This is a genomic window from Labrys sp. WJW (genome assembly GCF_001676615.1).
In the GTDB taxonomy this organism is placed as follows: domain Bacteria; phylum Pseudomonadota; class Alphaproteobacteria; order Rhizobiales; family Labraceae; genus Labrys; species Labrys sedimenti.
Window position 1 is genome coordinate 1 of record NZ_LYXZ01000005.1, and the last position, 50,984, is coordinate 50,984.

Sequence of the window (50,984 nt, forward strand, 5' to 3'; positions counted from 1 at the left end):
CCGCCGATGATGGCCTCGTCGTCGCCGAACTTGCGGTCGCCAGCAAGCGGCGTGAAATCCTCGATCAGGGCCGCGATATAGTCATTGGCATGCGGGCGCTCGGGGTGGCGGGCCACCAGGGTCTTCTGCCAGGGTGTGAGCTGGGCATAGAGGTCGCGCAGCGCCTGGTTCGCCTTGGCCTCCAGCCGCTGGATCTCGTCCCCGATCGCCACTGCGTCACCCGACTCCCCCATCGCGCGCAGTTCCTCGACTTTGGCCTCGAGCTCGGCCACTGGTTTTTCAAAATCGAGATAGCTGCGCATGGGTGTCCAAATGACGACGAAAGGAGCCGGAAACTGGCGTCTCACGCCAGGGAAGTCAAGGAAGGGTTTCGCATATCTCCCCTTCGCACAGACCGTTCACCGCTTCATGACGAAGCGCTCCCTGGGCGAAAGGCACTATTTCTGCCGCCTCTGCCGCTGGGCGCGGGCGAGGATCGGCAGCACCATCCTCGTCGGCAGGACCGATAGGATGGCAACCATCAACCTCGGGATCATGCCCGGCACCACCACGGTACGACGTCCGAAATAGCCGGCGAGTCCGATATGGGCAACATCCTTTGCCGAAAGCGGGCGCGTGATGGCGATGACACCCGACTTGCCGAACCCCGCCCGGGCGCCGAAGCGGGTCGGCACAGGACCGGGACAGAGAGCGCAGACACGGATGCCGCTCTCCCGTTCCTCGAAAGCCAGCGCCCGCGTCAGCGACAGCACGAAAGCCTTGCTGGCATAATAGACGGCAAGGCCAGGCCCCGGCGTGAAGCCGGCAACCGAGGCGACATTGAGCACGCCGCCCTCGTTCTCGCGGATCTCGGGCAGGAAGGCGAGCGTCAGCGCCAGCAAGGCGCGGCAATTGAGATCGACCATGCCGACCTGGCCGGATACCGGCAGATCCGCCATGTCGCCCGCCAGGCCGAAGCCGGCATTGTTGACCAGATGCCGCACGCTGAGGTCCTGGTCACGCAACACGGCCTTGACGACCTCGGCTGCATCGGCGCGCTCGAGATCCATGGCAGCAACCGCCACGAAACGCCCCGTGGCTGTCGCGATCTCACTTTGGACGCGCAGCAATTCGCTCTGCGTCCGGGCGATCAGCATGAGGTCCTCGCCCTGTTCGGCCAGGGCGTGGGCCAGTGCTTCGCCGATGCCGCTCGATGCGCCCGTGACCAAGGCGACCGGACGGCTCACTCGCCGGCTTCCGGCAGGAGCACGTTGTTCTGGGCGGCGGCCTTGCTGCGGATCGTGGTGCGCGCGGTTGCCGGGACGTCAAGAGCCTCGGCGACGCGCCAGACGAGATTGTCCTCGAACTCGTGCAGGACGCCATCGGCGAATACGATCTCCCACATCATTTCGACGATGCGCTGGCGCCCATCGACATTGTAGGCGCGCTTCACCACGCCGGTGAAATCGTTGAAATCGAGGGCATCGCGATTGCGCTCTCCCGCCGCCGCCAGCAGGGCACGGGTCTCGTCCTCGTCAAGCGAAAAGCGCTCCTGCAGCAGTGCGGCCACACGCGTCTTCTCGGCCGGACTCTCGACCCCGTCCACATTCATGGCATAGACGAGCAGCCCGGCGGCGGCGACGCGGTGGTCGGTCTCGTCGAAGACGTAGCGTGGCCTGGCCGGCCCACCCGGCGCAAAACTGCGTATCAACTTTTGCAAGCGAGCCAACATTGCAACATCCCGCCTCAGAACCACAACCGTGCAGACCGCGCGTTCGGGGCTGAACGCGCCTTGCCCCAACTCTTCATCTCGACGCGTCTTTGCGCTTCCCGGCGATTCCGTCAAACGGCAAAGACCGTTTCCTGCGCTGGTTCCGCCCATGCCCGCCCGGCATTACCCAGGAGGCGATAAATAGAACCTGAGTTCAATATGCGGGGGCCGTGCATGAGTTCAACCCGTCGACAATAAAAAAGCCGGCGGCCCCGCAGGGCCGCCGGCTGATCAGGTAAAACCGATCGATTTAGCGCCTATTCGCTCGCGGTTTCCGCGCTCGCCTCAGCCGTTTCACTTGCAGCGGCAGCCTTCTTCGAGACACGGCGCTTGCGCGGACGCGGAGCAGCCGCAGCTTCGGCCTCCGCTTCCACCACTACGGGAGCGGCAGTGGGGGCCGCCTCTACCGGTGCGGCAACAGCCTGAACTGGCACCGGGGCAGGTGCCGGAGCAGCCGTAGCTAGCGCCGGCGTGCCGGTGATGAAGGAAGGCAAGGTGGAAAGGGCATGATCGTCATGCAGATCCGGCTGGGGCTGGTCGACCGGAACCACCGGTGCCGGCTGGAACGCGCCCCGTTCGCCCTGCCCGCGCTCGCTGAAGAGCGGCCCGTCGCCGGCATTGGCGCGGTCACGGAAGGGACGATCGCCACGATCGCCGAAACGGCGGTCACGACGGCCATGACGCTGATTGAAGCGCGGCTCGCCGCCGCCCTCGCCCTCGGCCGCCTGGCCATTGGCTTGTCCGTCAAACTGACGATCGCGCTGGCGATCCTCGCGGTAGGGCCGGTCCTCCCGGGACTGCCTGTCTTCGCGCGGCTGGCGTTCCTCACGCGGGCCGCGCTCGCCGTTGAAACGGTCATTGCGGTCACGGAAGCGGTGCTCACGCTCGCGATAAGGCTGGCCGCCTTCACTGCGCTCGCCGAAATTGCGGTCACGTCCCGGCTGCACCAGGCGCGGCTGCTCGTCGAAGCCCTGGGAGCCGCCGAACTGATTCGCCGGCGTACCGAAGCCCTGCGGCATCGAGGGGATCGGGCCATCGAAATCGGCATCGTCACCATCTTCCTCATCCTCGGCACCATGGCCGAAGGTCTGGTCGCTGGTGAACTGCGGCTGGGCCGCCGCGATAATGCGGAAATAGTGCTCGGCGTGCTGCAGATAGGACTCGGCCAGGATCGGGTCGCCGGAGGATTGGGCATCGCGCGCCAGCTGAACGTATTTTTCAGCGATATGGGCGGCGGTTCCACGAACCTTCACGTCGGGGCCGTTCGACTCATAGCTCCGGCTCAGCGGGTTCGGACCCTTGCCGCCGCGTGAACGGCCACGCATACGCTTTTGCTGTCCCTGCCTCATAGATTGATCTCATTCTCCGCTATAAACATGCGCAATCTCGCGAAGCGACAGCGAACCTTCGTCATGGCCATTGCATCACATCAGTCAATGCACGGGTCAGGAAAACCATGGTTCCGCCTGCGTCGGGCGCAGCAGCACACTCCGGCAGATCGCCACCTTGGCTCTTGATACCGGAATAGGCATTTCCATCGTTAGGGCGAACGAGCGCTTCGCTCGATGTTCGACTAAAAGTGCATCTGCACTAGAGCCGGCTCGTACTATCGACGCCAGCCCCGAACGATTTGTGTATCTCTAGATAGTCGCTCGCGCGGCAAAGTCCAAGCCCTTTTTAAAAGGCCCAAGTCTTTTTTCAAAAAAATCTTGGCGCTTTTTACAGGAAATATGCCGCCCAATCGAGATTTTGCGGCCTGTGAGGTTTTTTGGCACCTCCGCTTGTCATTCGCGCGCCGATGGCCCATATACGCGGCGGGAGGTTGGCGGTGGACGCAACACTCGCCAACCGGGTCAGGTCCGGAAGGAAGCAGCCCCAACGAGACCGCTGCGGGTCTTCGTCCAACCTCCTACCTCAGGAACGGCGGATCGCACAGGTGGCCCCTTCGAGGGATTCGGGGGAATTGATGGAAGACGCGAACACGACGCCCTCCGATACCCAGCCCTATCGCGTTCTCGCCCGCAAATACCGTCCCCAGACCTTCGACGACCTGATCGGCCAGGATGCGATGGTGCGCACCCTGTCCAACGCCTTCGAGACGGGCCGCATCCACCAGGCCTATATGCTCACGGGCGTGCGCGGTGTTGGCAAGACCACCACGGCGCGTATCCTGGCACGCGGGCTCAATTACGAGCCGCCGGAGGGCGGCGGCAAGCCGACTATCAACATGCCGGGCCTCGGCCGACACTGCCAGGCCATCATCGACAGCCGCCACATCGACGTGATGGAGCTCGATGCCGCCTCCCATAACGGCATCGAGAACATTCGCGAGATCACCGACGGCGTGCGCTACGCTCCGGTCTCGGCGCGCTTCAAGGTCCTCATCATGGACGAAGTCCATATGGTGACCACGCAGGCCTTCAACGCCCTTTTAAAGACGCTGGAAGAGCCGCCGCCGCATGTGAAGTTCATCTTCGCCACCACCGAGATCCGCAAGGTCCCGATCACCATCCTGTCGCGTTGCCAGCGCTTCGACCTCAGGCGCGTCGACAGCGGCCTGCTCGCCCGCCATCTCGGCGCGATCTGCGAAAAGGAAAGCGTTTCGATCGACGCGGCCGCCCTGGCGATGATCGCGCGGGCCGCCGAGGGCTCGGTGCGCGACTCGCTGTCCCTGCTCGACCAGGCCATCGCCCATGGTGGCGGCACGATCGACGGCGAGAGCGTGCGTGCCATGCTCGGCCTTGCCGATCGCTCGCGGGTGATCGATCTGTTCGAGGCGATCATGCGCGGCGACGCCGCTTCGGCCCTCGACGAACTGCGCGCCCAATACGACCAGGGCGCCGATCCAGCGGTGGTGCTGTCGGAACTGGCCGAATTCACCCATTTCGTCACGCGTGTGAAGATTTCGCCGGCTGCCGCCAACGATCCTTCGGCCACCGAAATCGAGAAGGTGCGCGGCTCCGAGCTCGCCGGCAAGCTCTCGATCAAGGTGCTGACGCGCCAGTGGCAGATGCTGCTCAAGGGCATTCCCGAGACCCAGACCGCCGCCAAGCCGCTGGCCGCTGCCGACATGGTGCTGGCGCGCCTGTGCTATGCGGCCGACCTGCCTTCGCCGGACGATCTCATCCGCCAGCTCGGCGAGAACGGCGGCGCCCTGCCCTCGCGCGGGCCTGCCTCGCCGCCGCCGGCGTCCCCTCCGGCAGCGCCGCGGGCCCAGCTGATCACGGCCGCCACCCAGGCCCGGTTCCAGCCGCAACCCCAGCGTACCCCGATGCCGGAGCCGGCCTCGGCAGCGCAGCCGGGCCGCGCGCTCGCCAGCTTCGCCGAGATCGTCGCCCTTGCGATGGAAAAGCGCGACCTGCCGCTGAAACTGGCGCTGGAGCGTTTCGTTCGCCTGGTTGCCTTCGCCGACGGCCGCCTCGACATCGCCCTCGAGCCTGGTTCGCCCCAGGGCCTGGTCAACGATCTCTCGCGCAAATTGTCGGACTGGACCAGCAAGCGCTGGCTGGTGGTGCTGTCGTCGGAAAAGGGCGAAGCGACCTTGCGCGAGCTCGCCGAAGCCCGGCAGGCGGCCGTGCTCTCGGGCATCCGCGCCGATCCTTTCGTGCGGGCCGTGATGGAACGCTTTCCCGGCGCCGAGATCGTCGACATCCGGGACAACGCCCCGGTCGAGACGCAGTCCCTGCCGCCGGCACCCGATGATGGCGGCGATCCCGATGATGCAGACGAGGCCGCGTCCTACTCGGCCGACGATATCTGAACACAGGAACAGGAGCTCCCATGAAAGACGTGATGGGCATGATGAAGCAGGTGCAGGCCATGCAGGCCAAGATGCAGACCCTGCAGGCCGAACTGGAACAGACCGAAGTCGAGGGCGTGGCCGGCGGCGGTCTGGTCAAGGTGCGCCTCACCGCCAAGGGCGAGATGAAGGGCGTCGACATCGACGCATCGCTGCTCAAGGCCGAGGAAAAAGAAATCGTCGAGGATCTCGTCCTCGCCGCCCACAACGACGCACGCGGCCGGGCTGATCGCCTGACCCAGGAAAAGATGGGCTCGATCACGGCCGGCCTGCCCATCCCACCCGGCATGAAGCTGCCGTTCTGAGGCGTGCCCGGACGCCGGTGCCTTCGCAGCGCGACCCTAGCTTTCAAGCAAACGGCGACGCATCGCGTCGCCGTTTTCACATAATGTTCCGGCGTCAGGCAGCCGCCTTCACCGCGGCCGGCGTGTTGCGGAAGCTGATGGCCAGGCGGTTATAGGCGTTCATCAGGCCGATCGCGATGGTGAGGTCGGCCACTTCCTTTTCGGAAAACACCGCCCGTACGGCCTCGAATTCCGCGTCGGGCACGACGGTCTCGGCCACCCTGGTCACCGTCTCCGCCCAGCGCAATGCCGCCTTCTCCTGCTCGTTGAACAGGGCGCCGGCCTCATGCCAGACCGACACCAGCACCAGCTTCTCCTGGGGCAGGCCATCCTTGGTCAAGTCGCGCGAATGCATGTCGATGCAATAGGCGCAGCCATTGATCAGCGAGATCCTGAGATAGACCAGATTGACCAACATGCGGGGCAGGCTCTGGCTGACATAGCCATAGACGCCACCAAGGGCCTTCATGCCGGCGGGAGCGGCAGCGTTGTAGTCGAGACGCGGGGCCATTTCATTTCTCCTGATCATAGACGGTGAGGTTGCGGTCACCGGTATCGGCGACGAAGACGGCAAGCAGCGAGGCGGGCCTGGTCTTGCTGGCGTTCTCGCTGACCTGATGGTGGGCTCCCGGCTCCTCGAACCAGCTCTCGCCGGCGCGATAGACCTTGACCGGCCCGCCATTCACCTGGCTGCGGATCGAGCCCGACAGCACATAGGCAAAGACAAAGGCCGTCCTGGAGTGGGTATGCGCGGGCGACTTGCCGCCGGGAGCATAGCGCACGAGGACACTGGTCATGGTCTTGCCAGGCACGTTGGGCAATGCCTGCTCGAACACGGGCGCCGCGCTGGCCCCACCGGACTTGGATTGCGGCGAATGGGCGAGCACTGGGGTGACGGCGAGGGCAATGCCCATACCGAGCAGAAAGGCTTTGGAAATCATCATCTTGGTTCCTGTCTTGTGATGACCGGAACATCGCTCTCTTTCGGCCCATAAAAAAGCACCAAGAACTGCAGGAAATACTGTACCGTCCGGACGCATGAACGAGCCTTTCAAGATCAGCATCGATCGCGCCGCCCCGGCTCCGCTGGCCGTGCAGATCCATCGCAGCATCGCTACCGCCATTCTCGACGGCCGGCTGGCCAATAGCGTGCGGCTGCCGTCCTGGCGCGATCTCGCGGCCCAGCTCGGCGTCGCCCGCGGCACGGTGCGCGTGGCCTATGAAAAGCTCGCCGACGAGCAATTGATCGCCGGCATGGGAGCAGCCGGCACGCGCGTGATCCACAAGGCAGGCCGCCCTCAGGCGGTGGACAGGCTGCCGGAAGCCACGCCCCTGCCGGCCCTCTTTCCCGATTTCGAGCGTCCGCCCGCCACCTTCCAGATGGGCGTGCCGGCGCAGGATGCCTTTCCCTTTTCGCTATGGTCGCGCATCATGGCGCGCAGCGCCCGTGCCGCCGCCGCGGCGGCGGTGAGCTATCCCGACCCGCGCGGCCATGTCGAGCTCCGGCGCGAGATGGCCGCCTATCTCGCCCTGGCGCGCGGCATCCAGTGCGAGCCGGGCCAGATCCTGGTGACATCGGGCTATGCCGGCGCCCTTGGCCTCATCCTGCGCGCCCTCGGGCTCGACGGTCGCCAGGCCTGGCTCGAGGACCCCGCCTTCATCCTGACCCGCCTCGCCCTGGAACAGGCCCGGGTCGCGGTCACGCCGGTCCCGGTCGATCGGGACGGCATCGACGTCGCCGCCGGCATTCGCCTCGCGCCCGACGCCGCCTTTGCAGTGGTCACCCCGGGCCAGCAGTCGCCTCTCGGCGTCACCTTGTCGCTCGAACGGCGCCGCGCCTTGCTCGATTGGGCGCAGGCCCGCCAGGCCTGGATCATCGAGGACGATTATCTCAGCGAATTGCAATTGAGGGGACGGGCGGCCCCTGCCCTCGCCTCGCTCGACCGCCAGGGGCGGGTCCTGCATGCCGGCACCTTCAGCAAGACCATTACCCCGGCGCTTCGCCTAGGTTTCCTGGTGGTGCCGCCGCAACTGGCCGCCCGTTTCGGCGACGTCGCCGCCGCTCTCGCACCGGCACCGGCGGCCTCGATCCAGCGGGCCGTGGCGATCTTCCTGGCCGAGGGCCATTATCTGCGCCATCTGCGGCGGATGAAACGCCTCTACGCCACCCGGGGCGACGCCCTCGCCGCCTGTCTCGCCGCGCGCATCGGCCCCGGCATGAAGGTGCATGCCAATGGCGGTCTCGCCGTCCGGCTCGAACTCCCTGACGGGACGGATGATGTCGCCGTTTCCCGACAGGCCCTGCCTTTCGGGCTCGCGCCCGTGCCGCTCTCGCCCTGGTACGCCAGCGGGTGCCGGACGGGCCTGTTGCTGGGCATCACCAATGTCGATCCCAAGCGTATCGCCACCGATTGCGACCGCCTGCTGGCGCTGGTCGCAGCCCATGGCTGAACGCGAGGGCGCCAAGATGGTTTACATTCGCCGGCACTAGTGCACACTGCAAAGCCTGCGGCCTCCGAGGTAGCGAAGCCGCGGGGAGGAATTCGATCGAGCTGGCGCGTTCCATGCGAGATCCAAACAAGACGACATGGTTTCCGATCCGGATGGATCAAGAGACCCATTCCCAAGGGAGGCTGGCCGCACCTTCTCATGGCTTCGCATGTCGATCATATCCGCGAGATCGAAAGCGTCGGCCTGGGCGCGGCAACCATCCGCGACGCCACGGTGGTGCAAAGCTGGCTGCGCTGCATCAACAAGCACCGATTGGACCCGGCCCAGGCCTGCGAGGCCTATATCGTGCCGGATACCCAGTTGCGCGAGCATCGCCAGCAATCGGAAGAACTGATCGCGATCGCCCGCTCGGGCCTCGAAAGCCTGTTCCGCCAGGTGGCGGGACAGAACTATGTGCTGCTGCTCTCCGACAGGGCCGGCGTGACCGTGGATTTCTACGGCGACCCGCTGTTCGACAACAATCTGCGCAAGGCCGGCCTCTATATGGGGTCGGAATGGTCTGAGTCGCGGGCCGGCACCTGCGCCGTCGGTGCCTGCATCGAGGCCGGCGAGGCCCTGACCATCCATCAGACCGACCATTTCGACAATACCCACACGCCGCTCTCCTGCACCGCCGCCCCGATATACGACATCCAGGGCGGGCTTTCGGCGGTGCTCGACATCTCCCTGCTCTCCTCGCCGATCAAGAAGGCCAGCCAGAACCTGGCACTGCATCTCGTCTCGGCCACGGTGCGGCGCATCGAGCTCGCCAATCTGATGGCGCAATCGAGCCGCGAATGGGTGCTGCGCTTCTCACGCTCCCCGGAATTTCTCGATGTCGACCCGGAAGCCGGCATCGCCATCGACGGTTCCGGCCGCATCATCGGCATGACCAATGGCGGCGCCAAGGTGCTGGCGCGCTCGGGCAATCTCGACTGGCGCGACCCGCAGGCCCTGATCGGCCAGCCCCTGTCACGCTTCTTCGACATGGACATCGACGACCTGCCCGATCTGACACGCCAGCATCGCCCGCAGGATCGCCTGGTCTTCGCACGCGACGGCAATGCCCTGTTCGCCCATGCCATCGAGCCCAATATCGCCGTGCGCTCGCCGGCAGGGGCACGCCACGACATTCCCGCCTCGCTACGCAATCTGAGCGGCGGCGACGGCCAGCTTGCCGCCTTGCAAGCCAAGGTCGCCAAGCTTGCGCCCCGGCCGGTCTCGATCCTCATCCAGGGCGAAACCGGCACGGGCAAGGAATATCTGGCCCGCGCCATCCATGAGGCGAGCGGTCGGACCGGCAAGTTCGTCGCGGTGAACTGTGCGGCGATCCCCGAGCCGCTGATCGAAAGCGAACTGTTCGGCCATCTGCCGGGCGCTTTCACCGGTGCTGCACCACGGGGACGGATCGGGCTGATCGAGGAGGCCAATGGCGGCACGCTCTTCCTCGACGAGATCGGCGACATGCCTTTGGCGCTCCAGAGCCGGTTCCTGCGGGTGTTGTCGGAACGGGAGCTGATGCCGGTGGGCGCTTCACGCGCCAAGCCGCTGGACATCAGGGTGGTCTCCGCCTCCAACCGGCCGCTCGAGGCGCTCGCCAGGGATGGCGGCTTTCGTGAGGACCTGCTCTACCGGCTCAATGCCGCGACGCTCGTGCTGCCCGCCTTGCGCGAGCGCTCCGATTTCGTCTGGCTGCTCGACAAGATCCTTGCCAAGCACCGCATGAACGGTGAGGCGCTGGCGGTTACACCGGCAGCGCTGCTCGCACTCAAGGCCCATCATTGGCCCGGCAATATCCGCGAACTCGACAATGTGGTCTCGGTGGCCGCGGTGCTCTGCCACAATGGCGTCATCGAGATGGGCGACCTGCCGGAAGCCCTCATGCGGCGGGCGCTGCCGCAGAGGAGCGAGGAGCCGCATACGCAAAGGGGCGCTCTCGAGGCCGTGCTCGCCAGTTGCAATTGGAACGTGTCACAGGCGGCTCGCAGCCTGGGCGTCGACCGCTCCACGGTGCATCGCCAGATCAAACGCCATGGCTTGAACCACCACAACTGACCTGTTGCAACAGCCTTGCCACAGCTGTGGCATCCGTTGCGCGCCGTGCAACGGTGATGCGCATCCAAGCGGCCTGAAACCGCGCCAGGCCGCAGCTTCTGCCAGTTGGCACGGCGATTGCTCTTCCTGCCCAACACCATGCAACAGGGGAGGAAGACAAGGATGAAGGCCCTGCGATTTCATGCCGCCAAGGATCTGCGGCTCGAAGAACTGCCCAAGCCGGGTCAACCGGCGCCCGGACAGGTTCTGATCCGCAATCGTTTCGTCGGCATCTGCGGCACGGATCTGCACGAATATGCCTATGGCCCCATCTTCATCCCGGTCGAACCGCATCCCTTCAGCGGGACGAGTGGCCCGCAGATCCTCGGCCATGAATTCGGCGGGGTGGTCGAGGCGGTCGGCGAAGGCGTCGAGGCGGTGAAGCCGGGTGATCGGGTCTCGGTACAGCCGCTGATCATGCCGCGTTCGGGCGATTATTTCGCCGATCGCGGCCTCTTCCACCTCAGCCCCCAGCTCGCCCTCGCCGGATTGAGCTGGGTCTCGGGCGGCATGGCCGATTATGCATTGCTCAACGACTACAATGTGCAGAAGATCCCCGACACGCTCAGCGACGAGGAAGCGGCGCTGGTCGAACCCAGCGCGGTGGCCGTCTATGCCTGCGACCGCGGCGGCGTCACCGCCGGCTCGAGCGTGTTGGTGACGGGCGCCGGCCCGATCGGCCTGCTCACCCTATTGGCGGCCCGGGCCGCCGGCGCGGCCCAGCTCTTCGTCTCCGACATCAACGACAAGCGCCTCGCCTTCGCCAAGGCGGCCCTGCCCGATCTCGTCACCATCAACCCCAAGCGTGACAATCCCGGCGAGGTCGTGCGCGATCTCAGCGAGGGCAAGGTCGGCTGCGACGTGGCGATCGAATGCGTGGGCAACGAGCATGCGCTCAAGGCCTGCCTCGACGCCGTGCGCAAACAGGGCGTGGTGGTGCAGACCGGGCTGCATCCGCACGAGAACCCGCTCGACTGGTTCCAGGTCACCTTCAAGGATGTCGATATTCGTGGTTCCTGGGCCTATCCCACCCATTACTGGCCGCGCGTCATCCGCCTGATCAGCTCCGGCCTGCTGCCGGCCAGCAAGGTCGTGACCCGCAAGATCACGCTCGACAGGGCCGTCACTGACGGCTTCGACGCCCTGCTCGACCCGGCCGGCGAACAGCTCAAGATCCTGATCGACCTGGCTCGATAACGCCGGATTGCGGCGGCCGGCTCGGAAACAAGGAGCTTCAGCAAACAAGCGTTCGTTCTCTGTCCGCAGCAACAATCTCGACCAACATAAAAAACGGAGGAAATACCATGCTCGATCAAAGCCCACAGGCCAAGGTGGACGCGGTTCTGGCCAAGTTCGAAAAGGCGCTCGCAAGCGGCGACATCGACGCCGCGGTCAATTTGTTTCAGGAAGATTGCTATTGGCGCGACCTGGTGACCTTCACCTGGAACCTCCGCACCCTGGAAGGACGCGATGCCATCGGCGAGATGCTGAAGACGCAGCTGGCCGCCATCAAGCCCAGCCATTTCCGCCAGGACGCCAACGAAGCCGCCAGCGATGGCAATGGCGTAACCGAGGGCTGGTTCGAGTTCGAGACGCAGGCGGCGCGTGGCTATGGCCATATCCGCCTGAAGAACGGCCTGATCTGGACGCTCCTCACCACCATGAGCGAATTGAAGGGCCATGAGGAACCCAAGGGCTTCCGCCGTCCTATGGGCGCCGAGCACGGCAGCGATCCCACGCGCAAGACCTGGAAGGAAAAGCGCGAATCCGAGGCCTCGGAACTCGGCTTCAGCGAGCAGCCTTATGTCGTCATCATCGGCGGCGGCCAGGGCGGTATCGCCCTCGGCGCCCGGCTGCGACAGCTCGGCGTGCCGACCATCATCATCGAGAAGAACGAGCGACCGGGCGACAGCTGGCGCAAGCGCTACAAGTCGCTCTGCCTGCACGACCCGGTCTGGTACGACCACCTGCCCTACATCCCCTTCCCCGACAATTGGCCGGTTTTCGCACCCAAGGACAAGATCGGCGACTGGCTGGAGATGTACACCAAGGTGATGGAGTTGAACTATTGGAGCTCCACCACCTGCAAATCCGCGAGCTTCGACGAGACGACCAAGGAATGGACCGTGATCGTCGAGCGGGACGGCCGCGAGATCACCTTGAAACCCAAACAGCTCGTGCTGGCCACCGGCATGTCCGGCAAGGCCAATGTGCCCAAGATCAAGGGCCAGGACGTCTTCAAGGGCGAGCAGCAGCATTCCTCCCGCCATCCCGGCCCGGACGCCTATCGCGGCAAGAAAGTGGTGGTGGTCGGCTCCAACAATTCGGCCCACGACATCTGCGCGGCCCTGTGGGAAGGCGGCGCCGACGTCACCATGCTGCAGCGCTCCTCCACCCATATCGTGAAATCGGACTCGCTGATGGAGATCGGGCTCGGCGACCTCTATTCGGAGCGCGCGGTGGCCGCCGGCATGACCACCCGCAAGGCCGATCTGATCTTCGCCTCGCTGCCCTATCGCATCCTGCATGAGTTCCAGGTGCCGGTGTACAACAAGATCCGCGAGAAGGACGCCGAGTTCTACAAGAGGCTGGAGAAGGCCGGCTTCATGCTCGATTTCGGCGACGACGATTCCGGCCTGTTCATGAAATATCTGCGCCGCGGTTCCGGCTACTACATCGATGTGGGCGCCTGCGACCTGGTGGCGGATGGCCGGATCAAGCTGGTCAGCGGCGTCGGCATCCGCGAATTGAACGAAACCGGCGTCGTGCTGGAGGATGGCCGCGAACTGCCGGCCGATCTCATCGTCTATGCCACCGGCTACGGTTCGATGAACGGCTGGGCTGCCGACCTGATCTCCAAGGACGTGGCCGACAAGGTCGGCAAATGCTGGGGACTGGGCTCTGATACCACCAAGGATCCCGGGCCCTGGGAAGGCGAGCAGCGCAACATGTGGAAACCCACCCAGCAGGAAGCCCTATGGTTCCATGGCGGCAATCTGCACCAGTCGCGCCATTACTCGCTCTACCTCTCCCTGCAGCTCAAGGCGCGCAAGGAGGCGATCCCGACACCGGTCTACAAGATCCAGGAACGCCATCATCTGTCTTGAGATCGGTGCCGCATTGTCGCGATAGATGATGGAACATCAGGGGTGGCCACAAGCCGCCCCTTTCTTGCGAAGGGCGCTATTGCCCCCAACCCTCCCGGGCCGACAGGCTCGACAGGGCGGCGAGCAGATCGGTCTGGGTGACGAGACCGGCAATATGCTTGTCGTCATCGACGATGACCACGGCATGGGTGGTGCCGTTGGTCAGGGCCGGGATCAGGCCGAGCGCGGGTGCTCCCGGCGTGGACAGGGTCGGAAGCGTCATGACGTCGCCGACCTGCTTCACCGGACCGGCGAGATCGCGCAGGCCCACCGTGCCCACCACGCGTTCGTGGAAGTCGACGACCGGCAAGGTACGGACATTATGCTCGAGCAACAGCTTGATCGCCGTCTCGGCGCTGGCTTCGGGCTCGATGGTGACGATATCGCGCGACATGATGTCGGCACAGGTCAGTTCGGCATGGGAGCGCGACAGCGCCCGCTGCTCGACCCGCCGCAGCAGACGGTCGAGGTCCTGCCGGTCGATGTCGAAGGTTTCGCCGAGATCGGTCAGCGCTCCCTCGATATCCTCGTCGCGGAAGCCGACCCGCAGGGAAGGGGCCGGGTCGGCGGTGCCATGCGTGCTGGCCGGCGCAGGCGCCGGTACATGCGGATAGGGATGGCGGGAGAAACGGTGGAACAGCCAGCCCAGCGCAACCAGCAATGCCGAGTTGAGGCAAACCGGCACCAAGGCAAAGCTGAAGCCGGCAGCGGCCACCGCGGGTCCGCCGATCACTGCCGTCAGGGCAGCGGCCCCGCCCGGCGGATGGAGGCAGCGCGTCAGCGACATCACCGCGATGGCAAGCCCGACCGCCAGGCCGATGGCCAGCATTGGCTCGTGCACGAACTGCATGACCGTGATGCCGCACAGGGCCGAGAGCGTATTGCCGCCTATGATCGACCAGGGCTGCGCCAGTGGACTGGCCGGCACGGCAAAGAGCAGCACGGCCGAGGCCCCGACGGGCGCGACGATGAAGGGCAGATGCGGATCGCGGCCGAAGACGAGCGTGCAGACCAGCCCGGTCAAGCCGATACCGACGATGGCGCCCAGGCTGGCAAACAGCCGGTCGCGCAATGTGGCTCCGGCCAGGATCGGCACGAACAGCTTGAAGGGAAGAAACGCCATAGCTTGACCCGGCAGACAGAACGGGCGGTCGGCCCGGCCGCGATATATCGCGAAGCGATAGGTGCTTAAAGCTTAGGCAGACACCATTCAAGGTACGAAAGGACGCAGCGAGGCTGTTCCCGGATGCGCGGACGTCACAGCGGCTTGCCTGCAGGCCGCGACATCCGCTCTTCCTTTCTGCAAACGCTATGTTTCCAAGAGCGGACGAGACGTCCGCGCACCCGGGGATCGAGGTGCAAAACCGGATCGCATCTGTACTCTCCCCTCGCACCAGCCCTGCAAATCACCTATCTCAGCAGCATGGCATCCGTCACCGGCCCCGAAATCGAACGCCTGATCCAGTTGCTCGCCCGTTTGCCGGGGCTCGGGCCGCGTTCGGCCCGGCGGGCGGCACTGACGCTGATCAAGAAGCGCGAACAATTGATGGTGCCGCTGTCCTCCGCCCTGCAGATCGCCTGCGAACGCGTGGTGGTCTGTTCGAATTGCGGCAATATCGACACCTCGGATCCCTGCACCCTATGTAGCGATCCCCGGCGCGAGAACACACTCTTGGTGGTGGTCGAGGATGTCGCCGACCTCTGGGCTCTGGAGCGGGCCGGCGTGGTCAATGCCCGCTACCACGTGCTCGGCGGCACGCTCTCGCCGCTCGACGGCGTCGGGCCGGAGGATCTCACCATCGACAGGCTGGTCGCGCGCGTCGCCGAAGGCGGTGTCACCGAAGTGATTCTCGCCCTCAACGCCACGGTCGACGGCCAGACCACAGCCCACTACGTCACCGACCTTCTGGCCCCAACAGGCGTCAAGGTGACGAAACTGGCGCATGGCGTGCCGGTCGGAGGCGAGCTTGACTATCTCGACGAGGGCACCCTGGCTGCCGCGATCCGGAGCCGGACGCCGTTCTAGACAGGAGCGCGGACATCCTGTCCGCTCTTCTCATAGCAATGCAATGTTTCCAAGAGCGGACAGGATGTCCGCGCTCCAAGGAGCCACCATGCCCCAGCTCATCGTCACCTATTGGCGCGACATTCCCACCATGGTGGTGGCCAAGCAGGGCCGCACCAGCGCCAAGCGCGAACTGAGCTCCCGCTTCGGCGAGGCCGTCGACATGGCGGCGATGCGTGGCGGTGCCGCCGGCACGGATGATTACCTCGCCGAATTCCATCGCAGCCCCCCGATCGAGTGCGGCGACGACCTGGAAGCGGAAGTTTCGGCGGCGGCGGCCAAGATCGAGGCGGAATACGACAAGGAACGATTGGCAGCTCTTGCCAAGAATGGCGGCAGAGAAAACCGCTGATCGCTCCAACGCGAGTTCCTTGAGACATGCGCACGCCCGCTGCCTTCGAAGCCACCGGAAAGCCACCGCGCGATGCGAAGAAATTCGCTTTGCGTTTCTGGGCCATCCGCCATTCCGCCGCGATGGAGCGGATCTATGACGGCGTCGAGTGGACGCTGGTCAAGCTCTCGCCCTTGTTCACGGCAATTGGCTGGGACAGGCTGGAAAAGCCGGTGGCCAAGGTGGAGAAGCTGGTCAAGTCGAACCTGTTCGACTGCAAGATGTGCGGCCAATGCGCCCTGTCCTCCACCGGCATGTCCTGTCCGATGAACTGCCCGAAGGGCCTGCGCAACGGCCCCTGCGGCGGCGTCAGGGCCAATGGCAATTGCGAGGTCTATGCCGACATGCCCTGCGTCTGGGTCAAGGCCTATGAGGGTTCGCGCAACATGGCCGGCGGCAGTGCGATCGAAGTGCCGCAGGGACCGGTCGATCACCGCCTGAAGGGGCAGTCCTCCTGGCTTTCCGTGGCCCGCGAGAAGTCGGGCTACAATGCCAGGATCGCGGCGGAGAAGGCGGCAGCGGCGGCCGCCGCCAAAGCCAAGGCTGCAGCAGCCAAGTCCAATGCTGTCGCCGCGAGCGGAGGCAAGCCATGACCAACGATACCAGGCGAGCCCATCCCGACGATTTCGGCCCGCATCCGGCCGCCCCCCTGCCCGAACTGCCCGGCCACAGCTCGCGCGGGCGCCTCGAGCGCGTTTTGCGCCGCGGCGAATTCGCCGTCACCGCCGAGCTCAACCCGCCCGATTCGGCCAATCCGGACGACGTGCTCGAGCGGGTGAAGCCGTTCGAGGGCTGGGTCGACGCCATCAACGCCACCGACGGGTCCGGCGCCAACTGCCACATGTCCTCGGTGGCAATCTGCGCCCTCTTGACCCGCGTCGGCTATTCGCCGGTGTTCCAGATCTCCTGCCGCGACTACAACCGCATCGCCATCCAGGGCAATGTCCTCGGCGCCGCGGCGCTGGGCGTGTGCAACGTGCTGTGCCTGTCGGGCGACGGCGTGCAGAGCGGCGACCATCCCGAGGCCAAGCCGGTCTTCGACCTCGATTCGACCGCCCTGCTCTCCACCATCCGCACCATGCGTGACGAGCAGCGTTTCCTGTCGGGCCGCAAGATCACCACCCCGCCTGCGGTGTTCATGGGCGCGGCGGCCAATCCCTTCGTGCCGCCCTATGATTTCCGCCCGATCAACCTGGCCAAGAAGATCCAGGCCGGGGCGCAATTCATCCAGACCCAATATTGCTTCGACATTCCCCTGCTCGAACGCTTCATGGCCCGCATCCGCGACATGGGCCTGCACGAGAAATGCTTCATCCTGGTCGGCGTCGGCCCGCTCGCCTCCGCCCGTACCGCCAAGTGGATGCGTTCCAACGTGCCCGGCGTGCATGTGCCCGACGACGTGATCAAGCGCCTGGAAGGCGCGCAGGATCAGAAGGAGGAAGGCAAGCGGCTGTGCATCGACATCATCCAGCAGGTCCGCGAGATCAAGGGCGTCGCCGGCGTGCATGTGATGGCCTACCGCCAGGAAGAATATGTCGCCGAGATCGTGCATGAATCCGGCGTGCTCGCCGGCCGCACGCCCTGGCGCCGCGACATGGAGCCAAGCCCGATCCCGCATGAGGAGATCGTGGCGGCGCAATAGAGGCGATCCCCTCCCCCCGCGGGGGAGGGTCAAGCGCGCTGCCTATTCCGGCGTTGAGAACACCCGCAGCCTGTGGCCGTCGGGATCGAGCATCACGAAGGTGCGGCCAAAATCGAGATTGACCGGCGTTTGCGCAACGCGCACATCGCGCGTTTCGAGCCATTTGCCATAGGCGGCGTCGACGGCAGCGGCATTCGCCACCTTGAAGCCGATCTCGACGCCGCCGGCCGGCGCACCCGGCGCGGGCTCTGCCGTGTGCTTCGACCACAGGCCGAACATCAGACCGGTTTCAAGGGCGAACAAAGCGAAGGTGGCCTGTGCCTCGATAGGCTCGAGGCCGAGCAGCTCGCGATAGAAGGCGGCGCTGCGCAGCGGGCTGTCGACCATCAGCAGGGCATAGCTGGACTTGAAGGCGGGAGCTGTCATTGTCTGGTTTCCTCGGTTGCGATGAGGAAAGACTAACGGCCAGCCCTGCCAGTTTTTGTCAGGAGTGAAGGGCTTACGGCTCGGCCTCTTTGGCAAAGATGATGGATCCAAGAAGCGGACGAGACGTCCGCGGTCCCAGCCGCGCCGCTTGCCGCGGGACCCCGGCAAGGTTCGTGCAGGAAACGTCAAGGCCGGAACCGCGGACGTCTCGTCCGCCTTCTGCCTTCTTCTTGGTATTCCATCACGCCGCGACTGTCTCAGCCTGCTCCACCAGCCGCATCAAGCCATCCCAGGCCCCCGGCGCCGCACCGATAACCCGCCCGCCTCGGGCGAGATCGCCATGGGCGAGGAAGTTCTCGACCTTTCCGCCCGCCTCGCTGATCAGGCACAGGCCGGCCAGGCAGTCCCAGGCATTCATATGCGGTTCGTAATAGCCGACCAGCCGGCCCGCCGCGACATAAGCCAGCATCAGCGCGCCCGAGCCGTTACGGATGAACATCCCGCCCTCATGCAGGAGAGCATTGAGAAATCCGGTGATGATCTCCGGCGCCACGCGGTGATTGGCGCCCACCCCGAGCACGCCGTCGACCAGGCTTCTTTGGTCCGAAAGCCGCAAAATGGTGCCGTTGAGCGTTGCTCCCTGGCCGAGGGCCGCGGCATAGAGTTCGTCGCGCACCGGCGCATAGATCACCCCGACGACCGTATCGATGCCCCAGGTGACCGCGACCGAGACGCACCAGGACGGCAGGCCGAAGACGAAGGGGCTGGTGCCGTCGACCGGGTCCATCACCCAGCAATAGCCGGACGTGCCTTCGCTCAAGCCATACTCCTCGCCGAGCAGGCTATCGTCAGGAAAAACCGCGTGGATACGCTCGCGCAGCAACCTTTCGCTGGCCTTGTCGGCGGCCGAGACCACATCCTGCGCATTGGCCTTGGTCTCGACCGCGAGCGTATCGCGGTCGTTGAAGAAGGACAGCGCCAGGAGGCCGGCCTCCCGGATGATATCCCGGGCAAGATCGAGGCGGGCGGCGATGTCGGCGGCGGCAGGCGATGTCATGGGGCAATTCCTGAAGTACCTGAAATACATGAAGGCTAGGGCCAGCCGTCATTGCGAGCGCAGCGAAGCAATCCAGATGATGCGCCCCCGGCTTTCTGGATTGCTTCGCTGCGCTCGCAATGACAAGCTTCCACGGACCATCCTCATTCCGGCACCAGGGCAAGGCCCCGGTCGTGCAGGTCGACGCCGATGGCTGTCCCCGGCGCGAGCATGCGGTCGGTGCCCGAGTCGACCAGGAAGATCGGGCCGGCCTTGGTCTCGATCTCATATTCGACATGGTCGCCGAGATAGGCGGCGTGCAGCACCTTGCCGGACAGCATGGCGCCGGTAGCCTCGCGCAGGGTCATGGCATTGGGGCGGATGGCGAGCTTGGCCGGGCCGACGGCCAAGCCACGGGCCGCGAGAGCATGCCCACCCTCGCCGACCCGGATCTCGGCCCGGCCATCAGCCACGCGGGTCACCTCGCAGGGCACCACATTGGCCTCGCCGATGAAATCGGCGATGAAGGCGGAGGCTGGCGCCTCGTAGAGCTCACGCGGCGTGCCGGCCTGGGCGATCCGGCCCTGATGCATGACGATAACCGTATCGGAGACGGCCAGGGCCTCTTCCTGGTCATGGGTGACGTAAACCGCGGTGAAGCCCAGGCGCTGCTGGAGTTCGCGGATCTCGGTGCGCACCCGCCGGCGCAGCCGCGCATCGAGATTGGAGAGCGGTTCGTCGAGCAGGAGCACCTGCGGCTCGACCACGAGGGCACGCGCCACGGCGACGCGCTGCTGCTGGCCGCCCGACAGCTCGCTCGGCAGGCGCTCGCCATAGCCGGCCAAACCAACCAGCGCGAGGCCGTCGTCGGCCTTCTCGCGCGCTTCGGCCTTGCGCAAGCCCGATGATATCAGGCCGTACGCGACATTGTCGGCCACGCTCATATGCGGAAACAGAGCATAGGACTGGAACACCATCGAGACGTCGCGCTCATTGGCCGGCAGCGCCGTGACGTCCTTGCCGCCAATACTGATGCGGCCGGCACTGGGATGTTCCAACCCGGCGATCATGCGCAAGGTCGTCGTCTTGCCGCAGCCCGAAGGGCCGAGCAGGGTCACCAGCGTGCCTGGTTCGATCGTGAGCGATAGATCGGCGATGGCCGTCACCGCGCCAAAGCTCTTGCTCACATTCTGGAAGGTGACCGAGCCCGGCCTGATATCGATACTCATGCCGCCTTCTCCTGAGGTCTGGTTGCGGATCTGGCCGGCAGGCCGGCGACGCGGTCCTCGCGGCGCAGCCGGCGTTCGCCGACCAGGGCCTGGAAGCCGCCGATCACGGCGATCATCACCACGATCAGCACGCTGGAATAGGCGATCGCCACGCCATAGCTGCCGTTCTCGACGAGGCCGACGATATAGGCGGTCGCCATGTTGTACTGGGCGCTCACCAGGAAGATCACGGCGCTGATCGAGGTGATCGAGCGCACGAAGCTGTAGACCAGGGCGGCGACGATGGCCGGGCGGAGCAGCGGCAGGATCACCCGCCGCGCCGTGGTGAAGGAGTTGGCGCCCAGCGTCAGCGAGGCCTCGTCGAGGCTGCGGTCGATCTGGCTCATTGCCGCCACGCCGCCGCGCACGCCGACCGGCATGTTGCGGAAGACGAAGCAGACGATCAGGATCAGCGCCGTGCCCGTCATCTCCACCGGCGGCAGGTTGAAGGCGAAGACGTAGGAGACGCCGATGATGGTGCCGGGAATGGCGAAGCTCATCATCAGGGCAAATTCGAACACCGAACGCCCGGCGAAATTCTGCCGTACGATGAGATAGGCGGTGATGAGGCCGACCACCGCTGTCAGCGGTGCCGAGATCAGGGCGATTTCCATGGTCGTCCAGAACGAGCCCCAGGCGACGCCGCTCCACAGGATCGCGCCCTGGTCGAAGGTCACCGCAAAGGCGCGGGTGTAGTGCTCGAGCGTGAGGCTGTGGTCGAGCCCCCAGGTCTTCACGAAGCCGCCGAACAGGATCATGGCATAGACCACCAGTGTGAAGGCCGACCAGAGAGAGACCACGCCGATGGAAAGCGTGGCGACGCCGCGGCTGAGCCCGGCATGCTGGCCGGAATCGCCCTTGCCGGTGACGGTGGTGAAATTCCTGCCGCCGAGCCAGAGGCGCTGGGCGACGAAGGCGGTCAGGGTGAAGGAGAGCAGGATCAAAGCGAGTACCGCCGCCCGGGCCGGATCCGTCTGCGCGCCCACCACGGCGAAGAAGATCTCGGTGGAGAGCACGCCATGGCTGCCACCCAGCACCATGGGATTGCCGAAATCGGCAAGGCTCTCGATGAAACCGACCAGGAAGGCATTGGCAAGGCCCGGCCGCATCAGCGGCAGCGACACCGTGACGAAGGTGCGCCAGCGATCGGCCCTGAGTGTCTGAGCCGCTTCTTCCATGGCGGGGCTGACGCCCTGTACCACGCCGATCAGCACCAGGAAGGCGATCGGGGTGAAGGAGAGCACCTGCGCAATCCAGATACCGGTGAGACCGTAGAGCCAGCGGCCGGGCGGGATGTCGAACAGGTAGGCAAGGCCCTGGGTAACCACGCCGGAACGCCCGAACAGCAGGATCAGGGCCAGGCCCACCACGAAGGGCGGCGTGATGATCGGCAGGATGGTGAGCAGCCGCAACGCCCGCTTGAAGGGAAAGCGGGTGCGCGTCGCCACCAGGGCAAAGGCGAGGCCGAGCAGGGTCGAGCCGACGCCGGTGGCGATCGCCAGCGTCAGGGTGGACCAGGCGACGCCACAGCGCCCGCTGCCGGTGAGGCAGCGCAGGGTCCAGATCGACGGGTCGGTCAGGGTGTTGAGGAAGCCGGAGGGATCGAAGCTGCCATCGATGCCCTGGAAGGCACCGACCAGCACGGTACCGACCGGATAGAACACGAAGGTGGCGACCAGGGCGATCAGGATAGTGATCGCCGACACCACGAAGGCATCGCCCCTGAGAACGCCGCGCTCGGCGAGGCCGAAACTGAACAGCAGCAGGAAGGCCGTCAGCAGCGCGGCGGCACCGGCGCCGAAAGCCTCCTGCCCGGTCCCGAGCGTACCGAACCAGGCCTCGAACACCGGCCAGCGCCAGCCCGAATAGGCGATGGCGACCCCCTGCACGACCATGACGGCCGCGCCGGCGAGGCCCGAGACGACGAGCAGCCGGGGGCGCAAGGCCGGCTGAGCCGTGAAACGGGCCAGCACGGCCGGCACCAGCGCCAGCACAGGCAGAACCAGCCACCAGCGCCCGTGCAAGGCGAGCTGAGCCAAGCCCGGCCCCGCCTTCGCGCCGGCCGGATAGTCCGTCAGCCATCCGGTCGAGAAGAGTCCGGCCTCAAGTCTGTACCAGGGCAGGATCGCCAGGCCGAGAACGGCCAGGGCGAGCACCCAGTCGAGGCGGCGGTTGCGCCTGTTCATGGCTGGCCTTTCGGAAGTCGTAGTTCCACGGCGGTGGGTCGATCTTCAGATCGACCATCTTGGAAACGCCGCGCTTGCCGGCAGGAAGATGCCGATCCCGCTCCATCATTTGATGGAGCTGAGAAGATCGGCACACCGTTTCGCGCGCCTTGCCTTGCTAAGCTGACATCTATGGGTGAGACGCCTGCGGTCCCAGGAAAACCTCAGTTGGCGTTGGCGCCGATCTCGTGGTCCCAGCGCTCCAGCAGGGCCTTGCGGGTCGCGGGTTCGCCGAATTTCTTGAAATCGTAGTCGATCAGCTTGATGTCCTCGAAGCGCGGGGCCTGGGGCGGCAGCTCGGCGTTCTTGTTGGAAGGAATCTGGAAGGACTTGGCATCCTTCATCAGCGACTGGATCTCCGGCTTGAGGGCCCAGTCGTAGAATTTCTTGGCATTGTCGAGGTTGCGCGCGCCCTTGATGATGCTCATCGAGCCGATCTCGTAGCCGGTGCCCTCGCAGGGCGCCACGGTCTTCACCGGGAAGCCCTCGGCCGTCATCGTCACCGCGTCATGCATGAAGACGATGCCGACGGTGGTCTCCCCGCGCGCCGCCGCCTTCACCGGGGCCGAGCCCGACTTGGTGTATTGCGAGACATTGGCATTGAGCTTGGTCAGGTACTCGAAGGCCTTGTCTTCGCCCATGATCTGCACCAGCGAGGCGAGCGCGGTATAGGCCGTGCCCGAGGAGTTGGGGTTGGCCATCTGGATTTCGCCCTTGAAGGAGGGATCGGCAAGATCGGCCCAGCAACCCGGCGCCTTCAGCTTCTTCTGGGCGAGGAGGTCGGCATTGTAGCCCCAGCCGAGCGCGCCGGCATAAACGCCCACGGTGCGATAGCCCGACTGCTCGGCCTGGCGCTTGGCCCAATCCTGGAGTTGATCGAGCAGTGGGGACTTGTATTCGAGGGTGAGCCCTTCCTGGGCAGCCTGCAGATGCGGGTCGCCGGTGCCGGCCCACCAGATATCGGTCTTGGGATTGGCAGCCTCGGCCCGGATCTTGGCATAGGTTTCGCCGGAGGACAGGCGGACCATGTTGACGCCGATGCCGCTGTCCTTCTCGAACCTGTTCTTCAGCAACTCGCAGACGGCGACATCCGCCGCGCAGATCAGGTTGAGCGAGCCCTCCGCCTGGGCGGCGGCCGGAAGCATGGCGGCGATGACCGCGGCGGCAGCGAGTATCTTCTTCATGGGTTTCCTCCAGGCGGCATGCTGTTCTGCTTCTATTGCACACGCGTGCAAAGGCTGCATCAGCACGATCGCCCTGTCAATCCTGAATTCCGTGCCGAAATTTATCGCAAGACGCATCCGAACTGGGAAAAGCTGCCAGCGGCGCTTGCACATGACTGCAAGGGCGTGCAACCTCCTTGCCCATGTTCGACCGGCTCTTGTCATGAAACCAGCCCGCTCCTTCGTCAGCGCCGAGGAAGTCGCCAGACTGGCCGGCGTTTCCCGTTCCGCCGTGTCCCGCGCTTTCACGCCGGGAGCCAGCGTTTCCGAAGAGACGCGCAAGCGCGTGATGGAGGCGGCCCAGAACCTGGGCTACCACGTCAACCATCTCGCCCGCGGGCTGATGCGCCAGCAGAGCGGCATCGTCTGCCTGATCGTCTCCGACGTCGACACGCCCTTCCAGTCACGGCTGGCCCGGAACCTGATCGGCCGGCTGCAGCAGGCGGGCAAGGTCGCCATGGTGATCAATTCCTCCGGCTCGCCCGAAGCCGTGGCCGGCGCGGTGCGCCAGACCCTGAACTACCGGGCCGACGCCACGGTGGTGCTTTCCGGCACGCCCGACCGGGCCATCGCCCGCACCTGCCTCGACCATGGCCAGGAGCTGATCCTGATCAACCGCGACCAGGATTTCGACGAGGCGCATACCATCACGGTCGGCAACAAGGACGCCGCCCGTCAGGCCGTGCTCGCCTTCCAGCGCGCCGGTTGCCGGCGCCTGGCCTGCATCACCTCGCGGGCCGGCACGCCCAGCCTCACCGAACGCGAGCAGGCCTTCCTCGACGCCGCCCGCCAGGCTGGCTTCGAACCGATCCATTGGCGCCAGGGCCGTACCAGCTACGAGGCCGGCGCCGAGGCAGCGCGAGCCCTGTTCACCCGGCAGGTCACGCCCGATGCCGCCTTCTGCATCAACGACCTGATGGCTTGCGGCTTCGTCGACGCCGCCCGCAAGGAGTTCGGCCTGCGCGTGCCGGAGGATCTGTGCGTCATCGGCTTCGACGATATCGAGCAGGCCGGCTGGCGCGCCTATGACCTCACGACCTTCGCCCAGCCCATAGACCGCATCGCCGACAAGGTCGCCGAACTGGTGCGTGGCGACACTGCCGGCCGCTCCGGCGGCACGGTCGGACAGGGCACGAGGACCTGCCTCGACGTGCCCCTGATCTGGCGCGGCACCGTGCGCGCACCCGATCTGTCGCAACAGGACGGCTAAGCGTTTTGCGGTTCGGCGGAATCGCCCAGAATCGCAAAGACGCGTCGAAGCAAAGAGTTTGAGCAACAAGCGCTTACGCCTGAACGCGCTTGGCTCCTGGGCACCTGGCCCCTCCTCCGGCGTTCAGAACGCCAGGGGATTGTCGGTCAGGGCCGCGCGATCGGGAGCATCCAGGCGTGGCTCGTCGCAGAAGGCCGCGAACAGGTCCTCGATACCCCGCCGGTCGAGGTCGCGGCCGATCACCACGATGCGGGTGCGCCGGTCGGGGCTCGGCCAGGCGTCGAGACGTTCCGGCGGCGCGAACCAATGCTGGACCCCGTGCAGGACCACAGGGCGCCCGGGCTCGTCGGCGAGCTTCACCAGCGCCTTGAAGCGCAGCAGGCCTTCGCCGAAACATTCGCGCAACTCGTCGATGAAGGCGATGAAACGCCCCGGCGCCAGGACCTTGTCCGTCTCCAGCGTGAAGGAAGCGATCGAGGCATCATGGGCCGAAAAGAAGGGGCGCGTGCCGACAGCAGCCCCCGCGCTCGGAAATTCGGGCTCCTCGAGCAGTTCCGCAGCACCGGCATCCGGCATGAGGCTGATGGCGGCGCGCGGGTTGAGCGCCTGCAGCCTTGCCATGAAAGCCGTGGTGTCGCCGGCGAGATCGGTCTTGCTGACCAGGATCCGGTCCGCCACCGCAAGCTGGGCGACGGCCTCGGCATGCTGGTCGAGCAACGCCTCCCCTCTCAGGGCATCGGCGACCGCGATGACGCCGGCGAGGACATAGCCCGCCGCCGCCAGTTGCGGCGCCATCAGGGTCTGCAGCACGGGTGTGGGATGGGCAAGCCCCGTCGTCTCGATCACCACACGGGCAAAAGGCGGCAACTCGCCCGATGCCCGCCGCGCCGCGAGATCGGCCAGCGTATCGAGGAGATCACCGCGCAGGCTGCAGCACAGGCAGCCCGAGGACAGCAGCACCACGCCATCACCCGATTTTTCAACCAGCAGGTGGTCGAGCCCGGCCTCGCCATATTCGTTGATCACCACGGCCGTGTCGGCCAAGGCGGGATCCTTCAGGAGGTGATTGAGCAGCGTCGTCTTGCCGGCACCGAGAAAGCCCGTGAGCACGAAGGCGGGAATACGGGGCGACGTCATGCCGATACGACCTTTCTGCGACTTTCCATCAGCACCGACGCCACCACGGCGATGAGCACCAGCGTACCACCGCTGACCTGCTCGGGCGTCAGATGCTCGTCGAGCACCTGTGTCGCCAGCAGGATCGAGGCGACGGGCTCGGCGCAGAACACCAAGCCCAGCGCTGCCGGCGGCGTCAACCGGGCTGCCGTCAAATGCACCGCAAAGGCCAGGACGAACAGGCCGATATGCAGGCCGACCGGCACGGCCGCCGCGAACAGCACGGCCGGCGAGGCGAGCCTGCCGCTGGCGAGGCAGGCGGCGAGCGCGATCGGAATCAGGATCAGCTGCGTCCAGAACCCGGCTATCGCCGGATTGATGCCGCGCGTCGCCCGCGCAGCACAGAAGAACTGCAGGGCGGCTGCCGCCGCCCCCATCAGGGCCAGCACCAGGCCCCGCCAGTCCAGCGCGCCGAAATCGGCGCCGAGCGCGATGACGAGGCCGATGAAGGCGAGCGCGAAGATGGCGAGCCGCGCCAGTGTCAGCCTTTCGCCGTCCACCAGCGGGCTGGCGACCAGGATGAGCAGCGGGTAGGTATAATAGAGGATGGTGGCGATCCCCACCGGGATGAAGGCAACCGAGGAAATATAGCACAGGCCGACGAAGCTGGTGGCGATGCCCAGGCCAAAGACCGGCAGGCGCCAGGGCCGGGCGACGGCCAGCGTGCCGCCCCGGGCGAGGCCCAGGCCGCCAAGCAGCGCCACCAGCAGAAAAGCCCGGTAGAACACCACCGTCGGCCCATTTGCCCCGGCCTCGGCGGCGAGCTTGGCGTAGGGCACATTGGCACCGTAGCAAAGCGCCGCGAGCAGCCCGAGGCTCAATCCGGTGAGGATGGTGTTGTTCGACATTGCGAGGCGGTCCGGCGGGGCTCCCGCCTGCGCGGGCTTTCAGTCAAGCTCTGGGCACGAGCGGTCTCGTCCCAATTCGGTTCATTCAAGCAAGCAACGCTCCGGTTTGTCCAGGTTCATTCGGGACAGGCGGCCGCCGTCAGAACCCCAGACTCTTCTTCACTGCCGCCAGGCCGGGCTGACCATCGAAGGTGGTCACGCCGGCGAGCCAGGCATCCAGCACGCCCGGATTGGCCTTGAGGTATTCGGTGGCGGCCGTCGGGCCGTTCTTGCCGTCGCTGAGGATCATCTGCATCAGCTTGTTCTCGATATCCACGGTGAACTTGAGGTTGGCGATGAACTTGCCCGCGTTCGGGCATTCCTGACTCCAGCCGGCGCGCTCGTTGGTATAGACCTTGGCGGCGCCGAAATTCGGCCCGAAAGTTTCGTCGCCACCAGTGAGATACTGGATCTTGAAATTGACGTTCATCGGATGCGGTGCCCAGCCGAGGAAGATAATGTCCTCGCCGCGTGCAATGGCACCCTGGACCTGGGCAAGCATGCCCTGCTCGGAGGACTCGACCAGCTGGAATTCCTTCAGGCCGTTCTTGTTGCCGTCGATCAGGCCCTGCACCAGGCGATTGCCGTCATTGCCCGGTTCGATGCCGTAGATCTTGCCCTCGAGCTGCTCCTTGAACTTGGCGATGTCGCCGAAGTCCTTCAGGCCCTTGTCATAGGTGGCCTGGGGCACGGCCAGCGTATATTTCGCGCCTTCGGGCAGATTGGCCGCCACTTCGACCACCGACTTGTCGGCGATATAGGCCTTGCGGTCGTTCTCCATGCTCGGCTGCCAATCGCCGAGATAGACGTCGATATCCTTGCTCTTCATCGAAGCATAGGTGACGGGGACGCTCAGGACCGTGGCCGTCGGGGTATAGCCGAGGCCCTCAAGAATGCGGGAAGCGACCGCCGTCGTCGCGGTGATGTCGGTCCAACCCACATCGGAAAATTTGATCGTCTTGCAAGCGTCCACATCGCCCGCCAGGGCCGTATTTGTGCCGAGACCGAGGGCCAGCGCAGCACCCATGAAAACTCTACCGATACCCGTCATTGCTTTCTCCGGATGTGTTTTTTTAATTCGCGCTAAAATTGTTGCACAAAGCCGGCCTGTATTTTAACAATTCACGCCCTCCATTTTGCATTTTTCGCCAATGTCGAATTTGGACCAAACGCCCGTTCAGCTCCTCATCGTTGTCACGCCCAGCTTCAACCTGGCGGCAACCAGTGCCTTCATCGATCCCTTCCGAGCCACGAACTATCTCGAGGGCGTGACGCGGTTTCGCTGGACTTTGGCATCGGAAAACGGAGGCCCATGTGCCGCAAGCAACGGCTTCGTGGTCGAAACGCAAAAGCTCGGCGCGATTCACAACGAGCCCTTCGACATCGTGGTCATGTCGGCAAGCTGGACGCCGGAAGCCTGGCGGACGTCGCAACTTCTCGCGGCCCTCAGGAAGTGGGCGCGCGCCGGCAGCATCATGGGCGCACTGGATACAGGCGCATTCATTCTCGCCGATGCGGGACTCTTGCGAGGGTGCCGAATTACCGTTCACTACGAGCACATCGACGCCTTCAAGGAACTCCATCCCGACATCGAGGTCTCCGAGGACATTTTTGTCCGAGACGACAAGCACTTCACCTGTTGCGGCGGCATGGCTGCGGCTGACATGGCCCTACATATCATCCGGGCCAGCTCGGGCCTTTCAATGGCGAACGCAGCTGCGCGTTACATCTTTCATCCCGCGCTGCGGCCGGCGGGGACGTCACAAAATCCCGCAGGCGTCGAGCCTGTGGGCAGTCATGTCCCGGAGGCCGTCAGGCTGGCGATTGCCGTCATGGAGCAACACCTGGAAAACGCCCTGTCTATTCCCGAAATCGCCCGTAAGGTGAAAATATCCCATCGGCAGATGGATCGTCTGTTTGTGCGTTATGTCGGGAAGTCTCCGGCTATTTACTATCGGGACATTCGATTGGACAGAGCACGCGGCCTCGTTACCCAGACCGAGCTCCCCATGGCCGAAATAGCCATCGCGTCTGGATTCGCCAGTCAGGTCCATTTCAGTCGCGCCTACCGGGAACGCTTCGGGCTTCCACCCCGCAGTGACCGCGTGGAGGGCAGGGTACCCTTTGAGTTCCGCGCCTGGCCCATGCACCGCAAGCCATCCGGCGCGAGGTGATCCGACCGGGCGCAATGGCGAAAAATGTTAAATCAGCGGCTTGCGGCGCATAGAATAAGGCCGTCGATCGCAGGAAGCTGAGGGCACCTCGAAGGCAACGGCAATGTTGCCGCGAACATCCGGAAGGTGCCAAGATGAACCTGCTTCCTTCGAAGAACGAATTTGCTTCCATCAAGGAAGGCTACTCGTCCAATCCGTCTCGTTCCCTTTCGCTGAGGGCAGATGCCTATACCGACCCGCGCTGGTTCAATGTCGATCTGCAGCAAGTCATTGCAAAGACCTGGCAATGGGTTTGCCATGTCGAAAAAGTTCGCGCTCCGGGGGCCTATGTAGCGGTCGAAGTCGCCGGCCAACCCGTTGCGATTGTCCGCGATCGTGACGGGACGCTGCGCGCCTTCTACAATGTTTGCAAACATCGCGCCCATGCTCTTTTGAAGGGCGAAGGCATCTCCAACAAGATCATGTGTCCCTACCATGCCTGGACTTATCGTCTTGATGGACAGCTTGTCCGTGCGCCCTATACGGAATCGCTGGAGGACTTCAATCCCAAGGAAATCTGCCTTGACCAGGTGCAGGTCGAGGAGTTCTGCGGCTTCATCTACGTGAATCTCGACCCGGACGCCCCATCGCTAAGCTCCCAGTCCGGCGATCTCGAGACCGAGATCCAGCATTGGGCGCCGGATATTGACAAACTGACCTTCGGTCATCGCCTCACCTACGACATCCGGTCGAATTGGAAGAATGTCGTCGACAACTTCCTGGAATGCTACCATTGCCCCACCGCCCACAAGGATTTCTGCACCCTGGTGGATATGGACACCTACAAGGTGACGACGCACGGCATCTATTCCAGTCACATGGCGGATGCCGGCAAGACCTCCAACTCGGCCTATGACGTGTCAAATGCAACCGTCAGGACCCATGCTGTCTGGTGGCTCTGGCCCAATACGTGTCTGATGCGGTATCCGGGCCGCTCCTCGATGATCGTCCTGAACATCATACCCGCCGGCCCCGACCGCACCTTCGAGACCTATGATTTCTTCCTGGAAACGCCCGAGCCCGATGCGACGGAACTCCAGACCATCAAGTATCTCGACGAGGTGCTTCAGGCTGAGGACATCGCCATCGTCGAAAGCGTTCAGAAGGGCATGAACACGCCGGCGTTCCGGCAGGGACGCATCGTCAACGATCCTGACGGCTCGGGGAAGTCCGAACACGCCGTGCATCACTTCCACGGCCTGATCCTGGACGCATACGCCCACTCGGCATGACGTCGGCTCCATGACCGGGAGGCGAGCGGCCGCTTGCCGCTCTCGCAGCCCTTCCAAAGTGCGTCCAGCGAAGCGCACGCGACGTCGGCAGTCGGCGCAACCAGCGGCCAGCTTGGGGTTCTTGACGGCGGCCTCACGGCGCAAATCCAGCAAATGAGGCTTCAATCATGTCAAAGTCGGTTATTATTACCTGCGCTCCGACCGGCGGCATCCACACGCCCACGATGTCGGAATATCTGCCCATCACCCCGTCTCAAATTGCCGAGGCGAGTATCGAAGCGGCAGAAGCGGGGGCGGCGATCATCCATCTCCACGCCCGGAATCCGCAAAATGGCAAACCCGATCCCAGTCCTGACCTTTTCATGGAGTTCCTCCCCCGCATCAAGCAGGCCACCGAAGCCGTGCTGAATGTCTCCACCGGCGGCGGCCTTGGCATGACCAGGGAGGAGCGCTTGATGGCTGCCGCCAGATCCAGCCCGGAAATGGCATCCCTCAACATGGGGTCGATGAATTTCGGCATCTTCCCGATGATGAACAAGTACAAGGACTGGAAGCACGCTTGGGAGCCCGAATTCCTGGAAATGACTAGGGATTTCATCTTCCGCAACACCTTCGCTGATATCGAATATGCCCTCAAGGAGCTCGGGGAGGGACACGGTACCCGATTTGAATTCGAGTGCTACGACCTCGGCCACCTCTATAATCTGGCCTATGTCATCGAGCAGGGATGGGTGAAGCCGCCGTTCTTCGTTCAGATGGTTTTCGGCATCCTTGGGGGTGTCGGGGCTGATCTCGACAACCTCGTTCATATGCACACCATCGCCGACAAACTATTCGGCAATGACTATGAATGGTCGGTGCTTGCGGCTGGGCGCCACCAAATGCCGTTCACAACCCAGGCTGCATTGCTCGGTGGCAACTTGCGCGTCGGCATGGAAGACAGCCTCTATCTCGGGCCGGGCCAAAAGGCCAAGTCGAGCGCCGAGCAGGTTCGAAAGATCCGTTCAATTGTCGAAAACCTTGGGCGTACGGTCGCAACACCCGATGAGGTCCGCCAGAGACTGCACCTGAAGGGTGCCGACCGAGTGGTGTTCTAGGATGACAGCAGCCTCACCGCCACATCTCCAATCCAACCAGGGCTATTCCGAATGACTGAAATCGATCATGTCGCCGTGCTTGGCGCCGGCGTTATCGGCGCGAGCTGGGCTTCCCTTTTCCTGGCGTCCGGTCGAAGCGTGGCGGTCTTCGATGTGTCCGATACTGCCGAAAGGCAGGTCAGGGACCATGTCGAACAGACCTGGCCCTTGTTGCAGGAACTCGGCCTTGTGAAAGGGGGAAACCCCGGTCTCGTCAGTTTTCACAAATCGGCAATTACCGCCGTCGAGGGGGCAAACTTTGTTCAAGAGAGCGTTCCCGAGAGGTTGCCGATCAAGCATGCGCTTTACGCGAGCATCGAGCCGGCGCTTTCGAGCAGGGCGGTCGTCGCCACATCCGCCTCGGGGCTTACGCTGAGCGAGATGCAGGCCGGTTGGAAAGATCCCTCCCGTTTTGTGCTTGGGCACCCCTTCAACCCGCCGCATCTCATTCCATTGGTCGAAGTCATGGGAAATGACCGAACCGCAGCCGGCGTGGTCGAAGCGGCAGAACGCTTCTATGCCGATGTGGGCAAGGTGACGATACGGGTGAACCGCGAAGTGCCCGGCCATGTCGCGAACCGTCTTCAAGCCGCAGTTTGGCGAGAGGCAATCCATCTCGTGAAGACGGGTGTCGCCTCCGTCGAGGATGTCGACACCGCGATGTGGGCAGGCCCCGGACTTCGCTGGGCGGCGATGGGCCCCACCATGCTCTTCCACCTGGGCGCTGGAGAGGGAGGGCTGGCTGCCTTTTGCGAGCGCTATACCGACAGCTTCAACCGCTGGTGGGACGACCTGGGCTCTCTGCATCTGAATCCCGAAATCTCGGAAGAGCTGGTTTCCGGGGTCCTTGAAGAGGCCAACGGCCACACGCCGGCGGTGTTGTCGGCCCGCCGAGATGCCCTTATCGCGTCGATGCTCAAGGCCATGACGCCATTGCGAGCCAACAAGACTGAAGCCTAGGAGACAGCTATGACAGTGACCGATCACAGTGGTGCCGTCGTCGTTGTCGGCGCCGGGCAGGCAGGCCTTTCGGCCTGCGTCAAATTGCGGGAACTCGGTCACGACGGCCCGATTACTCTAATTGGGTCGGAAGCCTACCCGCCGTATCAGCGGCCGCCTCTTTCCAAGGGCTATTTGCTTGGCGAACTATCGGAAGAGCGTCTATCGCTCCGGCCAATCACCTATTACCAACAAAACGGTATTGACCTTCGCCTTTCCCAGGAGGCGGTCGCAATCCATGCCGACCGCCATGAAGTCGAACTGAGCGACGGTGCGGTCCTCGTCTACTCCAATCTTATCCTGGCGACCGGTTCTCGGCCCCGGCCCCTCCCTGAAGGCATGGGAGGCAAACTGGCCGGCGTCTACAGCGTCCGTTCCATTGCCGACATCAAGACAATGGGGCCGGAGTTCCAAGCCGGCCGCCGTGTCCTTGTCGTGGGAGGCGGCTATATCGGACTGGAGGCGGCGGCCGTTGCCGCTAAGCTGGGACTCACGGTGACGCTCATTGAATCCGCGCCACGGATCCTCCAGCGAGTGGCCTCGGCGCAGACCGCGGCATTCTTTCAGGACCTGCACCGCCACCACAACGTGCAGATTCTGGAGAGCGCGGAGTTGGCAACCCTGACGGGCGAGCGAGGTCGCATTACCGCGGCCTCCTTGAAGGACGGCCGTGAGATCCCGGTGGATTTCGCCATCGTCGGTATTGGCGTTCACCCCAATGTGGAACTGGCTCGAGCGGCCGGGATTGAAATCGATAACGGGATCAAGGTCGATTCCAACTGCCGTACATCCGATCCGTCGATTCTAGCCGCCGGCGATTGCGCGTCCTTTCCCTGGAAAGGGCAAAGAATACGGCTGGAAAGCGTAGGACATGCAATCGACCATGGGGAAGCTGCTGCTCGCACGATCATGAACCGATCCAACGGTTACAATGCCAAGCCTTGGTTCTGGTCGGATCAGTTCGATGTGAAATTGCAAATTGCGGGGATCGGCACTGGGCATGATAGCCTTGCAGTTCGGAAACTATCCGAAAAATGCATGTCGCTTTGGTATTATAAAGGCGCTGACCTACTCGCCGTCGACGCGATCAACCAGCCTGGCGCCTATATGGTTGGAAAGCGTTTGATCGAAGCCGGGAAGTCACCCGATCCCGCGTTGATATGTGATCCAGAAACCGACCTGAAGGCGCTCCTGTGCGCCGTTTGAAACCATGCCGATGTTCGAGGTCCTGATTGATGTTCGAGGTCTCGATCATTCAGACCATGCACTTTCCATCGGACGGACGGACCGTACGCTCCCTGCCCCCTATGGCTGGTGAGGGACCTTGCGCTTGGGCGGCTTGGCAGGGGTCTTGGCAGAGGCCTTGGGCGCCGTCTTCGGCGTGCTGTCGGCGGCCTTCTTCAAGTTCTTGCGCCCCTTGTTGAGCTTGGGGTCGGTGAGCTGATCGGGCACCGCCAGAGACTTGCCCGGATCGGCATAGCCGGCAGCCGTCACGCCCTTCTTGCCGGCGAGCTTGCTGGCCGGCAATGCCTTCGCAGGTTTGGGCGGCAGATCGGCGAGAATGGGCGTATTGGCCAGGCTGTAGATCGGGCGCCGGGGGCCGAGATAGGGGCCGACCGCAATCGGCGGTGCCGTCACCCAGCTCGCCAGCAGCGGGCTGGCCTCCGGTACGGGCGCTGCCGGGCTGCCGGGCAGTACCTCGGCGGTGTCGGCACTCTCCGCCGCACCCGACCCGCCCTTCTTGCGCGAGCAGGCGATGTCGCGGATGTCGGTCGGGCCGGGATAGGCCGAGGCCGGCAGCTGGGTGGCGAGCGGCGCCTTGGTGAAGAAGCCGCCACCCGAATTGGTGTAGTTGGCTTCGAACAGCGCCACCGCCTGGTTGGTGCGTACCTTGGGCGTCGGCGCGCCCATGATCACCGTGATCAGCTTGCGGCCGTTGCGAGTGGCTGTCGCCACCACGTTGAAGCCGGCGGCGCAGATGAAGCCCGTCTTCATGCCGTCGGTGCCGGGATAGCGATAGACCAGGGCATTGTGGGTGCGCATGACCCGGCTGCCGGACTGGATGGTCTGGATCTGGAACAGCGAGGCATATTGCGGGAATTGCGTGATGATGGCATCGGCCATCACCGCCATGTCGCGCGCCGAGGTGATCTGGCGCGGATCGGGCAGGCCGTTGGGATTGACCCACTGGCTCTGGGCCATGCCCAGAGCCCGCGAATTGGCGTTCATCTCGGCAGCGAAGGCATCCACCGAACCAGACACGCCTTCGGCCAGGGCTACGGCGATGTCATTGGCCGAATGCACCACCAGCATCTTGAGAGCGTCGTCGATGGTCACCATCGTGCCGACCGGATAGCCCATCTTGGAGGGCGCCTGCCTGGCGGCGAGCGGCGAAATCGCGATCGGCGTGCCCAGATCGACGCGTCCGGCCTTAATCGCCTTGAACACCGTATAGGCCGTCATCAGCTTGGTGAGCGAGGCCGGATACCAGGGCCTGGTTGCATCCTGCTGCTGCAGCACCCTGCCGCTGGCCGCATCGACGACGATGGTGGGGTTCGCCATGGGATTGGAACGCGCAACGCTTGCGGCGAGTCCGAGGGCCAAACCGGCCACGAGCGTGGTTGTGATTGCGCGATTCGTAATACCCATCCGTTCCTCTTTCGGCTTCAGCGGCGGCCACCCATCCTCCGCAAGGGGGGCATTTTGATGACCACCCCGGTGAATTGGCGCACATGCATGGGCAGAGGGGGCAGTATCGCGGCAAAGCCTCGGCGGATCAACCGCGCATCCACAGCCGATCGCCGCGCCGGCAGCGTATGGTTACCGGCGCGCCGAAAGGGGCCTGGAACAGGCCGGCCGACCTCGAAGCGACTTGCTCTAGGCGTCCTGCTGCCGGAGTACGGCCTGCAGCACATCCTTGACGCCGATGGCGCCGACAAAACGGTTCTCGCCATCGAACAGGGCAACGGGCGCCGTATTGGCCTTGTGCATGGCCAGCATCACCGTCTTGAGCGACGTGCCGGGGCTGGCCCAATAGCAAGGATGTTCCCCCTCAGCGACCGGCTTTTCGCATTCGGAGCAATGCACCCAGGCGCCATGCACGCCATCGCGCTCGGCTTCGATGACATGGCCGCCGTCATCGAGCCGGAACCGGGTGGTCTGGCGGGTGTCGAGCCAGATCCAGCCGTCCTCGCCGCGATGGAGATCGCGGGCATCCTGCATGACGTGCCAGGCCGTGAGCACGCTGAGCGGGTTCACATTGGCAATGAATTCCTGGACATAGTCGTTGGCCGGACGCAGCACGATATCCTCGGGCCGGCCCGACTGCACGATGCGACCGCTCTCCAGGATGGTGATGGTGTTGCCGATCTTGAGGGCCTCCTCCAGATCGTGGCTGACGAAGATGATGGTCTTCTTCAGTTCCTTCTGCAATTGCAGCAGCTCGTCCTGGAGCTTGGTGCGGATCAGCGGATCGAGCGCCGAGAAAGGTTCGTCCATCAGCAGGATCGGCGCATCGGTGGCAAAGGCGCGGGCAAGGCCAACGCGCTGCTGCATGCCGCCCGACAGCTCATGGGCGAATTTCTTTTCCCACTGCTTGAGGTTGACCAGTTCCAGCTGCTTGTCGACCTTGGCCTTGCGCTCGGCTTCGGGCACGCCGGCGAGTTCCAGGCCGAAGCCGACATTCTCCGCCACGGTGCGCCAAGGCAGGAGCCCGAATTGCTGGAACACCATGGCGACGGCGTGCTGGCGTACGTCGCGCAGGGTCTGCTCGTTGCAGCTGACCACGTCGACCATCTTGTCCCTGGACTTTACCAGGACCTGGCCGCGCGTCACCTTGTTGAGACCGTTGACGGCGCGCATCAGGGTTGACTTGCCGGAACCCGACAACCCCATCAAAACGCTGATCTCGCCTTCCTGCACTGTGAGGTTGCCGTTGGCGCAGCCGAGCACCGAACCGGTCTTCTCCAGGATCTCGGCTCGTGTCGACCCGGCGTCGAGCAACTTGATGGCCTCGGCCTGGCGCGAACCGAAGATGATATCGACATTCTTGAAATCGACGGCAATGCTCATCAGTGTGCTCCCTTCGTACGGCACAGACGATCGAGCACGATCGCCAGAATCACGATGCAGGCGCCCGCTTCGAAGCCGCGCGGAATGTTGAACTGCCCCATGGCGCGCACGACGTCGACGCCAAGGCCTTCGGCACCGACCAGGCCGGCAATGACGACCATCGACAGGCTGAGCATGATGCATTGGGTGACGCCGGCCATGATGGTGGGCATGGCGTGCGGCAGTTCAACCTTCCACAACAGCTGGCGCTTGGTGGAACCGAAGGCTTCGCCGGCCTCCTTGAGCGCGACCGGCGTGGAAGTGATGCCGAGATAGGTCAGGCGCACCGGCGCCGGCAGGGCGAAGATCAGCGTGGCGATCAGGCCCGGGGCAAAGCCGAGACGGAACAGGGCAACCATCGGGATGAGGTAAACCAGGGTCGGCAACGTCTGCATCATGTCGAGGATAGGATGCAGCACGGCGTACAGCTTGGGTCGATGAGCCGCCATCACACCGAGAGGAATGCCGATCGCCATGGCAATGGCCGCCGACCACAACACGAGCGAAACTGTCTTCATCGTGTTGGACCAATAGCCCTGGTTCCAGATGAACAGGCAACCCAGGAAGACGAACAGGCACAGGCCCCAGGAACGGTGCCGCCACCACGCGAAGGCGAGGACGAGTATGATGATGACGATGGGTGGCGGATATGTCAGGAGCAGGGACGTCCCGCTGACCGTCTTCTCAATCCCGACACGAAGCGGATCGAAGAGCCAAGTCGTGCAGTATTTCTGTAGAAACTCGATGACGAGCTGCATGAACTTGCCGAATGGCAGCTTCGTATCAGTCACCCAATCGAACATTATTTCCCCCGCGCTATGCGGTGGGACATCGGCCCCTGCAGTGGCCAGGCCACGACAGGTTCCAGCCGCCCCCCTGCGTCATGATTGCTAGGGCAAAGCGTGTCCAAACAGAACCACACTTTTGCTCCAACTCCGTGTTCGAACGCGTCTGTGCGATTGCCGGCGAGGCCGCCAGATCACAAAGCGCAATAACCCCAACGAAAGCATGGTTTTGTCGAAGACCGATCTTGCGTCGGCCTGGCTGGGCGATCCGGCGGGGCATTTCCCCGCCGGGCTTGCTGGTTGGATTTCAATCGGAAGGGAAGGCCGGTCTCAGAGACCAAGGCTCTTCTTCACGGCATCGACGCCGGGTTGACCATCGAAGGTGGTCACGCCGGCAAGCCAGGCATCGAGCACGCCCGGATTGGCCTTGAGGTACTTCTCGGCGGCAGCCTTACCTTCCATGCCGTCGCCGGTGATCATCTGCATCACCTGGTTCTCGAGGTCGACGTTGAATTTAAGGTTGGAGACGAACTTGCCAGCGTTGGGGCATTCCCCGCTCCAGCCGGCGCGCTCGTTGGTATAGACCTTGGCGGCACCGAAGTTCGGGCCGAACGTATCGTCGCCCCCCGTCAGATACTGGATCTTGAAGTTGACGTTCATCGGATGCGGAGCCCAGCCGAGGAAGACGATGTCCTCGCCGCGCGCAATGGCGCCCTGGACCTGGGCGAGCATGCCCTGCTCGGAGGATTCGACGAGCTGGAATTCCTTCAGGCCGTTCTTGTTGCCATCGATCAGGCTCTGCACCAGGCGGTTGCCGTCATTGCCCGGCTCGATGCCGTAGATCTTGCCCTGGAGCGAATCCTTGAACTTGGCGATGTCCCCGAAGTCCTTCAGGCCCTTGTCATAGGTCGCCTGCGGCACGGCCAGCGTGTATTTCGCACCTTCAGGGAGATTGGCAGCCACTTCGACCACCGATTTGTCGGCGATATAGGCCTTGCGATCATTCTCCATGCTCGGCTGCCAATTGCCGAGGAAGACGTCGATATCCTTGCTCTTCATCGAAGCATAGGTGACGGGGACGCTGAGAACCGTGGTTGTCGGGGTATATCCGAGGCCTTCGAGGATACGAGAGGCGATAGCCGTCGTTGAGGTGATATCGGTCCAGCCTACATCCGCGAACTTCACCGTCTTGCAAGCCTCTGCATCGCCTGCCAGGGCAGCGCCGGTGCTCAGGCCGATGGCCAGCGCGGCACCCGCGATCATTCTACCAAGTCCCGTCATTTCATTTCTCCCGGAAAACACCGAAGGCCGAATCTGGGATAGACCCAGTCCGTCTTGTCTTTGTTAACCCCTCTCGACCCCAGACGGGATCGAACTCTTGCCACGGAGCCCTTTCCCCTATGGCAATTCAGCACGAAAGACAGTGCTTGTCCCGCGATTTTCAGGCGCTGGATGACGCCAACGGCACAAAGCCGCCCATCCGCGCCAGAACCGGTTTGCATCGATTTCTTGGCGTTGTCGTATGGGCATTCTATTGATTGAACATATAATCAATTAAACCTGGAACCGGTCGATCTTGGATGCGTCCAGGCGACACTCTGTGTCATAGTCGCGCCACTTTCCCAATCCGGGATGCGACGAGAATTCGAGTGATTTACCCCGTGCGGAATTTCCGGATGTTGCCAAGGATCGGCAGGATCCGGAAATTCTGCAGGCATTCGAGATCCCGCAGCAACCGAGGCGGCCCACAACAGCCTCCAACTCTTCCAAAGGACCCAACATGCTCAAGACCAAGGCAGCCGTCGTCACCGGTTCGACATCGGGCATCGGCCTCGGCATCGCGCGCGCCCTGGCCCGCGAAGGCGCCAATGTCATGCTGAACGGACTGGGCGATGCCGCCGAGATCGAGAAGACCCGGGCCGGGATCGAGGCCGAGTTCGGCGTCAAGGCCCTGTTCTCGCCGGCCAATTTAATGGAGCCGGCCGCGGTCAAGGGGCTGATCGGCGAGGCCGAGGCCGCCTTCGGCGCGGTCGACATCCTGGTCAACAATGCCGGCATCCAGTTCGTCTCACCGATCGACGAATTCCCCGACGACAAGTGGGAAGCGATCATCAGGCTCAACTTGCTCGCCTCCTTCTATGCCATCAAGGCGGCCCTGCCGGGCATGAAGAGGAAGGGTTGGGGGCGGATCATCAACACCGCCTCGGCCCATTCCCTGGTCGCCTCGCCCTTCAAGTCCGCCTATGTCGCCGCCAAGCACGGCATTGCCGGCCTGACCAAGACGGTGGCGCTGGAAGTGGCCCAGCAGAAGATCACCTGCAACGCCATTTCCCCCGGCTATGTCTGGACACCGCTGGTCGAGGCCCAGATCCCCGACACCATGAAGGCGCGCAACATGACGGCGGAGCAGGTCAAGAATGACGTGATGCTGGGAGGTCAGCCGACCAAGGAGTTCGTCACCATCGACCAGGTCGCCTCGCTCGCGGTTTATCTGTGTTCGGATGCGGCGGCGAGCATCACCGGGGCCAATCTGTCGATGGATGGCGGCTGGACCGCCGCATGAGCACCGTCGCCAAACCCGTAAATCTGGCATTGCAGGGTGGCGGCGCCCATGGCGCCTTCACCTGGGGCGTGCTCGATGCCCTGCTGGAGGACGGCCGCCTCGACGTCAAGGCGATCACCGGCACCAGCGCCGGGGCCATGAACGCCGTGGTCTTCGCCGAGGGCTATCTCGAAGGCGGGGCGCCAGGCGCCCGCCGGCAGCTCGAGACCTTCTGGCGCGAGATCAGCCGCAAGGGCCGGCTGTCGCCGCTGCGCCGCCCTGTGCTGGAACGCTTCATGGCCGGCTGGTCGCTGGAAGATTCGCCCGGCATGGCCCTGTTCGAGAATTGGAGCCGGCTGTTCAGCCCCTACGATAGCAATCCGCTCAATCTCAACCCGCTGCGCGATCTCATCGCCGAGCTGATCAGCTTCGACAAGCTCAAGGCGAGCGAGGCGATCAGGCTGTTCGTCTCCGCCACCAATGTGCGCAGCGGCCATATCCGCATCTTCGAGAATGCCGAGCTGAGCGCCGATGTGGTGATGGCTTCGGCCTGCCTGCCCCAGATCTTCCAGGCCGTCGAGATCGGCGGGCAGGCCTATTGGGACGGCGGCTATCTCGGCAACCCGGCCCTGTTTCCGCTGCTCGACGACCGCACGCCCGATGACACCATCCTGGTGCAGATCAACCCGGTGCTGGTGCGGGAGGTGCCGCAGACGGCCGGCGGCATTGCCAACCGCCTCAACGAGATCACCTTCAACGCCTCCCTCCTCGGCGAATTGCGCGCCCTCGCCATGATGCAGCGCCGCGCCCGGGGTGCCGACCGTTTCGGCGACATCCGCCTGCATCGCATCGCGCTGGGCCAGAAGGAGGGACTGGACGCTACCTCCAAGCTCAACACCGAATGGGATTTCCTCACCTTCCTGCGCGACCAGGGCCGCCGGGCGGCGAAAACCTTCCTCGCCCGGCATTTCGACGCGATCGGCACGACGGCAACGCTCGACATCGAAGCCATGCTGGGGTGAGCCGGATCGATTGATCGCCGCAGCGCCTGCCGGGGGCACAGCCCTGATATGTCCGCCAGCCCCTTGATTTCAGGGAGCAGTCCGGCACAATGCTGCCCGTTCGCAGGCACCGCCCTGCGGACGAGGAGGCCACGCCCTCCCCCATGATGGGTTTGATGTCCGGGACGGCCCGGGCCCTTTTTAGAGGAGGGCCTGATGGCCTGGGTCTATCTTGTTATCGCCGGCATCTTCGAAGTGGTGTGGGCCTTCTACATGAAACAGTCGGAAGGCTTTTCGAAGCTGGTGCCGACCATCGTCACCTTCGTCACCATGGCCATCAGCTTCGGCCTGCTCTCGATCTCGATGCGCAGCCTGCCGCTGGGCACCGCCTATACGATCTGGACCGGCATCGGCGCGGTGGGCGCCTTCATCGTCGGCGTGCTGGTGCTCGGCGAACAGGCCAACGCCATGCGCATCATCGCCGCCGCCCTGATCCTCACCGGCCTCACCATGATGAAGCTGTCGACGCCGGCCTGAGGATCAATCCTGGGATCGTAGGCATCCCCGCCTGCTCTTCCTCGTCTGCAAGCGCAGCGCTTCCAAGAGCGTTTTATGATTTCTCGGAATCACCGAGAATTGCAAAGACGCATCGAAACAAAAAATTAGGGCAAAGCGCGTTCACGTGTGAACGTGCTTTGCTCCAGGAAAAACCTCAGATCAGGACCTGCGTGCCGATCTCCACCACCCGGTTTGAGGGGATGGAGAAATAGTCGCTGGCATCGTCGGCATTGCGGGCCAGGATCATGTAGAGCCGGCGCTGCCAACGCCACATCAAGGGCTGCGCCCCGCCGCGCAGATGGCGGCGCGACAGGAAGAAGGAGGTGTCCATGATGTCGAAGGACCAGCCGGCCCTGCGGCTGAGCGCCAGCGCCTTCGGCACGTTCGGGCTTTCCATATAGCCGAACTGCACCCGCATCTTGGTAAAGGAGGCCGAGACCTCCTCGAGCGCGATGCGCCCGCCGCCCGGCACGATCGGATCGTCCGTGGTCTCGATGGTCAGGATCGCCACCTTCTCATGCAGCGCCTTGTAGTGCTTGAGGCTGTGCAGCAGCGCGGTGGGCGTGTAGTCGGGATCGCTGGTCAGGAAGATCGCCGTACCCGGCACGCGGGCGACCGAGCCCTTCTCCAGGCTCTTGACGATGGTCATCAACGGCACCTCGGTGCGCCGCGTCTTCTCCAGCACCAGCCGCGTGCCACGCCGCCAGGTGATCATCAGGATCATCAGGGCCGCCGCGATCATCAGCGGCACCCAGCCACCGTCATGCACCTTGAGCAGATTGGCCGAGAGGAAGACGAGATCGATCAGCAGGAACGGCAGGATGATCAGTGCCGCCGTCAGCGCCGACCAACGCCAGACCTTCCAGATCACCAGGAAGGCCATCATCGCCGTCACCACCATGGTGGTGGTCACGGCGATGCCATAGGCCGAGGCCAGGCGCGAGGAGCTCTCGAAGGCCAGCACCAGGATCAGCACGCCCACCAGCAGGATGCCGTTGACCTGGGCGATATAGATCTGCCCCGACTGATGCTCGGAGGTATGGGCCACCTTCATGCGCGGCAGGAGGCCGAGCTGGATGGCCTGCCGCGTCAAGGAATAGGCGCCGGTGATCACCGCCTGGCTGGCGATGATGGTGGCGACCGTCGCCAGCACCACCATCGGCACCAGGAAGAGCGGGTTCTGAGGCACCAGCATGTAGAAAGGGTTGTCGAGGATTTCGGGTGCCGGATTGTTCAGCACCAGCGCGCCTTGGCCGAGATAGTTCAGCGCCAGCGAGGGCAGCACCAGCGTCATCCAGGCCATCTGGATCGGCTTGCGGCCGAAATGGCCGAGGTCGGCATAGAGCGCCTCGGCGCCGGTGACCGCCAGGAATACCGCACCCAGCGCCACGAAGCCGATATGGCCATGGCTGAGCATGAACTCGACCGCGTGCCAGGGGTTGAAGGCCGCGAGCACCACCGGCGCATCCTTGATGTGCCATAGGCCCGCCAGGCCCATCACCACGAACCACAGCGCCATGACCGGCCCGAAGAAAGCACCGACCCGGGCCGTTCCGTGGCTTTGGACCGCGAACAGCGCCACGATGATCGCAACGGTGATCGGCACTACGAAGGGATCGAAGGCCGGCGTCACCAGCTTCATGCCTTCCACCGCCGAGAGCACCGACACGGCGGGCGTGATGATGGCGTCGCCATAGAACATGGCGGCCCCGATGGTGCCGAGCAGCAGGAGCACGGTGCCCGAGCGCCCGAGCGCCCGCTGGGCCAGCGCCATCAAGGTAAGGGTACCGCCCTCACCCTTGTTGTCCGCCCGCAGCAGCAGCAGCACATATTTGAGCGTGACGATGACGATGAGCGCCCACAGGATCAGAGAGATCACGCCGAGCACCGCTTCCTGGCTCATCAGCCTGCCCCCCTCGGTCGCCGCATGCAGCGCCTCGCGGAAGGCATAGAGCGGGCTGGTGCCGATATCGCCATAGACGACGCCGATGGAGCCGAGCGTCAGTGCCCAGAAGCCACCGCCATGGCCGCTGGTTTCCTCGCCGCTGTCGGCGGTGTGCGTAAGCCCCATACGGGCCTCCGTTGAATGATGTCGGAGTTGGGCGCGGTGGCGATCAAGAGCGCGGATGCCCTCGCCACGCAAGCTCATCTTCCATTTGTGCAGCGCAGCAAACGCGCTCTCTTACACTTTTCCGACTTTAGGGAATAGGGGCCCTGCGGCGGCGCATGGCTGATCTGCCTTCCGCTTCAGGCAAGCGGCCACGGCCGTAAAGGCACGGAAAAGCGGGGCGCGCAGCCGGATGCGCATCCCCGCTCTTCTATCCTGGATATCCTGAAGCTTCCTAGATCAGCACTTGCGTGCCGATCTCCACCACTCGGTTGGAGGGGATGGAGAAATAGTCGCTGGCATCGTCGGCATTGCGGGCCAGGATCATGTAGAGCCGGCGCTGCCAGCGCCACATGGTGGGCTGCTTGCCGCCCCTCAGATGGCGGCGCGACAGGAAGAAGGAGGTCGACATGATGTCGAAGGACCAGCCGGCCTTGCGGCAGAGCGCCAGGGCCTTGGGCACGTTCGGGCTTTCCATATAGCCGAACTGCACCTTCATCTTGGTGAAGGAAGCCGAGATCTCCTCGATCGAGACCCGACCGCCGCCGGGCACGATCGGGTCATCCGTGGTCTCGATGGTCAGGATCGCCACCTTCTCATGCAGCGCCTTGTAGTGCTTGAGGCTGTGCAGCATGGCCGTTGGCGCGTAATCGGGATCGCTGGTCAGGAAGATCGCTGTCCCCGGCACCCGGGCGACCGACCCTTTCTCCAGGCTCTTGACGATGGTCATCAGCGGCACCTCGGTGCGCCGGGACTTCTCCAGCACCAGGCGCGTGCCGCGCCGCCAGGTGACCATCAGCGTGATCAGGCCGAGGGCGATCAGGATTGGCAACCAGGCGCCGTCGAACAGCTTGAGCAGGTTGGCGCCGAGGAAGATCGAATCGATGAGAAGGAAGGGCACGATGATCGCCGCCGCGGCCCAGGGCTTCCACAGCCAGACCCGCCAGATCACCACGAAAGCGAGGATGGCATCCACCACCATGGTGGTGGTCACGGCGATGCCATAGGCCGAGGCCAGGCGCGAGGAACTCTCGAACACCAGCACCAGCAGCACCACGCCGGCCAGCAGCATGCCGTTGACCTGGGCGATGAAGATCTGGCCGGACTGGTGTTCCGAGGTATGGGAGATGCGCATGCGCGGCACCAGGCCGAGCTGCACGGCCTGCCGCGTCAGCGAGAAGGTGCCGGTGATCACCGCCTGGCTGGCGATGATGGTGGCGCCGGTGGCCATGATCACCATCGGCACCAGGAACAGGGGCGAGGCCGGCACCAGGCGGTAAAACGGGTTCTCCAGGGCACTGAAATCGTTGAGCACCAGGGCGCCCTGGCCGAGATAATTGAGGGTCAGGGCGGGCAGCACCAGGCCGAGCCAGGCCGTTTGAATCGGCTTGCGGCCGAAATGGCCGAGATCGGCATAGAGCGCCTCGCCCCCGGTGACGGCCAGGAACACCGCGCCCAGCGTGACGAAACCGATATGGCCGTGGGTAAGCAGGAATTCGGCGGCATACCAGGGATTGATCGCCGCGATGATGCCGGGGTGCTGCAGGAAGTTGACGAAGCCGATCACGCCGACCAGCGTGAACCAGATCGCCATGACCGGGCCGAAAAAGGCACCGACCCGCGCCGTTCCGTGGCTTTGCACCAGGAAAAGGGCGACGATGATCACCAAGGTGAGCGGCACCACGAAGACATCGAAGCCGGGCGCCACCAGCTTGAGGCCTTCCACGGCCGACAGCACGGAGACGGCCGGGGTGATCATGGCATCGCCATAGAACATCGAGGCCCCGACGATGCCGAGTAGCACGATGGGCGCCCCGGTGCGCCCGAGCGCCCGCTGGGCCAGCGCCATCAGGGTCAGGGTACCGCCCTCGCCCTTGTTGTCGGCCCGAAGCAGCAGCAGCACATATTTGAGCGTGACGATGATGATCAGCGCCCACAGGATCAGGGAAATCACGCCGAGCACGGCGGTGGGCGTAACGTTCTTGCCGCCTTCGGTGGCGGCATGGGCGGCTTCGCGAAAGGCATAGAGCGGGCTGGTACCGATATCGCCATAGACGACGCCGATCGAGCCGAGCGTCAACGCCGCGAACCCGCCGCTATGCTTGTGTTCGGTAGTGTCTTCGCCATTCTCGACGGCGTTCGCGAGCCCCATGCGGGCAACTCCGTTCTGACCTGTTGGGATTGTTTCGATCGGTCGATCGCAAGATGCGATCTTCGCTCTCCAAAATGCGGCTCAAGGCGCCGCCGGTCGCATCAGGGCCGGACGGCAAGTGACGGCACGCCGGTCGAACCCAGGGTTTCCTGCCCTCGGGGTTGGGCCTCTTACACTCTTCTGCCGGACGGGCATAGAGGCCAGCAACCCTTTTGACCAGCAACTCCCCAGCCAATCGGGCTCGAAACATGCATAGCCCACATTCAACCCGAGCGCATCATCGCGAAGGCGACACATCCTGTGACGGTTTCGGACAAGCCGATTCGATTGCGATCGGCTACCTATCTTTCATGCGACGCCGCGTCGTATTCGGAACAATCCTTTTCTTAATTTTTCCGTAATCGCCGCAATACCCGCACCTACTGCTAAGAAAGTTATTTTCATTTCCGTGAAAATATGTCTCAACTGCGCAGAACAACCGCCCCAGAGGGAACCAGCATGGCCCAAGACCCGAAAAAGCCACTGAGCGACATCGAAATCGCGCGTCAAGCCAAGATGCAGCGCATCGAGGCGATTGCCGAGAAAGCCGGCATTCCCGACGCGGCCTTCGAGCCCTATGGCAAACATATCGCCAAGATCGATCTCGACAAGATCCCCGGCCTGCAGGATCGCCCCGACGGCAAGCTGATCCTGGTCACCGCCATCAACCCGACCCCGGCCGGCGAAGGCAAGACCACCACCACCGTCGGCCTGGGTGACGGCCTCGCCGCCATCGGCAAGAAGACCATGATCTGCCTGCGCGAACCCTCGCTCGGCCCCTGCTTCGGCGTCAAGGGCGGTGCGGCCGGCGGCGGCTATGCCCAGATCGTGCCGATGGAGCAGATCAACCTGCACTTCACCGGCGACTTCCACGCCATCACCTCCGCGCATAACCTTTTGTCGGCGATGATCGACAACCACATCTATTGGGGCAATGCGCTCGGCATCGACACCCGCCGCGTCACCTGGCGCCGCGTGCTCGACATGAACGACCGCTCGCTGCGCGCCATCAACTCCTCGCTCGGCGGCGTCTCCAACGGCTTCCCCCGTGAAGATGGCTTCGACATCACCGTGGCTTCCGAAGTCATGGCCGTGTTCTGCCTCGCCAAGGACCTTGCCGATCTCGAGGAACGCCTCGGCAAGATGATCATCGGCTATACCCGCGACAAGAAGGCGATCACCGCCGCCGACATCAAGGCTTCCAGCGCCATGACGGTGCTGCTCAAGGACGCCCTGAAGCCCAATCTGGTGCAGACGCTGGAAGGCAACCCGGCCTTCGTGCATGGCGGTCCCTTCGCCAACATCGCCCATGGCTGCAACTCGGTCGCCGCCACCAAGGCCGGCCTGAAGCTCGCCGACTATGTGGTGACGGAAGCCGGCTTCGGCGCCGACCTCGGTGCCGAAAAGTTTTTCGACATCAAGTGCCGCAAGGCCGGCCTCACCCCGGCCGCCGTGGTGATCGTCGCCACCGTGCGCGCCCTCAAGATGCATGGCGGCGTACCGAAGGACCAGCTCGGCAAGGAGAATTTGGAAGCGCTCCGCAAGGGCTTGGCCAATCTCGGCCGCCATGTCGAGAACGTGCGCAAGTTCGGCGTCTCGGCCATCGTCGGCATCAACCACTTCATTGCCGATACTCCGGCCGAGCATGAGCTCATCGCCCAGGTCTGCAAGGAGCAGTTCGGCGTCGACGCCGTGGTCTGCAGCCATTGGGCCGAAGGTTCGAAGGGCACCGAGGAACTCGCCCGCCGCGTGGTCGCACTGGCCGAGGCCCCGCATCCGCTCGACGGCCGCGGCTTCCGCACCCTCTACCCGGACGAGATGCCGCTCTGGGACAAGATGAAGCTGATCGCCAAGGAGATCTATCGCGCCGCCGATATCATCGCCGATCAGAAGGTCCGCGACCAGTTCAGGGACATCGAGGCCGCCGGCTTCGGCCATCTGCCGATCTGCGTGGCCAAGACGCAATATTCCTTCTCGACCGACCCGAACCATCGCGGTGCGCCGGTCGACCATGTCGTGCCGATTCGCGAAGTGCGCCTGTCGGCCGGCGCAGGCTTCCTGGTGGTGGTCTGCGGCGAGATCATGACCATGCCGGGCCTGCCCCGCGTGCCCTCGGCGGAGTTCATCCGTCTCGACGCCAAGGGCCAGATCGAAGGTCTGTTCTGATCCTGCGTCTGCCATGCCGGTCTGCTGCGACCGGCATGGCGACATCGGCTCGAGAGCCGGACCCAACGAGCGCGCACAGTTGAACGTGCTTTACCGGACAGGGCCGCCATGCTGCGGCCCTTCCGACTGCTCGGCGACGAACACATCGTCGTCGTAACCCATGGTTCAAGGCTGCTCCGCCTTGAGGCGGTGCCGATGGGCGGCCTGCTTGGCCCGGTTTCCGCAGAGCGCCATGCTGCACCATCGCCGTCGATGCCCGCGTGTATGATCCGCGAACACAAGCGTGCAGGACGCCCCCTCGCAAACCTTCACGTTTGAAAAGTCTTCTGTGCAGACGAAGCGCCCCATGACTTCGGCAAGAGGCTGGAGCAGGGCCTCCGGGGAGCGCCATTTGCGCAGGGCCTGGAACTCCAGCCCCTCGTGACCCTCCCCTTGCCGGGACGCGATCTGGTGGAAACCTTCATTGCGCTCAAGCAGGCGATTGAGCGGCTCCAGTTCGCCCACGGCATCGGCTGCAAGCGGCTTGCCGCGATGCTTTCGCACAAAGCCCCTGAACCATTCGCGCAAGGCCCTGGCCTGGCCGGCCACCCTGTCGAGTTCCTCGGGCAGGGCTTGCGCCCGCACGGACCCGGCAATGTCCGAAGGCACCAACCGCGCCTGCTCCAGCCAATTTAGCAGGCCTTCGCCGGTCTCGATCCAGTCAACGGGCGTGTCGACTGGCGTCGCCACGGAATTGAGGAAATCCAGCCCCGCTGCGTCGGCGATGAAAAGGGCTGGGGAACGAGCGTCCATCACATACTCCCATTGCGGTCGACATCCATGCCGGCACCAGCCGTTCGGCCCATCTCCAGTTAATAACCTGTCTAATAGCCATTGACAAGTTATGTCGACCGATAGTAACCGTTCAAATATCATCAATAAGGTTACATATCGCATCCCCGTCAGGAGAGCGTCCATGTCCGGCAAGCCTGTCAGCATCGTTCTCGTCCACGGCGCATGGGCCGATGGCACGAGCTGGGCCAAAGTCATCCAACCTCTCGCAAAAGAAGGGTACGGCACGGTTGCGGCGCCACTGCCACTGACCTCTTTCGCCGACGACGTTGCGGCGCTCGAGCGCACGTTGGAGCGGGTATCCGGCCCGATCGTGCTGGCCGGTCATGCCTATGCCGGCGCGGTCATCGCTGCCGCACAGAGCGCGAAGATCATAGCGCTGGTCTATGTGGCCGCCCTGGCACCGGACGAGGGCGAGACGGTTGCAGACGTCTTCTATCGCGGCCGGCCGCATCCCGAGGCGCCGACACTTGCCCCGGACGGTCACGGCTTGATCTATCTGCCGCCAGAAGCCGTCTCCACCGCGTTTGCTCCGGGAGCAACGGCTGGCGAACTGGCGCTGCTAACCGCCGTGCAACGGCCGATCTCGCTGGCCTGCATTACGGCTCCGGTCGGTCGCCCGGCCTGGAAGCAGGTGCCGGCCTGGTTCCTGGTCGCCGAACAGGACCGCATGATCATCGCCGACAATCAGCACTTCATGGCGAGACGCATGCAGGCACGCATTCATGCCCGCCCGGTCGATCACACCCCCATGGTGACGGCACCGGACGCGGTCCTCGCCATCATTCAAGAGGCGATCCGCGACACCGCCTCGGCGTGAAGCCAAGCCCCGAACTCCCCCGACGAACAAAGCCCTGCGCGAACCGAAGGTGAAGGCCAAAGGGCCGCGCATTCCCAGCCGCCACGATCACGGCATAACCCTAAACCATCAATCAATTAGGTTATATCAGGCAGGAGAAAACCATGACGACCATCAGCTACCGCACCGCGGACGTGAACGGGTTCAAGATCTTCTATCGGGAAGCGGGATCGCCGCAGGCGCCCAAGCTCCTGCTGCTGCATGGCTTTCCGAGTTCGAGCCATATGTTTCGCGACCTGATACCGCTTCTGGCCGACCGTTTTCATATCGTTGCACCGGATCTGCCAGGCTTCGGCCAGTCAGGCTTGCCCGCGAGCGGCCATAGTTTCGAAGCGATCGCCGCCGTGATCGACCGCTTCACCGAGATCGTCGGCCTCGAGCGCTATGCGATCTACGTGTTCGACTATGGCGCTCCGACGGGATTTCGCCTGGCCTTGAGGCATCCCGAACGCATCACGGCGATCATCACGCAAAACGGTAATGCCTATGAAGAAGGGCTGAGCGAGGGCTGGAACCCGATCCGCGCCTATTGGGAGGATGCGTCGGAGGCCAACCGGCAAGCGCTGAAGGCTTTTCTCAAGCCGGAGGCGACGATCTGGCAATATACCCATGGCGTGCCGGATACGCACACGGTCTCGCCCGATGGCTACTCGCTGGACAATTTCTACCTGGCCCGCCCCGAAGCCGAGGCGATCCAGCTCGATCTGTTCGGCGACTACAAGAGCAATGTCGCCCTCTATCCGGCCTTCCAGGCCTATTTCCGCACCCACCGGCCGCCACTGCTGGCGGTATGGGGCAAGCACGATCCCTTCTTCCTGCCTCCCGGCGCCGAAGCCTTCAGGCGCGACATTCCGGACGCCGTCGTCCGCTTCTTCGACACGGGGCATTTCGCGCTGGAGACACATGCGGCGGAGATCGCAGCGGCGATCAAGGACTTCCTGCCGCGCTGAGCGCGGTGCCCGGCGAGTGGGAGGAGAAAAGAAACCCGCCGCAAGGCCGGGCGCGCCATTTCCAGGGCTGGTCGTGCCGCGATACCCGATTGGCCATGCAAAACCCCACGGTCCAGTGAACCGTGGGGTGGG

At 64.1% G+C, this 50,984-nt stretch carries 43 protein-coding genes, 1 other RNA gene and 1 pseudogene; 23 read left to right on the top strand and 22 right to left on the bottom strand.

From position 1 onward, the window contains the following. From BA190_RS04220 to BA190_RS04235, 4 genes and pseudogenes are all read right to left on the bottom strand, one after another. Positions 1 to 302 (bottom strand): annotated as a pseudogene (locus tag BA190_RS04220) (acetyl-CoA carboxylase carboxyl transferase subunit alpha); the annotation flags it as partial. A gap of 135 nt (positions 303 to 437) precedes the next feature. Beyond that, on the bottom strand, positions 438 to 1,226 hold the full coding sequence (locus tag BA190_RS04225; protein ID WP_068283079.1) for an SDR family oxidoreductase: 789 nt from the start codon (positions 1,224 to 1,226) through the stop codon (positions 438 to 440). Then, positions 1,223 to 1,711 (bottom strand): TerB family tellurite resistance protein, encoded by a 489-nt coding sequence (locus BA190_RS04230; RefSeq protein WP_068283081.1) that lies wholly within the window; start codon positions 1,709 to 1,711, stop codon positions 1,223 to 1,225. Before BA190_RS04230 ends, BA190_RS04225 begins: the two co-directional genes overlap by 4 nt. Before the next feature lie 296 nt (positions 1,712 to 2,007). Next, positions 2,008 to 3,075, bottom strand: a complete 1,068-nt coding sequence (locus BA190_RS04235; protein ID WP_068283083.1) for a DUF4167 domain-containing protein — start codon at positions 3,073 to 3,075, stop codon at positions 2,008 to 2,010. 491 nt (positions 3,076 to 3,566) lie between these two features. Between BA190_RS04235 and ffs the strand changes: the two genes are divergently transcribed. The 3 genes from ffs to BA190_RS04250 all read left to right on the top strand — a co-directional run bounded on the left by ffs (position 3,567) and on the right by BA190_RS04250 (position 5,854). Beyond that, positions 3,567 to 3,664: signal recognition particle sRNA small type (gene ffs, locus BA190_RS04240), an RNA gene on the top strand. A 52-nt stretch (positions 3,665 to 3,716) separates the two neighbouring features. Then, positions 3,717 to 5,510: a DNA polymerase III subunit gamma/tau gene (locus tag BA190_RS04245; RefSeq protein ID WP_068283085.1), complete on the top strand. Its 1,794-nt coding sequence runs from the start codon at positions 3,717 to 3,719 to the stop codon at positions 5,508 to 5,510. Positions 5,511 to 5,530: 20 nt separating this feature from the next. Then, the gene (locus BA190_RS04250; protein ID WP_068283087.1) at positions 5,531 to 5,854 is read left to right on the top strand and encodes a YbaB/EbfC family nucleoid-associated protein; all 324 of its coding nucleotides are present in this window, start codon (positions 5,531 to 5,533) and stop codon (positions 5,852 to 5,854) included. A gap of 94 nt (positions 5,855 to 5,948) precedes the next feature. On the opposite strand, the gene BA190_RS04255 is transcribed toward BA190_RS04250, so the two are convergent. Then, positions 5,949 to 6,404: a carboxymuconolactone decarboxylase family protein gene (locus tag BA190_RS04255; RefSeq protein WP_068283088.1), complete on the bottom strand. Its 456-nt coding sequence runs from the start codon at positions 6,402 to 6,404 to the stop codon at positions 5,949 to 5,951. A 1-nt stretch (position 6,405) separates the two neighbouring features. Beyond that, the gene (locus tag BA190_RS04260; RefSeq protein WP_371260288.1) at positions 6,406 to 6,834 is read right to left on the bottom strand and encodes a cupin domain-containing protein; all 429 of its coding nucleotides are present in this window, start codon (positions 6,832 to 6,834) and stop codon (positions 6,406 to 6,408) included. A gap of 97 nt (positions 6,835 to 6,931) precedes the next feature. Here BA190_RS04260 and BA190_RS04265 point away from each other — a divergent pair, with 97 nt between their 5' ends. The 4 genes from BA190_RS04265 (at position 6,932) to BA190_RS04280 (ending at position 13,584) form a co-directional block, all read left to right on the top strand. Then, positions 6,932 to 8,344 (top strand): PLP-dependent aminotransferase family protein, encoded by a 1,413-nt coding sequence (locus BA190_RS04265; RefSeq protein ID WP_068283094.1) that lies wholly within the window; start codon positions 6,932 to 6,934, stop codon positions 8,342 to 8,344. A 198-nt stretch (positions 8,345 to 8,542) separates the two neighbouring features. Next, the gene (locus BA190_RS04270; RefSeq protein WP_068283097.1) at positions 8,543 to 10,438 is read left to right on the top strand and encodes a sigma-54-dependent Fis family transcriptional regulator; all 1,896 of its coding nucleotides are present in this window, start codon (positions 8,543 to 8,545) and stop codon (positions 10,436 to 10,438) included. Positions 10,439 to 10,600: 162 nt separating this feature from the next. Then, entirely contained in the window at positions 10,601 to 11,674 is a 1,074-nt protein-coding gene (locus BA190_RS04275; protein ID WP_068283100.1) for a 2,3-butanediol dehydrogenase, read from the top strand. Positions 11,675 to 11,781: 107 nt separating this feature from the next. Further along, the gene (locus tag BA190_RS04280; RefSeq protein WP_068283103.1) at positions 11,782 to 13,584 is read left to right on the top strand and encodes an NAD(P)/FAD-dependent oxidoreductase; all 1,803 of its coding nucleotides are present in this window, start codon (positions 11,782 to 11,784) and stop codon (positions 13,582 to 13,584) included. Positions 13,585 to 13,660: 76 nt separating this feature from the next. Here BA190_RS04280 and BA190_RS04285 read toward each other — a convergent pair whose 3' ends face one another. Then, on the bottom strand, positions 13,661 to 14,746 hold the full coding sequence (locus tag BA190_RS04285; protein ID WP_068283106.1) for an HPP family protein: 1,086 nt from the start codon (positions 14,744 to 14,746) through the stop codon (positions 13,661 to 13,663). Between the two features lie 300 nt (positions 14,747 to 15,046). On the opposite strand from BA190_RS04285, the gene recR reads away from it, so the two are divergent. The 4 genes from recR to BA190_RS04305 all read left to right on the top strand — a co-directional run bounded on the left by recR (position 15,047) and on the right by BA190_RS04305 (position 17,721). Further along, positions 15,047 to 15,649, top strand: coding sequence for a recombination mediator RecR (recR, locus tag BA190_RS04290; protein ID WP_068283109.1), 603 nt, complete (start codon positions 15,047 to 15,049; stop codon positions 15,647 to 15,649). Between the two features lie 88 nt (positions 15,650 to 15,737). Continuing rightward, the gene (locus BA190_RS04295; protein WP_068283113.1) at positions 15,738 to 16,040 is read left to right on the top strand and encodes a virulence factor; all 303 of its coding nucleotides are present in this window, start codon (positions 15,738 to 15,740) and stop codon (positions 16,038 to 16,040) included. A 26-nt stretch (positions 16,041 to 16,066) separates the two neighbouring features. Continuing rightward, positions 16,067 to 16,672 carry a methylenetetrahydrofolate reductase C-terminal domain-containing protein gene (locus tag BA190_RS04300; RefSeq protein WP_068283116.1) on the top strand — a complete coding sequence of 202 codons (606 nt, stop codon included), beginning with the start codon at positions 16,067 to 16,069 and terminating at the stop codon, positions 16,670 to 16,672. After that, the gene (locus BA190_RS04305) at positions 16,669 to 17,721 is read left to right on the top strand and encodes a methylenetetrahydrofolate reductase (protein WP_068283119.1); all 1,053 of its coding nucleotides are present in this window, start codon (positions 16,669 to 16,671) and stop codon (positions 17,719 to 17,721) included. Before BA190_RS04300 ends, BA190_RS04305 begins: the two co-directional genes overlap by 4 nt. Positions 17,722 to 17,763: 42 nt before the next feature. Here BA190_RS04305 and BA190_RS04310 read toward each other — a convergent pair whose 3' ends face one another. From BA190_RS04310 to BA190_RS04330, 5 genes are all read right to left on the bottom strand, one after another. After that, on the bottom strand, positions 17,764 to 18,147 hold the full coding sequence (locus tag BA190_RS04310; protein ID WP_068283121.1) for a VOC family protein: 384 nt from the start codon (positions 18,145 to 18,147) through the stop codon (positions 17,764 to 17,766). Positions 18,148 to 18,388: 241 nt separating this feature from the next. After that, a complete protein-coding gene (locus tag BA190_RS04315) occupies positions 18,389 to 19,204 on the bottom strand; it encodes an inositol monophosphatase (RefSeq protein WP_068283123.1) in 816 nt (271 codons plus the stop codon). A gap of 143 nt (positions 19,205 to 19,347) precedes the next feature. Next, on the bottom strand, positions 19,348 to 20,412 hold the full coding sequence (locus BA190_RS04320) for an ABC transporter ATP-binding protein (protein ID WP_068283126.1): 1,065 nt from the start codon (positions 20,410 to 20,412) through the stop codon (positions 19,348 to 19,350). Beyond that, the gene (locus BA190_RS04325) at positions 20,409 to 22,637 is read right to left on the bottom strand and encodes an iron ABC transporter permease (RefSeq protein WP_068283129.1); all 2,229 of its coding nucleotides are present in this window, start codon (positions 22,635 to 22,637) and stop codon (positions 20,409 to 20,411) included. The genes BA190_RS04320 and BA190_RS04325 overlap by 4 nt, the downstream gene beginning before the upstream one ends. Positions 22,638 to 22,840: 203 nt before the next feature. Then, positions 22,841 to 23,860, bottom strand: a complete 1,020-nt coding sequence (locus BA190_RS04330) for an ABC transporter substrate-binding protein (protein WP_068283135.1) — start codon at positions 23,858 to 23,860, stop codon at positions 22,841 to 22,843. 202 nt (positions 23,861 to 24,062) lie between these two features. Here BA190_RS04330 and BA190_RS04335 point away from each other — a divergent pair, with 202 nt between their 5' ends. Then, on the top strand, positions 24,063 to 25,109 hold the full coding sequence (locus BA190_RS04335; protein WP_068283138.1) for a LacI family DNA-binding transcriptional regulator: 1,047 nt from the start codon (positions 24,063 to 24,065) through the stop codon (positions 25,107 to 25,109). 123 nt (positions 25,110 to 25,232) lie between these two features. Here the strand turns inward: BA190_RS04335 and BA190_RS04340 are convergent, their stop codons facing one another. The 3 genes from BA190_RS04340 to BA190_RS04350 all read right to left on the bottom strand — a co-directional run bounded on the left by BA190_RS04340 (position 25,233) and on the right by BA190_RS04350 (position 28,223). Next, entirely contained in the window at positions 25,233 to 26,246 is a 1,014-nt protein-coding gene (locus BA190_RS04340; protein WP_068283141.1) for a GTP-binding protein, read from the bottom strand. Further along, positions 26,243 to 27,133 (bottom strand): DMT family transporter, encoded by an 891-nt coding sequence (locus BA190_RS04345; protein ID WP_068283144.1) that lies wholly within the window; start codon positions 27,131 to 27,133, stop codon positions 26,243 to 26,245. The genes BA190_RS04340 and BA190_RS04345 overlap by 4 nt, the downstream gene beginning before the upstream one ends. Positions 27,134 to 27,272: 139 nt before the next feature. Continuing rightward, a complete protein-coding gene (locus tag BA190_RS04350; protein ID WP_068283147.1) occupies positions 27,273 to 28,223 on the bottom strand; it encodes a choline ABC transporter substrate-binding protein in 951 nt (316 codons plus the stop codon). Positions 28,224 to 28,323: 100 nt separating this feature from the next. Here BA190_RS04350 and BA190_RS04355 point away from each other — a divergent pair, with 100 nt between their 5' ends. From BA190_RS04355 to BA190_RS04375, 5 genes are all read left to right on the top strand, one after another. Beyond that, positions 28,324 to 29,346 carry a GlxA family transcriptional regulator gene (locus BA190_RS04355; RefSeq protein ID WP_068283149.1) on the top strand — a complete coding sequence of 341 codons (1,023 nt, stop codon included), beginning with the start codon at positions 28,324 to 28,326 and terminating at the stop codon, positions 29,344 to 29,346. A 134-nt stretch (positions 29,347 to 29,480) separates the two neighbouring features. Then, positions 29,481 to 30,617 (top strand): SRPBCC family protein, encoded by a 1,137-nt coding sequence (locus BA190_RS04360; RefSeq protein WP_068283152.1) that lies wholly within the window; start codon positions 29,481 to 29,483, stop codon positions 30,615 to 30,617. Between the two features lie 167 nt (positions 30,618 to 30,784). Then, positions 30,785 to 31,714, top strand: a complete 930-nt coding sequence (locus BA190_RS04365) for a 3-keto-5-aminohexanoate cleavage protein (protein ID WP_068283155.1) — start codon at positions 30,785 to 30,787, stop codon at positions 31,712 to 31,714. 51 nt (positions 31,715 to 31,765) lie between these two features. Next, the gene (locus BA190_RS04370) at positions 31,766 to 32,713 is read left to right on the top strand and encodes a 3-hydroxyacyl-CoA dehydrogenase NAD-binding domain-containing protein (protein ID WP_068283158.1); all 948 of its coding nucleotides are present in this window, start codon (positions 31,766 to 31,768) and stop codon (positions 32,711 to 32,713) included. A 9-nt stretch (positions 32,714 to 32,722) separates the two neighbouring features. Continuing rightward, positions 32,723 to 33,958, top strand: coding sequence for an NAD(P)/FAD-dependent oxidoreductase (locus BA190_RS04375; protein ID WP_068283161.1), 1,236 nt, complete (start codon positions 32,723 to 32,725; stop codon positions 33,956 to 33,958). 99 nt (positions 33,959 to 34,057) lie between these two features. Here BA190_RS04375 and BA190_RS04380 read toward each other — a convergent pair whose 3' ends face one another. The 4 genes from BA190_RS04380 to BA190_RS04395 all read right to left on the bottom strand — a co-directional run bounded on the left by BA190_RS04380 (position 34,058) and on the right by BA190_RS04395 (position 38,928). Next, a complete protein-coding gene (locus tag BA190_RS04380) occupies positions 34,058 to 35,401 on the bottom strand; it encodes a D-alanyl-D-alanine carboxypeptidase family protein (protein ID WP_068283164.1) in 1,344 nt (447 codons plus the stop codon). Between the two features lie 228 nt (positions 35,402 to 35,629). Beyond that, positions 35,630 to 36,823 (bottom strand): choline ABC transporter ATP-binding protein, encoded by a 1,194-nt coding sequence (gene choV, locus BA190_RS04385; protein ID WP_068283170.1) that lies wholly within the window; start codon positions 36,821 to 36,823, stop codon positions 35,630 to 35,632. Then, complete coding sequence (choW, locus tag BA190_RS04390) at positions 36,823 to 37,653, bottom strand: choline ABC transporter permease subunit (protein ID WP_322433576.1); 831 nt, start codon at positions 37,651 to 37,653, stop codon at positions 36,823 to 36,825. Before choW ends, choV begins: the two co-directional genes overlap by 1 nt. A gap of 324 nt (positions 37,654 to 37,977) precedes the next feature. Then, on the bottom strand, positions 37,978 to 38,928 hold the full coding sequence (locus BA190_RS04395) for a choline ABC transporter substrate-binding protein (protein WP_068283176.1): 951 nt from the start codon (positions 38,926 to 38,928) through the stop codon (positions 37,978 to 37,980). A 499-nt stretch (positions 38,929 to 39,427) separates the two neighbouring features. Here BA190_RS04395 and BA190_RS04400 point away from each other — a divergent pair, with 499 nt between their 5' ends. From BA190_RS04400 to BA190_RS04410, 3 genes are all read left to right on the top strand, one after another. Continuing rightward, positions 39,428 to 40,210 (top strand): 3-hydroxybutyrate dehydrogenase, encoded by a 783-nt coding sequence (locus BA190_RS04400; protein WP_068283178.1) that lies wholly within the window; start codon positions 39,428 to 39,430, stop codon positions 40,208 to 40,210. Next, positions 40,207 to 41,211, top strand: coding sequence for a patatin-like phospholipase family protein (locus BA190_RS04405; RefSeq protein WP_068283181.1), 1,005 nt, complete (start codon positions 40,207 to 40,209; stop codon positions 41,209 to 41,211). The genes BA190_RS04400 and BA190_RS04405 overlap by 4 nt, the downstream gene beginning before the upstream one ends. A gap of 195 nt (positions 41,212 to 41,406) precedes the next feature. Continuing rightward, positions 41,407 to 41,727 carry a multidrug efflux SMR transporter gene (locus BA190_RS04410; protein ID WP_068283183.1) on the top strand — a complete coding sequence of 107 codons (321 nt, stop codon included), beginning with the start codon at positions 41,407 to 41,409 and terminating at the stop codon, positions 41,725 to 41,727. A 175-nt stretch (positions 41,728 to 41,902) separates the two neighbouring features. Here BA190_RS04410 and BA190_RS04415 read toward each other — a convergent pair whose 3' ends face one another. Continuing rightward, on the bottom strand, positions 41,903 to 43,819 hold the full coding sequence (locus tag BA190_RS04415) for a potassium transporter Kup (protein WP_068283186.1): 1,917 nt from the start codon (positions 43,817 to 43,819) through the stop codon (positions 41,903 to 41,905). A 271-nt stretch (positions 43,820 to 44,090) separates the two neighbouring features. Continuing rightward, positions 44,091 to 46,007 (bottom strand): potassium transporter Kup, encoded by a 1,917-nt coding sequence (locus tag BA190_RS04420; protein ID WP_068283189.1) that lies wholly within the window; start codon positions 46,005 to 46,007, stop codon positions 44,091 to 44,093. Between the two features lie 498 nt (positions 46,008 to 46,505). Here BA190_RS04420 and BA190_RS04425 point away from each other — a divergent pair, with 498 nt between their 5' ends. Further along, the gene (locus BA190_RS04425; RefSeq protein ID WP_068283191.1) at positions 46,506 to 48,212 is read left to right on the top strand and encodes a formate--tetrahydrofolate ligase; all 1,707 of its coding nucleotides are present in this window, start codon (positions 46,506 to 46,508) and stop codon (positions 48,210 to 48,212) included. A gap of 165 nt (positions 48,213 to 48,377) precedes the next feature. Here BA190_RS04425 and BA190_RS04430 read toward each other — a convergent pair whose 3' ends face one another. Continuing rightward, entirely contained in the window at positions 48,378 to 49,004 is a 627-nt protein-coding gene (locus tag BA190_RS04430) for an ABATE domain-containing protein (protein ID WP_068283193.1), read from the bottom strand. A gap of 163 nt (positions 49,005 to 49,167) precedes the next feature. On the opposite strand from BA190_RS04430, the gene BA190_RS04435 reads away from it, so the two are divergent. Next, positions 49,168 to 49,863 (top strand): alpha/beta fold hydrolase, encoded by a 696-nt coding sequence (locus BA190_RS04435; protein WP_068283196.1) that lies wholly within the window; start codon positions 49,168 to 49,170, stop codon positions 49,861 to 49,863. Positions 49,864 to 50,006: 143 nt separating this feature from the next. After that, a complete protein-coding gene (locus BA190_RS04440) occupies positions 50,007 to 50,852 on the top strand; it encodes an alpha/beta fold hydrolase (protein WP_068283199.1) in 846 nt (281 codons plus the stop codon). The last annotated feature ends 132 nt before the right edge of the window (positions 50,853 to 50,984 follow it).

Coding starts and splice junctions, on each gene's coding strand:
- BA190_RS04410 (WP_068283183.1), top strand. CDS start 41,407: ATGGCCTGGGTCTATCTTGTTATCGCCGGCATCTTCGAAGTGGTGTGG.
- BA190_RS04340 (WP_068283141.1), bottom strand. CDS start 26,246: ATGACGTCGCCCCGTATTCCCGCCTTCGTGCTCACGGGCTTTCTCGGT.
- BA190_RS04235 (WP_068283083.1), bottom strand. CDS start 3,075: ATGCGTGGCCGTTCACGCGGCGGCAAGGGTCCGAACCCGCTGAGCCGG.
- BA190_RS04255 (WP_068283088.1), bottom strand. CDS start 6,404: ATGGCCCCGCGTCTCGACTACAACGCTGCCGCTCCCGCCGGCATGAAG.
- BA190_RS04345 (WP_068283144.1), bottom strand. CDS start 27,133: ATGTCGAACAACACCATCCTCACCGGATTGAGCCTCGGGCTGCTCGCG.
- BA190_RS04435 (WP_068283196.1), top strand. CDS start 49,168: ATGTCCGGCAAGCCTGTCAGCATCGTTCTCGTCCACGGCGCATGGGCC.
- BA190_RS04315 (WP_068283123.1), bottom strand. CDS start 19,204: ATGACATCGCCTGCCGCCGCCGACATCGCCGCCCGCCTCGATCTTGCC.
- BA190_RS04380 (WP_068283164.1), bottom strand. CDS start 35,401: ATGGGTATTACGAATCGCGCAATCACAACCACGCTCGTGGCCGGTTTG.
- BA190_RS04245 (WP_068283085.1), top strand. CDS start 3,717: ATGGAAGACGCGAACACGACGCCCTCCGATACCCAGCCCTATCGCGTT.
- BA190_RS04420 (WP_068283189.1), bottom strand. CDS start 46,007: ATGGGGCTCGCGAACGCCGTCGAGAATGGCGAAGACACTACCGAACAC.
- BA190_RS04405 (WP_068283181.1), top strand. CDS start 40,207: ATGAGCACCGTCGCCAAACCCGTAAATCTGGCATTGCAGGGTGGCGGC.
- BA190_RS04375 (WP_068283161.1), top strand. CDS start 32,723: ATGACAGTGACCGATCACAGTGGTGCCGTCGTCGTTGTCGGCGCCGGG.
- BA190_RS04280 (WP_068283103.1), top strand. CDS start 11,782: ATGCTCGATCAAAGCCCACAGGCCAAGGTGGACGCGGTTCTGGCCAAG.
- BA190_RS04275 (WP_068283100.1), top strand. CDS start 10,601: ATGAAGGCCCTGCGATTTCATGCCGCCAAGGATCTGCGGCTCGAAGAA.
- BA190_RS04365 (WP_068283155.1), top strand. CDS start 30,785: ATGTCAAAGTCGGTTATTATTACCTGCGCTCCGACCGGCGGCATCCAC.
- BA190_RS04360 (WP_068283152.1), top strand. CDS start 29,481: ATGAACCTGCTTCCTTCGAAGAACGAATTTGCTTCCATCAAGGAAGGC.
- BA190_RS04395 (WP_068283176.1), bottom strand. CDS start 38,928: ATGACGGGACTTGGTAGAATGATCGCGGGTGCCGCGCTGGCCATCGGC.
- recR (WP_068283109.1), top strand. CDS start 15,047: ATGGCATCCGTCACCGGCCCCGAAATCGAACGCCTGATCCAGTTGCTC.
- BA190_RS04230 (WP_068283081.1), bottom strand. CDS start 1,711: ATGTTGGCTCGCTTGCAAAAGTTGATACGCAGTTTTGCGCCGGGTGGG.
- BA190_RS04400 (WP_068283178.1), top strand. CDS start 39,428: ATGCTCAAGACCAAGGCAGCCGTCGTCACCGGTTCGACATCGGGCATC.
- BA190_RS04430 (WP_068283193.1), bottom strand. CDS start 49,004: ATGGACGCTCGTTCCCCAGCCCTTTTCATCGCCGACGCAGCGGGGCTG.
- BA190_RS04440 (WP_068283199.1), top strand. CDS start 50,007: ATGACGACCATCAGCTACCGCACCGCGGACGTGAACGGGTTCAAGATC.
- BA190_RS04265 (WP_068283094.1), top strand. CDS start 6,932: ATGAACGAGCCTTTCAAGATCAGCATCGATCGCGCCGCCCCGGCTCCG.
- BA190_RS04320 (WP_068283126.1), bottom strand. CDS start 20,412: ATGAGTATCGATATCAGGCCGGGCTCGGTCACCTTCCAGAATGTGAGC.
- BA190_RS04355 (WP_068283149.1), top strand. CDS start 28,324: ATGTCGAATTTGGACCAAACGCCCGTTCAGCTCCTCATCGTTGTCACG.
- BA190_RS04310 (WP_068283121.1), bottom strand. CDS start 18,147: ATGACAGCTCCCGCCTTCAAGTCCAGCTATGCCCTGCTGATGGTCGAC.
- BA190_RS04330 (WP_068283135.1), bottom strand. CDS start 23,860: ATGAAGAAGATACTCGCTGCCGCCGCGGTCATCGCCGCCATGCTTCCG.
- BA190_RS04415 (WP_068283186.1), bottom strand. CDS start 43,819: ATGGGGCTTACGCACACCGCCGACAGCGGCGAGGAAACCAGCGGCCAT.
- BA190_RS04305 (WP_068283119.1), top strand. CDS start 16,669: ATGACCAACGATACCAGGCGAGCCCATCCCGACGATTTCGGCCCGCAT.
- BA190_RS04250 (WP_068283087.1), top strand. CDS start 5,531: ATGAAAGACGTGATGGGCATGATGAAGCAGGTGCAGGCCATGCAGGCC.
- BA190_RS04300 (WP_068283116.1), top strand. CDS start 16,067: ATGCGCACGCCCGCTGCCTTCGAAGCCACCGGAAAGCCACCGCGCGAT.
- BA190_RS04335 (WP_068283138.1), top strand. CDS start 24,063: ATGAAACCAGCCCGCTCCTTCGTCAGCGCCGAGGAAGTCGCCAGACTG.
- BA190_RS04350 (WP_068283147.1), bottom strand. CDS start 28,223: ATGACGGGTATCGGTAGAGTTTTCATGGGTGCTGCGCTGGCCCTCGGT.
- BA190_RS04285 (WP_068283106.1), bottom strand. CDS start 14,746: ATGGCGTTTCTTCCCTTCAAGCTGTTCGTGCCGATCCTGGCCGGAGCC.
- BA190_RS04325 (WP_068283129.1), bottom strand. CDS start 22,637: ATGAACAGGCGCAACCGCCGCCTCGACTGGGTGCTCGCCCTGGCCGTT.
- BA190_RS04425 (WP_068283191.1), top strand. CDS start 46,506: ATGGCCCAAGACCCGAAAAAGCCACTGAGCGACATCGAAATCGCGCGT.
- BA190_RS04295 (WP_068283113.1), top strand. CDS start 15,738: ATGCCCCAGCTCATCGTCACCTATTGGCGCGACATTCCCACCATGGTG.
- BA190_RS04370 (WP_068283158.1), top strand. CDS start 31,766: ATGACTGAAATCGATCATGTCGCCGTGCTTGGCGCCGGCGTTATCGGC.
- BA190_RS04260 (WP_371260288.1), bottom strand. CDS start 6,834: ATGATTTCCAAAGCCTTTCTGCTCGGTATGGGCATTGCCCTCGCCGTC.
- choV (WP_068283170.1), bottom strand. CDS start 36,823: ATGAGCATTGCCGTCGATTTCAAGAATGTCGATATCATCTTCGGTTCG.
- BA190_RS04270 (WP_068283097.1), top strand. CDS start 8,543: ATGGCTTCGCATGTCGATCATATCCGCGAGATCGAAAGCGTCGGCCTG.